This is a genomic window from Streptococcus dentasini (assembly GCF_053206945.1).
The window spans coordinates 57,672-99,542 of record NZ_JBRUHS010000010.1; the positions used below are offsets into that span (position 1 = coordinate 57,672).

Sequence of the window (41,871 nt, forward strand, 5' to 3'; positions counted from 1 at the left end):
AAAAGGTATTCCCAATCTTCACCAACAATGTATTTTAAAGAGTCTTCATATCCCATTTGGGTTACCAGAAAATCAGTTGTCCCTGGGCCAGAATGGAATTTAAAAACAATTTTGTCTTCTTTTGGACTGAGAGAACCGTAGTCACGATAACCAAATTGACCATCTTCAAACAAATAAAATTCAAGATTGCCGTCACTTTGATAAACATGCCAATAATCACTGTATAGCAAATCTTGTCTGAGAATAAGTCGTGGAACAGTTACAGAGTTTTGGTCAACCTGATTTAAAAAATTGATTCCAGAAGATTGATTATGGTCTTTTTGTGCTTCTGTAAAAAGATTCGAGGAACGATCATTTGTCAAAGAATTTGGAATATCCCCATCTGAAAACTGAAGTTTTGGATATTGCTTCCATTCTGAAGCTGTATCAGGAAGATTCTTCAACTGCTCGTATCTCTCTGTCGCAATCATCAACTCACCTGCTCCTAAAGCTTCTTCTAATTTGGCTTGAGCTACATCAGAAGTGTAGTAACCCGAATAGACTTTTTCAAAGCCATCATCTTTAGCCTGCAAGCCATAGAGATGATACCCTTTAGCTTCTGGATCAATGCCTTCTTTTAAGGCATCATTCCAATCCTGCTTAATTTGATCCTCAGCCCCGATTATAGGGACATCTACAGTAAGCGGAATTCCTTTTTGTTGGAGCTTAGAAACTAGATGGCGGCCAGCCTCATCATTATCTACAGCTAGAGTAATCATTTGGTTATCCCTGATGACACGATCAATAGTATGGCTTTTGATACTATTATCAAGAAAATCATGTAACTGTTCAGGGGTTCGGGATTGAAACCACTCTAAATTATTATTGTCTTGAGCTGCTAATTCAGCTGCATAACGACTGATGACCCCTTCTTTAAGGCCTTCCATTGAAATTAAACGAACATTCTGAAGTGTATCCCTGTGCAGCTCATAGTAGGACATCAAATCAATAGGTGCTTCCATAAAGAGCAAGCGCTGAGGCTGGCCAATATCTACATGGAAATTAGAGAGACCATCAGAATTTTTCATAACTTCTTTTAAATAACCTTTTTTAGGATACTTTTCAAAATTCTGACGGATTCCTTGCAAAGAGGCGCCGACTAATTTCCCAGAACTATCAAAACTTTTGAAAACCAGACCTGGTTCAATCTGGTCATTTCTCAAAATATTTGCCTGAGCTAAAACACCTTGACGGTTGAAAAAATCAATGGTTTCAGCTGATAAGCCTCGCTGCTCTTGTAAATAGCGACGGCCTTCTTCAAGAGGTTTCTCATAACGCTGGAGGTAATAATCAAAATCCTCTTTTTCCTGTGGCTGATTATAATCTTGTTGGGTGAAATTTCCTGTATTTAGAAACTCAACTGCTTGATTATAGTTGACTTCTTTAATGGTCTCAACTAAAGAGATAACATCCCCGCCAACCTGACGGCTATGCCAATTCCAAAGGCCTTGTTTAGGACTGATAACTAAGCTATCATGGTCTTTCCAGCGATATTGACTACTAGATCGGATAAGATCCATTCCCAGACTTTCAGCCACTTCTACAATATCCCGAGACCTAGCTAAGTCTCGCTGCTCTTTGCGACTTAAATTTGCCATGACTTTACCTCCCTACTGCACTAGCGGACCGTCTATATCCACAAATGTTTCCCTAGGAAAATTGATCAGATCACCAATACTAAAGGACCTATAATCCAAAGGATTTTCGTATGATAGGGTCATAGATAAATCCTGATTCTGGCCAGTCCCATCAAAAGTGATAATCTTACTGGTATCATCCATCGCAACGACTAGCCAATCAGCTGAGAAATCAAAGTCGCTTTCCACAACACTTGGAAATAAAAACATAAATACGTCTCCTTTTCTTTAGAATTGGAGACAGGATAAGGGATAATGCAAATTTTTTAAATTTACCGACAGTTCACGGACAAAATTTTTCTCAGAACACAAAGGTATTTAAATAAAAATAGCAAAAAGGCCCTCTATAAAAGAAAGGCCTTTTTTCTGTATGATACTTAATTTAATAATTATTAAATTGAGCAAAATCAAGTAGAAGTTTTATATAGACTGGCGGTATTCTCTTACCTAAATCCCAATCCTCTAATGTCCTTATGGGGATGGAATACTCTCTTGAGAATTCAGCTCTTGACATATTACGAGTGTCTTTTAATGAGTTGTTGGCCAAAGTGTAAATCTTAGTCAACATATCAGCAACTTCCTGTGGATTATAGTCATCCATCCACTTTTGCCAACCACGTTCAGCTATGTAAAGCTCCAGAGTAATGCCTTCCTCCAATGCTTCGCTATATAGCTGTTTAAACAGCTTAAATTTCATCTTTGTTCTCCTCTTGGTACATATTTATCAACTAGTTCAAGTCGATATTTGTAGGCTTCTATAGCTTTTTTGAAACCCTTTTTGCTATAACGTTTTTTTCCAACCGTTAGATAAGCCATATATCTCACTCGTCCATCTGCAAGATGATAGGCTTGGACACCATTATAGCCAGTTTTATTATTTTTTTGGACTTTTTCGTTTATCAAAAAAGTAGCAACACCCTCAACACGCTTCTGGTCGTATCCTTCCGAGGCTCTTTCCTTTAGCGTGCCTTTTCCTACTAGCTGTCTTGCTGTTTCTTTAGCTAGACAACCGCAAGATTGTGTCTTTCCGTTTTTAATGGCAGTTCCTCTCACCTCAACTATCTTCCCACACTCACATTGGCACAACCAATGTGAGTCTTTTTCTGGACTCTTAACTTTCTTAATAACAGTGAGCCTTCCAAATTTTAGTCCTAATAGCTCCAATTTACGCATGTCATCCTCCCAGCAGCAGGGGCGAAAGCCCCACTAATTTTGTTCAATAAGAGATTCCAAATTCGCCCATTGAAGGTCATCCTCGATGTAGTCGATCAAAGTATCAGAAACATCGTTGATGCCATCCTCAGTAATTCCAGCCTCGTCAAGACTTTCTCTCCAAATCCACTTATCCAGACCAATCTCCCAAACCTTTCTAACTGGCCAATAGGCGCTTCCTTGTTGGGTGACACCGTAATCTCCATTTTCTAAGACATAAAATATCATACCGTCAAAATTGATATTTTCTGCGATTTCCTTCGCCATCGCCCTTAATTCTTCTGCTTCCATATTGTTGTTCCTCCTTTATCTTACATACTTATTATACCACGCAATGCGTGGTATGTCAACACTTTTTCTACTATTTCATCAAGTCATTAAGCTGTTTATGTAGCTTTTTGACTTCTTTTTTTCGCCATTCCCCAAGAAAATCTAGTAAAGCCGAACTCACAGTGAAAAGGGCGTATTTATAAGGGCCTACAGATTCTAACTGATCTAATTTAGCGACTAGTTTTTCAAAGTCTGTATTATCAGACATCTCAACAAGATTGGAACAAAATTGAATAATATCTTTTGCAAACAATTCAATCTGCTCAAGAATATTTCTAGAAGGATAAAGAATCTCAAATTCCAAAATCAAGTATTGCTTAATTTCTCTTTTAGTTTTTTTCCATTCCATTAAGCCAACTTCCTTGATCAGTTCCTCAATTTTTTGATTTTTCATTTCCATTTTATTCACCTCTCATTTTAGCTACCTCTTTTTATTTTATATAAATATTTTAATACATTTTTATATATTTGTCAATATTTAAACTCATATTTTTATACTTATTTTTATTAGAGATCTGCTAAAAACTTCGGGTTTCTTCTTCTTCACGGTCATCACTTCTTCGCTTATTACGGTATGCTTGCTCTTCCTGTCTGGCCGCCGATTTCAGAGACTTAGACAAACCAGACATAAATTGACTGGTAGCCCTAAACCCCTGCCGACTATGCAGCTGCTCCCGCTTCTGAGCCTTCTGTTGGTTCAGCTGACGAGACACCATCTGGTAAAGACCTTGACTTTGATTTTCAACTGGGGTCACTTCTTTTTTCGGTTCGGATAATTGATCGTAATAGCCCATCAAGACTTTAAAATAGCGGGCATTCTCTTGACGATAAGGCCGTTTCAGCTGCTCATCAGCCAGCTGTTTCATGGTCTCATTATTCGTATGAATTTTATACTTGGTTTTAAAGACAGCTAAATGGGTTTCTAATTGCTTTTGATAAGCTTGTCGATCCATATTTTGACCAGAAGCTATACTGATCAGCGATTGATCATGCGTCCGTCTCACGAGATCCAACTCCTTTTGAAGTCGAGTAACAGGCTTCTTGATGCCTTCTGCGGTTGCCTTCTCAAGTGGAAACTGCCGACTTTTGGCATAAGTTTCTGATAAATCTGCTTTTCTGATTTTATCCTTATCTTTCAACTGATAACTAGGGGTCAAGGCTAGCTGAGTAAGTTCCAATCGTTCCGCTACTTCTTTTTGTTTAAAGGCTAAGTAAGCTTGGTTCTGCCGTGTTGGCTCAATTTGTCCTAGGAGACGCTGTGTCACCAGTAGGCTGGCTTGTTCTTCTTGATAACTTCTCAGCCTCAGTGCATAGCGAAAGAGACCAAGCTCCTTGCTTTCTTTTTCGTTTTTACCGTCTTTTTGATTGGCCGCATCAATTAAACGGCTGAGATCTTCCTCACTAAAAACATTCAGGTCATTGAGCGTCATTTTTTTCTCAGCCAGATTTTGCCTCACCTGACTAACATCGTAGTAAGGATGAGACTCAAAGCCAAGGACCTTGCCTTGACCCTGTCCCGATTGATCATAGTGCTCATAAACAGGTTTTTGAACCTGAATAGCCTTGGTCCCTTTAGGAATTTCATATCCTCTAGCCTGCCAGCCTTCTGCTGTTCGTAACAATCTAGCAGAAGGCGCCTGTTGTAAAATACTTTCCTGATTGTGTTGAGAGAAATGCTTCAGGTTTGAGTCTAAGGACTCGGAAAACTGTGGGGCTTCCTGCTTAAACTGCTTCAATATCCGATTGCCCAGCCGCTCTCTGAGTTCCAGTTCCCGCTTCTGAAGAAATTTTTCCAGCTGATATCCCTGACTAATCACATTTCTTCGATGCTCCTCACCAGTAACCTTCCGAAAAGCCTCGTAGTGGGTTCCTTCTGCAGCCGTATAGCTGGCCTGATAGAGCTCTAAAAAGGCCTTGGTCTCAGACTGCCAGGCTTCGTAGACAGACTTTCCCTCATTAGCCAAGTAAGAGTCAATATACTTATCCAAAAAGAATTTACTAACCGCAAAATCTTTAGCGTTAGAGCCATATCGCCACTTTTTTCCTGAGGGTAAGTGGTTAAAAGCCTGCTCCAAAAAATTTTTCTCAACCGCCTGAGTAATTTTTTCGGGCTTAAAAACCTCTTGGATGAGATCCGTTTTTAAATTGGCTAAAATTTGTTCCTGGCGCAGGTGCTGCTCTTTAGTGCGTTCACTCAGCAAACCGTGAAAGACTTGACTTTTAAGTTGTTTAATCGTCTTCTGGGAAAAGTTGCCTCGATACTCCCATCGTCTTCTTGGCTGGTAGAAAATTCGATCCCTAGCTGAATTTTTTTCAGCCAGTCCAAAATGCACATGGACATGTTCGGTATTTAAGTGGATATTTCCCCACCAAAAGGCACTGTCATCCAATCCTTCCTTAGCGATGACACCAGGCATGGCTTCACGAACAGCATTTTTTATAGCTTGTTGATCAACCTTGCCTGTCTCAATATCATAGAGCCCCTCTTTAGCTAAAAAGGCATTATCAAAAGAGATAACACCTTGCCACAGCAAACAGCCATGTTCATAAGATTCCGTTAGATCCGCCTTTAAGTGATCAACCTGATCTCTGGCCAAATAATTAACATCTTGGGTAAAGATGGCCGTCACTTCATCATTCTGATTTTCAGTAGCATAAGAGCGATTCATATAATTGATGTAGCTTTCAAAATCCAAGCCTTGTTCAGGAACGGCTGCATGAATCGCAGCCATTTGAGCCTCTGACAGCCCTTCTACGGCCTGTGTCGTTTGATCAAGAACAATATCATTATCAATCTCTACAGCTTCGTCACGGTTAGTATAATCAACGTAGCGGGCATTAGCTTCCGTATATTGCAGCATAAATGTAATGCTTGGGCTTTGGTTATTCATCATTCTCACCGCCTTTTCTTAATTCCTGTAAACAGATCACAATATAATTAGAGACGATTACTAGGAAAACATAAGCAAAGAGGATATAAATTTTTTGGTGGTGCTGTTCCCCTACTAAGCTATCAGCCAAGTAGAGACCGCCCGCCAAAAAATAACAAAGGCCAGTCGCCAAGACAATGATCCAGTAAGCAATCGGACGAATCCCTTTCAGCTTATCGGCCAGACCTAAGACCACCTGAAAATTCATCAGAAACAAGGCCAAAAATCCCCAAAATGATAACGGCATCATGACCCCTTTCTAACTCCACCCGTCAGTGGCAATTGACAGTGATGGGAAATAAAACCATCTGATAAATCTTCTTTATTAAAAAAGCATGGGGTCTGGTAAGCAATCAACTCGCTACGCTTAAAATTTTCTCGTAAACTGGCAGAAGCCCGATTGACTTTTTCAGCAACTTGAGAAAAATTGAAGCCCAAACTCAAGTAGGTTGTGACTTTCTTTTCAAAAGCTTTTTTCTCTTCCTCTGTCGTTAAATAGTAATGCGTGGTCTCAGCTCTTTCATCTGCCAAATTTTCTTCATGGAGTGCTTTTTGATAATTGGAGTAGAGCTCACGCATGGCAGAAATAATTGTTTGCCAATAGTGTGAATAGGGCTTTTTAGTATAAGGATTAACCAATTGGTCTACTGGTTCCTTAAATGATCGATTAACCTTATCAAAGGTTCCTAAATTTTCAAAAGGATCAATATACCCTGTAAAATCATAGTGGATTAATTGGTGATAAAGTTCTTGACTTTTTGTCATGGTGACCTCCTACTACTGATGGAACTGATTGGCGGTCTGAGATTTGGACACATCTGCTTTTATTAACTCATCTATTTGCACAAATAAGTCTCTTTGTTTGGGATCACGTCCCGAATTCCGACTTGCCAAATCAAACGGATCCCAATTAGGACCATGCTGGCCCAGCTGAAAATTGGCTAAGCTAATATATAACAATTCATCTTGTTGCCGCTGCATCTGTTTGAGCCGACTTTCAATTTTTTCAGCTGCCGTTTTCTTCCCTTTTAACTCCTGAACACGACCATCAAACGGCGTCTCTTCCAAATTATTTTCGATGAGTAAATCATAACAGAGCGAGATACAATCTTTTATCGTGACGCCTTTTTTTCTGATGGTTTCCTTGCCATAGCGATACCGCATCAAAGCGGTTAGTTTTTCTTCAATGTCAGGCGTCATGTAGACGCCGACACGTATTTCTTTTTTGTGATTATCCATCTTTACTCCTATCAAAATTTTTTCCTACCAGCTAATCAAATCCTAACTGCTTCGGGATGGATTGGTGAGTGAACCAATCATAAAGCCATTGACGATTTTGTGGCTGAATTAAAATAATTACCACAATGATCAGTACAATAAAAGCAATTTTCCCTTTTTTCAAATTCCGCCACCTGCCCTTCTTTCTGCAGCTAAAGCACCCACATCATCCATAAATGCCAACCAATCAGAAACTAAATTTTCTGTTACATCAAGCTGTGCTAAAATAGCCGCTTCTGTAATATCTTCTTTGACCAGTGTTTCAACTAAAACTTTCTGTTGATCTTTAATCTCAGTTAGCTCTGTCGCAAACTGATTATCATAATAATTGAGTCCATCGTTAGCAACTATCATCTGACATTGGCTCAACATAAATTGATTAAAGGATGGGTACTGATAAGTCTCTGAAATTTTTTTCAACTGCTCATAAACAGCATCCGAAACATTTCTAACTTTAATATCTTTACTCATGATGATCCTCCAGCAATAATTCTTGCAGGGCCTCAAACTCACCTGACATTAAGAGCGCTTCTTCCCGTTTTTGACGTTGCTCAGTGGCCAGAGGTTCAATCATACCTTCATACTCTAGCCAACGAGAAATATGTCCATTAATTTTTTTCAGCCGCTCATTCATTTGATTCAGCTGTTCTTGTTTTTTGGTCCATTGTTGTTTGAGGAAAGCTGTCGTTTCTGCCATCTGAGTTAGGTGAGCCAAGTACAAATGTTCTGCCCGATTGAACTGGCCCTGATGAATTTTATCTCGACACATTTTTAGAAGAAACTGATTAAATGACGAAGCCTTTTCTTTTCCGGCCAGTGCTTTTAAATACTTTAGCTCACTATCAGATAGGCCAGAAATTTCAACTCTATTTTTCTTTGTTTTTGCCATAAATTTATCCCCTCTATTTTTTTTCAAACTCATCATAAGGGATAATAACTTTTGAGTCAATTCCCTAACAAAGAAAAGTTTTTAGGCGGCCCAAAAACGGCCGCCCTTCTTTTTTCTTTTTACGGAGAAAAAGCCAAAAGAAGCAAAAAAGAAAACTCAGACTCGCACCACAACGAAATATAAAATTTCTGTTTGTGCGGTTTTCCTTTGTCTGAGACTTTCCTCCAAGGCTAAGGCCTTTTTAGAGGTCTCAGAGTCAGAAAAGAGCATAAGGGAAACTGTCCCCACGTTCCGTGTGGACCCGTCAGTGACGGGGTTTCCCGTACCGGTAACTTTCTCTGCTATCGCATACTAACAACACTAGGTCATTTCGGCCTTTTTGCATACCAACGGCATACTAAAATGACAGGCAATTTTCAAATAACATACAATCAACACTAAGATTTTTTGGCCATTTTTGGGTGAAAACTGCCACAATTTTAGCACAGCTGTTGACGAAAAGAGGCCAAATCCTTTTTTAAGATTCCGCCCATTTTCAGCTGAAGAGGTCGTCAACTTTCGGGCTCATTTTGAGTCGCCTGCCGCTTTTCTTTCTCCTCATTTTTGAGAGTTTGTAATTCATTTTTTAGCTCAGAATGGACCGAAACCAAGTCAATTGATTTCTCCTTTTTCTTGCGAATTTGAAAATAAATTTTTCCTAAATCTAGCAGATAAGCTTCTTCTGCTTTCTTGCGTTCGGCCTCAATCGCCTTCAATTTTTCTGCTTGTGCTGCATAATCTTTATCCAGCTTAGTTAAATTTTTCATTGCCATTTTGTTTCTCACTTTCTACCATTTATTTTTGCCAGACCGATAGAGTTTAATCGCCATTCTGGATTAACGTCTGCTTTTTCATATTCCGAGAGGGATAAAGATAAAAGTTTGTAATTTAACTCATCTTTTTCAAAAGGATAAACATAAAAAATTGGGGTTAGTATAAGATTATCTTTTTCAAATTTTCTAAATTTTTGATGACTTAGAATATTATAAACTCCGACAATCTTTGTCGACTCCTTCTTTAACAGGAAGCTACATTCGACAAATTTCTGATAATCATTTTTGATGGCATGTTTAGAAATCGTTCGCAGACGATCGTCAATATTTTCAATAGCCGCATCTTTAAAAATATTTGTCTCAGGAATATTTGAATCGGTTGATTTTCGTATCCCCAAGTACGATCTATTCAAAACTTTTTTAAAGAGATAAGCTTGGAAAATTTTGGGGCTCAAGAACTTAATAAGAAGATGAATCACACCAAAAATGAGCCACACTTCTAACATAGAAACCAACAATTGTTCGCTTGGTGATAGTCTTAAAGAAGCCATTAGGATTACAAATTTCATCATGAAATAAATCGTGGAACTTAAAACTTGAGTGATAGAAAACCACTCCTTTAAAAAAGATTCGATAAGATAAAAAGCAATGATCAACATTAAAAAGACTGGCGTTATACTCATGCTCATTTTCACTAAAGTTACTAATGTTTTTTCAGGGAACCATGTATGAGCCCAAAAGCTAAACAACATTCCTAAGAAAACTATCGCCACCAATCGAAACAGCCATTTATCCACAAAGCCTATGACCCAATTTAAAAATACAACGGCTGTCAATGCTGTACTTTCTTTACGGTAATTTTTAAATAATTGAAACATTAAAATCTCCTTTCTCTATTTATTCAGATGAACCGATTGAACGGGACTGGCAAATTCAAAGGTGCCATTTTTAACGGCTTCTTTTTTCGCAGCTAACGATTTCAACTTAGCCTGTATCGTTTCGATATTGGTATTTGCCTCTTCAATCGTTGTATTTTTCGAGTCAATATCATCTTGGATTTTCTCAACATTAGATTGATTATCTTCCAAGTCTTGCCCCGTTAGATACTTAGCATCTTTGTTCAAATGTTCAATCTTAGAACCGTCATCTGAGATAACTTTATTCAGCTGATCAATGGATCGATTGAGAGATTTTAGCTGCCCTTTTTGGAAGGTCACTTCCTTATCTAGCTCTGATAAAGTGAAGGCTTCTCGAGATGTTTCAGCAATCGATTTGGGCTTCAATTTTGGTCCTTGAGTCGTTACATAGAACTCAACAATATTGTCATTCGAAGAGGATTTCTGACTCTGATTTGAAGCAAATGAAGAGGACGATGACGAATCGCTCAAGTCAACATTGATTTCAGAAGTATCAACCGAATGGTTAGTAATATCGATCGCAATTGCCTCAAAATTTTTAGGAACACCTGTGATAATCACTGAAATTTTATTATCAATAATTGGCACAACTTCCATCTGCATCGCTTCAGATGGATTCTTGGCGTACATCTTCCAAGAGAGATTATCTGAAGCAATACCCAAGTCCACATCCGTTGTTTTATCTGATGTTTCAAACTGGAGAACAATGGCTCCTTTCTTCTTATCATAAGTTTGAGACGTCATCTTAATACTGCCAGAATTATTCTGGAAAGTTTGTTCGGTGGCCAACTGGGCATCTGAATATTTCTGCTTATTTGGTGAGAAATAAGAGCCAACTACCAGGTATGAGATGACCGATAAAAGAACCAAAACATTGACAAGTTTACGCCTGACTTTATTGCGTTTATACCATGTAAAAGGCCAGAGAACCGTCTGAAGAAATGGGGATTCATTCAGACGGTTACGGACCTTTTTGAGACTATCCATAGGTTACAGTCCTTTCTGTTTAAGATAATAAGAGTTTAAGGGATAATCATTTTTTAACAAATTTACCGACAGTTCAGCGTCATTTTTTTCTAAAAAAGTCCCAGGTAAATCCCTGAAACTTTGTGCCCAATAACCGCTGAAAAATCATCAAGATAATAACTAAAATGGGACTAAGAATTTTATTTCTTTCCTCATCATTCCAATAGTAACTGACTCGACAGATTGGCAGCAAATAACAGGCCAATAACAGTAAATCAAACGTATTATGAAAAAGAAAATTAATCATGAGCGGTTACCCCTTTGGGATATTTCGATGGCTGTAACTCCTAGTAACGTCACTCCCAGAATAAGATCAAACCACCAAGGAGCTTGAAGAAAGTTCCCAAACCAATTAGTCACATGATTCAACAAATCCAAAAGCCATTCGACGAGTTTAGCAATCCATTCAACTATAATAATCATTTAATCCCTCCTTTAATTGATCTAAAATCCCATACTTTTTCTCGTACTGTACTTTCACTGTATAAGCCATTAACATTAAAACAGTTGACAATACTAGAGTAATCCCTGATAATTCTAGTTTATGTTCCCAATAAAACTGAGAATTTAAAAGAGTTCCTAAAAAAGTAGGCGTATGTCTTATATCAACATGACCATGATAAGGACGTAACCCTTCTTTTGGGCTATAAGTCACAAAGTCTTTTGAGTCCTCATTTGTATAATCAACAATACGATCATACATCTCTTTAGAAACAGCAATACTATCTGCCTGCTTTTCTTTCAGTAACTTTGCAGATAGATCATCAATCTGATCACCTTTGAAAGGGTCAAGCTCAAATGCATATTCATTAGAACTAGAATTATAAATTTTTGAGATAACAACCTGATAGCGTTCTTTATTACTAAAGGATTTGTTATAAACCTTTTCAGTGGCTGTTGCTTTGATTTGATAAACTCGAGTTGTCGTAATGCGGTTATAAGGATCCTTATCCTTATAGATCATAAAAGCCATATAGAGACTAGTCACTATAAAAACAATAACGGCTACTATTACATAAGTTCTGATAACCCAATACCAATTAATCTTTTTATTTTGATTATTTTCCATCATCAAAAGCCTCCTTTATTTGATTAGAATCTGCCATCTTTTCTTTTCCTCTACCATTTTTAGCATAAATGAACGATTGAGAAGTTCCCTTTCGGACCTTAATGACAGTAGCAGCCTTTCTGACTCCATAATAATTAACAAGTTCCTTACCAGATTCAGATTCAACATCTATATAATAAGTTGGATAAGGACTATCTTCGGCAGCTTTGATAACTGCTTGTTTTCCAGCACGACAATATGGACAGCCAGGCTTATAGAACACTAGATTAACATCCTGATCGACCACCGTCTTTTGATACACGGCAGCTGACAAATGCTTATCATAGTCTTTGACAAAAGCTGAGATACCAACTTTAATACCGCTTAGAACAATAATAATAACAGCCAAAAAGATTAGCCAGATTTTTTTAGATGAGTTCATGTCAATTAACCTTCCTCTTTATAATCATCAATAGAGTTATATTCCAGCTTAGCCTTAGCAAACTTTTCTAAGGTCCACTGAATAACACAATAGTTACTCCAGAGATCCCCATCTAATTGTTTTAAATCAATCAGCTTCTGAGAAAATCCTTCTAAGTTCCCCATGGTTACCTTAATAAGAAATTTGCGCCTATCAACCACAATCTTTTCCATACCTTCATAGATAGCTGAAAAGTAATCATTCTTAGGTTTATTTATAGCTATTGAAATATTATCAAATGTTATGCCATACTCATCAATGTCCAGAACCAACTTGGTTTGTTTCATAGAATACCGCCACCCGGTTCTTTTATAAAATGTTCGTGTAAATACATGCCTATACTTACGCTCTGGTTGGTTAAAAGCTAGGGCCAGCTGGTCATTAATTTTTCTTTTAGTCATAGATAAAGCTCCTTTATGTATATCCCTGTCTGGGATTCCTTCGCTTGTGAAATTCTTGCTATTTGAGCTTATAGCTTCTCCGACTATGAACCAAAAAGCAAGAAATGTAATGATAACCTCAAAGAAGAAAGCTAAAGAAAAACAAAGTGTAACAATATTTTCGTCTAAAATAGACATTAAATATTTATATAAAAATAAAGACGCTACGTACCAGACAGCGGTATAAATATATTGGAGGATTGTCCCTTTGCCTTTTAACTTTGGATTAATCAAATAAAGATAAATCATTTTCCATCACCCCCCGAAAATTGACCTCATAATATGATTAGCTGCCTTTCCTGCTTCTTTAACAACAGGAGAAAGAAAAAATGAAACTACCACTACGAAAATTAGTTGTAAAATGAGTTCCGCTTTATCAATTTCCTTCTTTTCTCGTCTTTCATTGCGTGTTGGATTATCTTTCATTTGTTTTTCCTTTCTACACTAATCGCTCTGCAATCGCTTGGATCACAGGAACAGTTACGCTGTTCCCTGCTTGCTTATACAGCTGAGAATTAGAGTTGACCGCTTGAGCCCTATCAAAAGCCCAATCAGGAAAACCCTGCAGGCGCCAACATTCTCGAGGTGTTAGCTTACGAATCCTTGCCCCTTGCTCTATGCCAAAGGTTCCTACAGACGTTGACCCAGAATGACCATTAGCCGTTAAAGTCCCAATCATCTCTTTTTCTGATTGATTATGTAAATCATAGATCTTAAGATAATTATTTTCCTGGTAACTGTTACTGGTTAAGGTTGGGGCCAAATCATGGTCACCGCCTTTGTTATAGCCATGGCTGCGTTGAATGATCTTGACGCCTTCTCCTTTGTTTGTAGTGATTGTGGGAGCTAAGCCATTCGTTTGATAAACCTTGCCATTCATTCCTCGGCCAGAGGGATGGATGTTACCAATGACCTGCGGCTGTTGACCTTCAACAATGTACGATCCGTTACGTTGGGCTTCGTAGTATCTGGCGTTGAGAGTATTGGTAACAGCTTCTTGTCCTTGAAATTTTTGAGCTTCTGTGTCGCTGTCTCCGAGAGGAAATATTGGTCGGGTACCTGCTCCTCTAAGATGTCCGATAATGTAGATCCGGCGTCTATCTTGGGGGACACCGAAATGGGCGCTGTTAAGCACTTGCCATTCCACATCATACCCCAGTTGGTCCAAGGTTCTGAGCATGGTCTCAAATGTAAGGCCTCGGTCATGGGAGAGGAGCCCTCGGACGTTCTCAAGGAATAGATATTGAGGTCTGAGAAGAGATGCGAACCTTGCAATTTCAAAGAAGAGAGTTCCTCGTGTATCTTCAAAACCTCGTCGGTTTCCCGCAAGGCTGAAAGCCTGGCACGGAAATCCGCCACAGACAATGTCCACACCTCTGAGTCCTTGAATAATGTCATCTGACACTCTTCTGATGTCATGTAACTCTATTTCTCCTTTCGTATCATAAATAGCCTTATAACTAGCTCTGGCAAACTTATCGATCTCACAGAACCCCAGGCAGGTATGACCTGCGGCTTCCATACCTAATCTAAATCCGCCGATCCCCGAAAATAGATCTAGAAATTTCATATTTATCCTTCACAGTTCCAGATTACAGATTAGGGACAAGAGATTTTAATGTCCTATAATCAATTTCTTTGTCCTCAAGGACGATTTCTTTATAAAACTCGTCAAAGTCATCTTCTGCCTCTTGTTGCCTAGAGCCGTCATAGCCCACTAGAGCAAAACCTGCTCCAAGTCCAAGAGTAGAGGCCGTAATGACGTCAACAAAAGTTGACATAAATCCTTTTACTTCTTCTGAACTAAAAGGTCTTAAAGAAATGATTCCCGAATAGGTAACCCAATCTTCATCATCAATAGTCCAATAGACAAACTTATTTTCCCCTATTTTTCTATAAAATCCGTAAGCTGTATTCCCGTTGTTTTCCATGTCATTCCTCCACCTTTCTAACTTGCCAACCAAGTGCGTCAGCAACTTCCTGAGCTTCCTCAAAGTTGTTAAAGCGTTTAGCCACAGAATCAGCTCCTGGCATATCGTCTACTGCTACAACCGCAAAAACGTCATACCAGTTTGTGAAATAGAGGTGATTGCCATCTGTGACAACATAACTATTATGATTTAACACGGTTATTTTCCTTTCTTTTCAAAAGCATGGCCAACAATAACAAGGCCATAAAACTCAACATGTTCCTCACACAGAAGATCTGAGAGTTCTATTGTCTTTTTACGCTTATCAGAAGGCTCATAATAGTGACGAAACTCAAATGAGCCATCCGTCCAGTAAACAGTCCAATGTTTCCAATCCAAGGAATTCTCAGAGGCACGGCTTTCTAGGATATGGCCTTCATAAATCATGTTGCCTTCCCTATCTTTTATTCCTGTAGAAGACAGTAGTTCAATACCATCAAAAGAGCGGATACCACAATCACTGTCATCAACATAAGGCAAGGTCCAAATGATTTCTCGATCAAAGTCAATGCCATGAACTGGTAAGATTTCTTTAAATTCTTTATCCCAAGCTAAAAATTTTTGCATTATAGATACCTCACATCCATACAAACCAAGCAACAGCCAGCACATCAACTAAAATAATAGAAACAAAATATTTGATATCATCACTTACAACAGTTGCAACAGGAAAAAATAAATTTGCAAGCACTAACAACAGTGCAAACATTCTTTCTAAAAAATAAACATCCATTTATACCCTCTTTTCTGCCATTTCCTTCAGATTCTTCCACATCTTTTTTTCTCCTTTAACTAAACAATTCTAACTGCTGGGCTGGCTGAAAATTCATCCAGAGGACTTCTGTCCGTGGCAGCCCTTGCTCTGCAGTAGCTGCGAATTCCAGACGCTGCCAGTTTGATAAATACTGGTCATACAAGTCACTGGCATAGCCGCTAAGAATGATCTGAGCCTTGCTCTGATTCAACAGTTCTAACAGCTCTATATGGTCATTATCCGACATCTCATACTTGTATTGCTCTCTTGTTCTGGTTGACAGAACGTAAGGAGGATCAATATACATGCAAACCTCTGGATGATTAAACCGAGAGATCAATTCTAGAGCAGGCCTATTTTCTATCTGCACTTTTTTTAGGCGTAAAACTACCTCTTGAATTAAATCAGGCAAGTCAGTCCAATGCTTAACGGCATAAGCACGTTCACGGCCAACTATGTCATTTTTCCAGCCTGACTTTTCTTTCAAACGAAAACCGTGAGACATAACTGACCGAACAAGGAAATTAAAAGCTTGATCAACTTCTGTTTTAGGGTGCTGTTCCCAAGCCATGTTGTAGATTTTGCGACTGTAGGGCGTTAAAAACAGCTTTTCCTGAAGGGAGCCAGGATCAGACTGAATGACCTGAAAGAGATTGATAACATCATCATTGAGGTCATTCACTGTCTCAATAGGACTGGCCGATTTGGTAAAGAGCACTGCTCCAGAGCCAAAATAGGGCTCCAGATAGCTCTTATGTTCAGGCAGTAAATCTACAATCTTCTGTGCTAGATTCCATTTACTGCCTGGATATCGTAATAGTGATCTCATACCAATTCACCTCTTTAGAGAAGGCAAATATAAAGTGCCTTTATAATTTTTAAAATACCTTTTATTCAGCATCCTAATAGCAGCCTGCCCTTGCCGTGTGCGAGGTTTTTCTGTTGCTGTCTTAATACTTTTAAGTACTAGGCTTCGATCCCCAACATAATCTAGCAATTTATATGTCATAATCTTCTCCTTCAATTATCATCTTTCCCAAAAATAACATCAGGAATCCAACTGTCTGTATCACGATCATGATACATAAGTGTGAGATAATGGCCATTGTCTCTGGCCAACTTGATCACCGCTACTAATGCTGGAGTTAAGCCAGTTACATAAACTGTGAGGTCCCCTGTACCTGACTTGATATCCAAATGGTCTAATTTTGTTCTGACAACATCATATAAATAGGCAGGATTGATAGGAAATGTAATATCTCCCTCTCCAAAAACATAATCTTGAACAGGCAAATCATGTCTGCCTGCAATGAGTCCGAGTGATTTTTCTATTCTATTTTTCATTTTTAGTCCTCCATAAAATCAAGTAAGCTAAGCTGAACCTTGGTTACCTTAGCAAGCTGGTGAACTTCCTTTTTCACCTGTTGGTAGGCCTCTAAAATAGACCCAAAGGAATCAATATCAAACTTGGTATAAATTCCCAAAATTGGCATTAGAGGATAATGCTTTTGTTTCTCCTCTTTGAGAAAGTGGCTGACACCCTTTTGGGAACTGATTATTCGATCAACCCGTATCAGAGCTGGAAGCGGCGTCAAATAATCAGAAGATTGATAAAACGTCAGACAAACCTGACCAGGTTCAATTTGGGAAAAATCTTGATGATTCTGAGCTATCTTAAAATAATAGACATCAGCTTCTTGCCCCAGCCCAGTAAGATAGTAACCTTTTATAATTTTGGTTTGGGGAACAGCTTGTTCAGCCATAAAACCTCCTAACTAGCCCTAAAAAATTTGAATGGGGCATTGTAATAACAAATTTTTTCCTCGTCGTATTCACTAACTTTTTTAGTCACCGCTTCTGGTAGTTTCAAGCGGAATCGCTCTAGATACTGATGAGCTAAACCCAAGCTATCAAATGTCTTGATTGCTCCATTTTCCCTCACATAATCCCCAGTTTCATAATTTAAAATAATCCAGCACATAAGATTCTCCTTTTTGGCACCTGCTAACAACTGCTAAATTAAATTTCCCCACTCTGTCTTTTTAAAATAAGCATGGCCTATCCTAGATATAAATGTAATGGCAGATTGCGGGTTTAAAATTTTAACCAACATCAGTCTCAAACAAATAGAGCTGTCTAGCCTGTTCTAGGCTTTCCAAGGCTTCTACCATGATTCTTGCTATCCTTCCCTTCTTTTCTCTAAAGAGGTCTGCTAAATAATTCATATAAGCCTCCTGTTGCTCCTTTTTCAGCTGGAGAACCTGCAATAAGAGCGTTCTAATAGCTCCAATCCTAATACCGCCTCCACGACCAGCTTTGACGGTATAGAAGACTTTCTGATCTTCCTTCAGCAGTTGTAAAACTTTATCCAAACTGCGCTCAGGAATTTTGAGAGCCTCTCGGATTGTCTTCTTAGACGTGTATAAGATTGGACTATCCATTGAGGTTGTTTCCCTCAGGTAAGCCAGAATATCTTCCTTCCACTCATAAAAATGAGAGCGGGATCGCTGGCTGCGTTTTTTTTTGAACTTGGTCCACCCTTGACGGATGAAGAGGTCTTTTACCGTTAAATCAGTATTGACCCAAGTCTTGCACAGCAGCAAAATATATTCTCTGCTGGCCGCCTCATATTTCTCCGAGTAGGCACTTCTGATGATCTTGAGGACTTCCTCTGAGGCGAGCGGTTCGGCCAATCGGTCATTAAATTGATCTAAAGCGGCCTCACAATCGTCCTGAGAGACACCTGATGAGTAGTTCGCTAAAGCCAATGTAAATAATACATTGTTTCTACCCATCCGAGCTTTAGCGCCTTTAATGACCGACTCATTCATTAGCTTGTGATACCAGGGCTCATCAATTTGTTTCTGTCCTGATGTTCCTGCAATAACTGTCAGATTAGGCCGTTTGACAGGCCAATCCGATTGCTTCATAGACCAGTTGAGCCATTCCTCGAAAGAATAGGTGTAGGCCTTATGATAGAACTCCAGGTTGTCTTTCCGTGGCATTCGTGCAATTCCAAAGTGATTACACGTCATATCGACTGGTAGGCCTTCTTTTTGAAAAAACAGTCTCAGATTTTGAGAAATGGTCTTAGCCACTTTGACCACTTTAAACTGAGAGTTGGCCGTGACATAAGCTGGCTCAGAGAGAGCAAAATAAGCTTGATAACCATGGTCTGACTTTAAAATAGCCGTTGGCATAAAGCCTAGATCAATCGCAGCCGTTAGAATATCACTGCTGGTCATAGCTTCAGCCTTAGACGGAATGTCAAAGTCTACAACAAAGGTATTAATCTGTCTCAAATTATCCTCGCTGTGTCCCTTAGTAATCCGACTTTCCTTATCACTATATGTCCCGTAACGATAAACGTTTGGGGTCCAGTGACTAAAGGTCATCTGATGATCCTCTAAAGCTTCAAGAGAGGTCAGGACTAGTCCTTTAGCGCCAATCATAGCCTGCTTAGAGCGATAACCGAAAATTGCGCCTTTAGTTCTTTCCTCAGCTGAAGATAGACTTTTTAACCGACTATTTTTAAATCTTGTTTGCCTTAGACCATCTTTTAATATCAATTCATAAATGCTCATTCGTCATAACCTTCATATCCCTTGATATAAACCGTACGCTGATTAGCATCCAGATGAAAAGCTTTAAGATTACTATCGCTTTCCACAATCATACTGTTGCCATAATCCATAGGAATAAAGACATTATCAATAGTCAAAATGACTTCTGCCTCAGGATTAAGCGTTTGTAGCTGTTGTATTAACTCACGAACTCTTGTCATACATAATTTCCTCCTACAATCCCATTGTTTCAAATAGATCTAGCTGATCTTGAGAACTCACTGATAATCCTTTAGTTTCTGTTTCAACTGCAGGATGATCATGATCAATCACCTCAAAGATCTTCAACTGATCAATATCTAGGACAAGTTCTAAACCTTTCATAGCTGCTGCTCCTTCCTCTATAAACTCACTATTAAATGAAACGGCAACAAAAAAGAGAACAGATGTAACTCTGTCCTCTAATCAAGGTTAATTTATTACTATTCTAAAAACTCTTACCACTTACGTTATACACTCAGCAAAAACAGCGGACCTTATGGGCACGCTGTTTTATAGTTATCCTACTTCAGCTAGAATTTGCTTGATTTGGTCTTTGGTATGAACACCTGCTACTTGTTTAACCACTTGACCATCTTTTTTGAAGAGAAGGGTAGGAATCGACATGATACCAAATTTACGAGCTGTTTCTGGATTTTCATCGACGTCCATTTTAAGGACGCGCAATTCGTCTTCATCATACTCTTCAGACATTTGTTCCAAGATTGGTGATTGCATGCGACAAGGGCCGCACCATGTTGCCCAAAAATCTACAAGGACAAGGCCTTGGGCTGTTTCTTCTTCAAAGGTTTTATCAGTTACGACTTCTGCCATAATAAGATCTCCATTTCTTTTGATTATAGTGCCATTCTATCGGAAAAAGATGGCTTTGCCAAATATTTGCTACGAGAATTAAATTTCACTGCCTAATTGATAATTTGTTCCTTTCAAAGCATTTTTCAGTGACCATTTCCAAGCTTTGCCTTCAATGGTGACTTGATTTTTTTCAAGATCAACAGTAGCTGACTCGACGCCTTTAACTGCTGACAGTTTGTCAGTGACTGTTTTAGCGCAGCCATCACATTTCATTCCTGATACTTGATACGTTTTTGACATGATAAACTCCTTTATATATAAGATATGGCAGAGAGGTGATAGCTAAGCGCTCCGTACTTGAAAGCAAATGCCAATCACTAAAGAGGCTCAGCTATCTCTCCCACTAACTGCGTTAGGTTAGTCAATTTCACTAACCTAACGCCGGATCACTAAACCGTTAAGCACTCTAAAGAATAGAGAACCTCACGATGAACTACTAAAAATTTTAGGAAAATTATACTCCCTACTCCATCATTATTCCTGTAAGAGCTCAAACTGTGGTCGTTTTTTCTCTTTGCACAGCTTGTAAAAATTCAATGGTGAAGTTTTGAGACTTTAAGCTATTTGGGGAATAGGGAACGAGGATGCTATGGCTATAGTCATTTTTTGATTTTTACCTATAATTATTCAATCTCATCAGGTGGACAATGATGGTCATGTTCAAAACTACTATCATCACATTCGATAGTCGATTGTACGACCTGATAATTTTCCAGAAGGTGATGGATCTTATCCTTGACTAATTTTTCATCCTGCCGGTCCGATAAGATAATATGAATCATGGCGACATGCTGCCTACCATCTATGGACCAGATGTTGAATTGGGGGACGGCTTTAACTTCCTCTAAGTCCGCAATAGCCTGACGTATTGTCAACATATCTATATCTCTTGGGGATGCTTCAAGAAAAATCCCTATATTTTTAACAAAGCGCGGGATGGCCTTGCTGAGAATGAAGAGAGAGATAGCCAGTGATAACAGCGGATCGAGAATATACCAATCGGTAAAATGGAGCAGGATAGAAACAAGGATTACTGCAAACCACCCCAAGGTATCCTCTAAAAAGTGCAGACTTAAAATTCTCTCATGTTCACTCTTTCCCCGACTGAGCAGATTTTGAGCCGCCAGATTCACCGCAATGGCGATGATGCCCAGCCAAAGCATACCCTGAGCATTGACAATTGGGGGGTGGAAAAGCTTGGGAATATTTTCTACAAGGACAGCAATAGACCCAGCAATCAAGATAGTTGCTGTGATCATAGCTCCTAAAAGGCTAAATCGATCGTAGCCCAGAGTGTAACGATCATCAGACCTTTTAGTTGCAATCTTCTCAAATAACCAAGATAAGCCGATAGCTAGGGCATCACCGGTATCATGAACAGCATCTGCTAAGATAGCACTGGAGTTAAAGAGGGTCCCAAAAATGAACTCCGCAGTCGCAAAGCCGAAATTTAGAAGAAAGGAGCCTAAAATAGCTTTTTCAGATTGATGATGTCTGCTTTGGTGATTGTACCCCATTGTTGTTTCCCCATGTCTTATACTCTTCGATACTTTAAGCGAAGGCTATTGAGAACTACTGAAACTGAGCTAAAGCTCATGGCAAGACCTGCTAGCATAGGATTCAGAAGTGGCCCTCCAAATAAGTATAACACACCCATGGCTACGGGAATAGCTAAAATATTATAGATAAAAGCCCAAAAAAGATTTTCCTTAATGGCTTTAATAGTCGCCTGACTGACCGTCATGGCCTTAGCAACGTCCATTAAGTCAGGCTTCATCAGCACGACATCAGCTGATTCAATGGCGATATCGGTACCAGCGCCCATAGCTAAGCCAACATCGGCTGTTGCTAAAGCTGGCGCATCATTGATCCCATCACCGACCATGGCGACTTTTTTACCTTGAGCTTGTAAATCACTGATCGTTTGGGCTTTTTGATCAGGAAGCACTTGACTAATCACGTGGTCAAGTCCAGCTTTTTGAGCGATAGCTTGCGCTGTTTGTTCATTATCTCCTGTTAACATGACAAGATCAAAGCCACGTTCTTTCAGCTGGCTCAAAGCTTCCTGACTGTCTGGCTTAAGCTGATCAGCCACTCCTAATAACCCCATTAACTGTCCTTGACTGGCAGCGTAGATTGGAGTCTGTCCTTGCTGTGTCAACAAATCAAAATCAGAGCGAGCTGGGGTGAGATCAATAGAGGCCTGCTCCATCAGATTTTTATTACCAACTAGCCACTCTTGCCCATTGATTTGGCCTTTAAGTCCAAAACCAGCTAGGTTCTCAAACTGCTCTACATCTAATAACTGAAGGTGATCTTCTTTAGCCTTAGCAACAATTGCTGAACTGATAGGGTGGCTAGAATTGGCCTCTAAACTTGCTAAAACAGTCAGCAACGATGCTTGATTGACATCACTTGTATAGCTGTAAAGCGATAGCAACTCTGGTTTTCCTTGGGTCAATGTTCCTGTCTTGTCAAAAACAATGGTATCAACTTGGTGTGCCAATTCAAGACTATCACCAGATTTGAAAAGGATTCCATGTTCAGCTGCCAGACCTGTCCCAACCATAATTGCGGTTGGTGTGGCCAACCCTAGGGCACAAGGGCAGGCTATCACTAAAACACTGACAGCCACAGTCAGGGCGAAGGTAAAGGACTCTCCGCCGATAAAGAACCAGACTAGCCCTGTTACAAGGGCAATCCCCATAACAATCGGTACGAAGATACCTGAAACCTGATCGGCAATTTTAGCAATCGGTGCCTTGGTTTCTTGCGCCTCTTCTACTAACTGAATAATCTGTGAAAGCAGAGTATCTTTGCCCAATTTTTCAGCCTGAACGGTTAAAGCTCCCTGGCTATTAATAGACCCGCCATAAACTTGATCACCGACAGTTTTTTCAACAGGGATAGATTCTCCCGTCAGCATAGACTCATCAATTGAGGATTGACCAGTCACTATTTGACCGTCGACTGGAATTTTTTCACCCGGTTTAACTAAAACGCGATCACCAATTACCAGCTCCTCAATAGGTAGCAGTATTTCCTGATTATCTCGGATCACCAAGGCTTCTTTAGCCGAAAGGTGCATGAGTTTTTTAATGGCTTCAGAGGTACGCCCCTTAGAAAGAGTTTCAAAAAACTTTCCGAGAGTAATCAGGGTCAAAATAACCGCAACAGACTCGAAGTAGAGTTGATGGATGTGGTGGTGATGTCCCAAAATCACATGGTAGGTGCTGTAAAGACTGTAAAGAAAGGCTGCGCTGGTTGCTACTGCAACTAGGCTATCCATATTAGGATGGGCCTTGATCAGAGATTTAAATCCTGATCTGTAAAAGTGCCAGCCCAATACCATAACTGGTACTGTTAATAGAAGCTGAATCAGAACAAAAACCAGCGGATGAGAGTGATGATCTAAAATCTGCGGCAGGGGCATCCCAACCATACTTCCCATTGATATATATAAGAGAGGAAGGGTAAAGATTGCAGACCAAATCAAGCGGACTTTCATACCGGCAAGGCGCTTTAGCTCTCGCTCTTCTTGGCTGGCATCTTTCTTTTCATCAAAAACATGAGCACTGTAACCTGAATCTGCAACCGCTTTTGCTATCCGATCAGCATCTAGTTGTTGCTGATCGTAGGTCACTGCCATCTTTTCAGTAGTTAGATTAACAGCGCAACTTTCTATACCTTTTAATTTTTTGACAGCTCCTTCGATAGTAGCGGCGCAGGCTGCACAGACCATTCCATCGACAACATAGGTTTCTTTAACCATAAAAATACCTCCTTACTCATTTTAGGCTGCGCCAGTTTCATGACAGCGGCACTGGCCAGGTGTGCAGTCGCAGGTTACCTCGGTAAGAGCCTGTTTAGCGGATAAGATATCCTGCAGCGTCTTGATATCTTGCGCCGTCATAGGTGTTTCTCCTAACAATTTCCCCAGAAGGTCTGCATGCTTGGTGACACAAATCTTATCTAACTCTCCTTTTAGACTTGCTAGGTTTGCATCGTCTTCTGATACTTCTGTCCAATAAAGATAGCTGCGTCCCTCGCGACGACTAAGTAAAATGCCCTTGTCAACTAAACGGCCGATCAAAGTCTTGATAGTAGATTCTGACCAATCCTTCTTACTAGCCAAAACAGCGATAATCTGTTTACTGGTGACCTGCCCCTTTGTCCAGACAACTCGCAGGACTTCCCATTCTGCATTTGAAATCATATCAGCCTCCTTCAAAGTATTTTTATTTACGTTTGTAGATGTATTATACTCTATTTGTTTACGTTTGTAAACTTTTTTGTTTAAAAAAGAAAAATTAGCAACAACCTACCAATGGCACGCAAACATCCCAGAGAAAATAGGAAAGCAAGAACACATGGTAGCAATGCTATCATCTATAAAATAGGAATAGGATAAAAATCACAATTTCCCAGAAACCAATTTCCCTCCTCTTTCTATTTTGGGACTCGGGTCAAATCATCCGCTGGATAAGAGAAGGGCTAGGAAAAAAACAGCCAGTTTTCATACTTTAATCCTCCCCTTAATGCATAGCGGTTGGCTGATTTTCCTTTTGCTACAATATAGAACTCAGCCTAGAAGTTTATTTCTCTGAACCTCTTGCCAACGTAGGATAAATGAAAATGCCAATGGTTTAAATTGTCCTGAAGATAAAGGATTTCCCGCCCGAGCTAAGTTACTCAAACGCTAGATTTGAAGCAACTAATAAACTTTTCAAGGATATTAGGCGTCAAGGCTGGGAAATTTCTTTCATTTGATCATCTACATGATAAGATACACCTACATCATTAACAATTTAGTCTGGTAAAACAACCTTTTGCTCTTATCTCTTCTAAACCGAGTGCTTAAAAATTAAAAGCCGGGATAGTTTTTCCACCGATTTGATGCTTTAAACCGCAAAAACTCCCTTCATAGATGCGGATACTAGTGAAATTTTTGTTTTTTCACCGTCCACTACGAGGGGAGTTTATCATTTTTTATGCGTAATTTTGTGGATTACATGCTTTTGTGGCTGAGGCCAAGCCATCGTGGAAAATTATCCCAAAACTTTTTTGCTTAACCTTTTTTCTCCAGATCGCGCAGCATCTGATCGATCTTATTCCCATAAGCGATAGATTCATCCTTGATAAAGGTTAGATCTGGGATTTTATACATTTGGAGGTTCTTACCAAGTTCCCGCTTAATGGTTCCCTTGGCTTTTTCCAGACCAGTTTGGGCCTTTTGATTATCCGAAGCTAGATCACTCATAATGGTGTAGTAGACCTTGGCCATAGATAAATCTCCCAGCATTTGGACATCAGTGATGGTTACACCAGAGACACGGGGATCCCGTACTTTCTTTTGCAAAACTTCATTGACCTCACGTTTGATTTCCATACCTACCCGATCGGTACGAAATGAATTAGCCATGTGCCCACTCCTTTCTCTAAATGATTGGAGGCTTAGCGCTCAATTTCTTCCATGATATAGGCTTCAATGGTGTCATCAACTTTGATATCATTATATCCTTCAATCATGAGACCACCTTCTTGGGCATTGCCAACTTCTTTGACATCATCCTTAAAGTGACGAAGACTGGCTAATTTACCATCGTAAATAACGACACCATCACGAATCACACGCACACTGGACTCGCGGGTGACTTTACCGCTCGTCACCATAAAGCCACCAATGGTACCAACCTTAGAGACTTTAAAGGTTTCACGAATGATCGCTTCTCCCATAATTCTTTCTTCATATTCAGGATCCAGCATGCCTTTCATGGCATCTTCAATTTCTTCAATTACCTTGTAGATGATGCTGTGGAGACGGATTTCAACTTCATCACTTTCTGCCTGCATACGCGCCTGCGGTGTTGGACGGACATTAAATCCGATAACGACGGCATCAGACGCCTCTGCCAATGTAATATCCGACTCGTTGATAGCACCGACAGCCGAATGGACAATCGTTACCTTAGCTCCCTCAACTTCAATCTTTTGCAGTGACGAGGCGAGGGCTTCAACAGATCCTTGAACATCTGCTTTGATGATCACATTAACAGATTTAACTTCACTGTCTTTAAGAGTATCAAAGAGATTTTCCAGACTAACGCGATGATTAACTTGACGTTGCTTAAGCAGGGCACGCTTGGCACGCTCTTCTCCAGCTGCACGGGCAGCTTTTTCATCTGCATAGACGGCGAAATGATCACCAGCCATCGGTGCTTCGTTAAGACCAGTGATAGAAACTGGTGTAGAAGGCAGGGCAGACTTGACACGGCGGCCTAAGTCATTAGCCATAGCGCGAACTCGACCGAACGTATTACCAACAACGATCGGATCTTGCACATGTAGCGTTCCTTGCTGAACCAGAAGGGTGGCAACAGCACCTTTTCCTTTATCCAAACGCGCTTCGATCACCGTACCGATAGCGCGAACTGTCGGATCAGCCTTCAGCTCTTGAATTTCAGCAACGAGGAGTACTGTTTCCAAAAGTTCATCAATATTTTTATTGAATTTCGCTGAAATTTCAACAAATTCAGAATCACCACCCCAAGCCGTAGAAATGACACCATGCTCAGCTAATTCCCCAATAACGCGCTCAGGATTGGCACCTGGCTTATCAATCTTGTTAATGGCAACGATAATTGGTACTCCAGCAGCCTTGGAATGGTTGATGGCTTCGATGGTCTGCGGCATGACACCATCATCAGCTGCCACAATCAAAATAGTAATATCAGTAACAGAAGCACCGCGTGCCCGCATACTAGTAAAGGCAGCATGTCCCGGTGTATCCAAGAAGGTAATCTTCTTGCCACCAGCTTCGATCTGATAAGCACCGATATGCTGGGTGATTCCACCGGCTTCGCCTGTAGCAACACGTGAATTACGCAGGGTATCAAGCAAGGTTGTTTTACCATGGTCAACGTGTCCCATAATAGTCACAACAGGAGCCCGTTCGACCATCTGATCTTCATTGAGGTAATCTTCTTCAACAAAGAAACGCTCAATATCTGCATCATCCACTTCAATCTTTTTCTTCGGCTCGATGCCATAATCAACCATCAGTAGCTCGATAGTATCACCATCCAAAGATTGATTTTGAGTAGCCATTACGCCCATCATGAAGAGCTTCTTGACAATTTCAGCTGGTTCACGCTTAATACGTTTAGCGATGTCTGCAACAGTCATCCCTTCTGTATACTCAAGTTCCTTAGGCAATTCGTGGAATTTCCGCTCTGTTACTGGCTTAGGAGCCGTATTGTTATTGCGGTTATTCTTACCTTTTTTATTTTTCTTATTAGTGTTCCAGTTGCTGTTTCGTTGATTTCTCACTTGGTTTTGATTATTCCACTTTTTATTTTTATTTGACTTTGGTCCGTCTTCATTCTCGCTAGCAAAATCGCGCGATTTATCAGGCCGATTTCCCTTCTTACGGCGGTTATCCTTGGCAGGAGCCGGCTTAGTCACAGCAGCAGGAGCTGGACTAGCCTGAATGGGAGGAGCTACGATTGCAGAAGCTTCCTCTTTGGCCTGTCTCCTTTGACGAGCCTGCTCTTGTTGTTGAGCCACTCGCTGCTTATTTTCCTGTTCCTGACGGAATCGATTCTCGCTTTCTCGCGAGTACTCTGCATTTTGCTCAGCTTTTAAGGCAGCAGCTCTAGCTTTGAAGTCGATACGCGGCCCTTGATTTTGCTGCTTACGATTATTATCGCGACGATTGTTATTTTCGCGATTTCCCTGACGATTGTCACGGCGGCGTTCATTGTCTTGACTATCACGGCGATTGTTTTTGTTGCGGCCGTTTTGTTTGTTTTGGCGGCGCTCTGCCTCTGCTTTTGCTCTAGCTTCACGCTCAGCCTTGAAATTACGGATTTTAGGCTTGGCAGCAGGTTTAGAAACGCTCTTGTCCTGAGCTGTTTTAGTAGCAAGTCTTTGAGCTTCTGGTGCGGTCGTCGCTTGCGCTGACTTCTCTGCAGCGGTTTCTTTGTCATCAGCTTTTGCTGCAGCTGGTTGAGTTGAAGCAGCTTGCTGGGCTACACTTTTGGGAGCCGATGAGGTAAAACTGCTGGTCAAGCGTTGGGCATCCGCCTCTTCTAAACTTGAGGAATGGCTCTTAACATCCAAACCCAAGCTTTTGGCTTTTTCAACAACCTCTTTACTTGGTTTGCCAAGTTCCTTGGCAATTTCATATAATCTTTTCTTAGACAAATCTTGTCCTCCTATTCTTTAATCCATAAGAGTCCTCATTTTCTTTGCAAATCCAGCGTCTGTGATGGCCAAAACCTTACGAGAACGGCCGATAGCAACGCTTAATTCCAGTGCTGAAAACACTGTGGAGAATTCTATATCGTAGTAGTGACATTTATCAGTTATTTTCTTCTCAAGATTGGGGGCAGCGTCATTAGCTAGAAAAACTAGTCTAGTCTGGTGCTTCTGCATCGCTTTGATAACTAGTTCCTCACCTGAGATAATACAGCCAGCCCGTTGAGCTATCCCAACTAAGTTCGTTAATTTTTCTAGCTTATTCAAGGCCCAACTCTCTTCTTTTGACTTTGTGATCTACATAAGCAATCAATTCATCGTAGAATTCCTCAGAAACGGCCATAGAAAAACTGTGGTTAAAGACTCGCTTTTTCTTAGCTAACTGGGCTTCTTCATTGTCCAGTTTAATATAGGCTCCACGGCCGTTTTGTTTGCCTGTCGGGTCGATAAAAACTTTTCCTTCCTTATTTTTAACAATACGAAGGAGATCCCGCTTATCGATAACTTCCCCTGAAACAACTGACTTTCGCAAAGGTATTTTTCTTGTTTTTGGCATAAAACACCTTCCTTTACTTTTTAATCTGTATCCCTTAGCTATCCCTATTCCAGCTCTTCGGCCGATAGATCTTCTTCGATCACTTCAACTGGAGCAGCAGTTTCAGCTGACAGATCTTCTGCCGAACTTTCACCATCCGAAAGTAGAGAATCTGCATCAAGATTATAAAGTTCTTCTGTTTGTTCACTTTCAGCTTCCATTGCTTCGTACTCACTGGCTGACTTGATATCAATACGGTAACCAGTTAGGTGGGCAGCCAAGCGGACATTTTGTCCACGACGTCCGATTGCTAGTGACAGTTTGCTATCAGGAACCACAACAGTGGCATGCTTGCTGTTTTCATCATCGAAGATCACATAGTCCACCTCAGCAGGGGCGATAGCATTATAGATAAATTCTGCTGGATCTTCTTCCCACTGAATCACATCAATGTTTTCTTCCACTGGAATTTCGAGTCCTGTCTTAGTATCCACACGAACTGGGTGAAATTTACTAATAACCTTTTTGATATTAGCACCACCGCGACCTACGATGGTACCGATAGCATCAACATTGGAATTGTGACTGCGGACAGCAACCTTGGTACGGTCACCTGCTTCGCGAGAGACATTCATGATTTCGACAGTACCGTCGAAAACCTCGGGAATTTCTTGTTCCATGATGCGTTTGATGAATTGGGGATGGCTACGACTTACAAAAACGTTAACACCGCGCGGATTATTCTCAACCTTGTAAACGTAAACCTCAATGCGGTCGTGAGATTTGAAAGTTTCGCCCGGAATTTGGTCCTGATGAGATAATTGGGCTTCAATCGAACCAAGATTGACATAGATGAAACGCTGGTCAAAACGTTCAACCGTACCTGTCATAATTTCACCTTCATGCTCTTTATACTCACTGTAAGTGATCTCACGCATTTGACGGCGCATTTTCTCCATGATGGTTTGCTTAGCTGACTGGGCAGCTACACGTCCAAATTCCTTTACAGATTCTTCAAAGCGAATTTTATCGCCTAGTTCATAAGCAGAGCTAATCTTTAAAGCTTCGGCAAGACTGATTTCCAAGCGGCTGTCAAAGACTTCTTCAACGACTTCGCGGACACTGTAGACTTGGAAATCACCGGTTTTTTCATTATACTCTACTTCACAGCTCTCGGACTGACCATAGCGACGTTTATAGGCTGATTTCAATGACTCTGTGACGGCGTCGATAATATCTTTTTTATCAATATGTTTTTCTTCTTCCAGAATACGGAAGGCTTCTAGCATTTCTTTGCTCATAACAATAGTTGCTCGCTGTTTTAGCCGAGCTCTTATCCTTTCTAGTTGTATAATTTAACGCGTTTATAGTTGGTTCAACACTTTTAAGCCTAAAGCCTAACAGCCATCCTAGCCTTGGCCACTGTCTGATAAGGAATCTCGACTGTCTTTTGCCTAGTCTTATCCATATAAGTTATCGTCAGAGTTTCACCGTCAAAAGCAATTAAATCCCCTTCAAAAATTTTTACTTTATCAATGGCTTTGTAAAGACTGACATTGATATAAGAACCAATAACACTCTTGAGACTGTCAGCGGTCTTAAGAGGGCGCTCTAAGCCAGGGCTGGAGATCTCTAGCATATACTGGTTGGGAAAGGGATCTGGTTTGATCGTATCCAGTAGGGGACTGATAATATCGGTCAAGGCAGCCGTGTCATCTACAGTGATTCCTTCAGGCTTATCTACCAAGATAGATAGAACATAATCAGAACCCATTTTTTCATAGACCACATCAACCAGTTCAAAAGGCTCAGGAATGACTGGCTTAACCAAGTCACTCACGGTATCTACAATAGTTTGATTGGCGATAGTAACTTCCTCTTCTTTCTAGTTTTCAAAGGAAAACAAAATCAATACATAAGAGGCGAAGTCATAACTCCGCCTCCTTCTTTTCGTATTCTTGAGCATAGTATAGCATGTTAACCCCTTGATTGCAAGGATAATATGCACTTTAGGCCCATATTTAACCAATTTTTTCAAATCTCACAGCAAAACCTGCTTCTGCAGCAGGATTAATCTGATAATATCTAGATCTCTCATCTATTATCTCAGGGGCCCGTAGAATGCTGATAGCGCAACGGCCCTATATCTGGCTGCTCAATTTTAAATAGAAAGGATATCACTTTCTCTTACTGGGTATTCAAACGCAGACTAACTTCTCTAAAATTACTATTCTTAGAGCTTTTGGAGGCTCTGCATTAACATCTCCATTTTGACTGTATCCGCTGGCTTCCTTGCCTCTTGTTATCTAAAGTCAGCCCAAAAGCTCAACATTAGGTGGGGCGCCTCGCTTTCAGACAAACGACATTAGACCCTTAAAATTCCAATCGTTTTTTATTTTTAGAACTGTAGCAACACGAAATTTGGATAGCCACTCTTATTAACCAAACGGAGTTAGCAAGAGGGGAAATCTAATTCTAATTCACTCTAGTGATTGACCCTTGTTATCAAGTGCTCCGCACTTAGATAACAAGCCACTGGCGTATCTTAAAAACAAGGAGAAGAGGGGATTCGAACCCCCGAGCCCCGTTAAGGACTACACGCTTTCCAAGCGTGCGCACTCGGCCACTATGCGACTTCTCCATTATAAATGTCACACAAATGACATTATAACATAAAAACTTTTTAAAACCTAGCCTCAACTCGATAGATAGTCTGACCTTTTTGAGAAAATTTTTCTTCATATTCAGTCATTATATTTCCCTCAAAATTGCTGGCATGCAAATCCAGCCAAACCTTTTGCAAGGTCATGCCATACTGCGAAAAGCTAGCGAGACTATACTCAAATAATCCACGATTATCTGTTTTAAAATGAATCTCGCCATGTGGTGGTAAAATCTGCTTGTAGGAATCCAAAAAATTCTTATAGGTTAGACGGCGCTTTTCATGCTTTTTCTTGGGCCAAGGATCAGAAAAATTGAGGTAAAGGAGGTCAATTTCTTCCTCATCAAAATAATTAGTTAAGCTGGAGCCATCGACTCGCAGTAAGCGAATATTGTCCGCCCTGCTCTCTAATACCTTGTCCAAGGCATGGCTGAGAACTGATACTTGAATATCAATTCCAATGTAGTTAATATCAGGGTGAGCAGCCGCCATGCCTGCAATAAAAGCTCCCTTGCCTGAGCCTACCTCAATGTGGATGGGATTAACATTGCCAAAAATTTTATGCCAGTTTCCCTTGGCATCCTGAGGTCTTAAAACAACAATCTGAGGATTATTAGCGAGATGCTCCTCGGCACCCTTACGTCTTCTTACTCGCATTTTACTTTTTACCAACTATCTCGCGAAACTTGCGCAAATCGTAAATTTCTTGATTAACATGCTCCATATCATTTTCATCATAACACTTGAGTACTTGGGTCAAATAGGACAGCTGTCCGAACCAGGCTACTTTTTTCATGACGAGGTCATTATTTTTATAGCCATAGTAGCTGAGCCATTCACTCCAGTGAGTATAAGGAATATAGTGGCTGAGCATGTAAGCAACATCGTACATACGGTCAGTCAGGCGCACAGAATCCCAGTCGACAAGATAGATTAAACCACCGGTCGTAATGACCCAATTGCTGTGGCGTAAATCACCATGGACAATTGTTGCTTTTTCAGGGTCAAACTCAGGCAAATTATCCTTGAGTTCTTGAGCAATAGACTGGAGAAAAGAATTCGCTCGCAGCTGCTCAGGTACATTGTTTTCCCAATCAATGACTAAATCTCTCGGCGTCTCAATTTTATAGTTAAGCTGGGAAAGCTGGTTAACCAAGGTTCTTGACCGGTGCATACGCAAAAGAATCTGGATGATTTGTTTACTGCCCATGTCTTGCTTATTAAGAATGCGACCATTCAGCCATTCTTGTGCACTCATAACATCACCATTCGACATCCGCTTAGCCCATAGAAGCTGGGGGGCAATTTGTTCCTTAGCCAGAGCAGCCAAGATTGGTGTTGTATTCATTTTGACGAAAACGCGGTCGCCATTGGGATAAGTCCCAACATAGGCCTTGCCGCTTTTACCGCGCAAGGGTTTTAAAGTTAAATCTGAATCTGTAGTTGTCACAATAGCTCCCTTTCTATTAATGCTTATTTCGATGCCTTAATTGTCTTCTTATTTTACTTGTTTTATCAAGCCTCGTCAATCATCTTCTTCAGCTTATAAGGCAAGTAAAGTTCTACCAAGAAGAGGGTCAGCCCACACAAGAGCACTAACCCTTGCCAAGAAAAAGCAAAAGTTAGAAAAATAAGTACTTCTATCAAAGAAATGACATAAAGGATTCCTCTCAAAACTTGCTTGAAATTACGCTTTTGCAATCCAGCTTTTAAGGGAAATAACTGGGTAAGATACTGATAGTCATAGTGGTTGGCGAGGGCCAATAATTGAAAGAGTAACAGATAATTGAAAAGAAGTGACAGAACAACCCCTATCAGTCCTGTTCGGATAAATCCTATACTAAGAAGGCTGAGAACCAGCAAACGTAGACTAAGTCCTAAGTAATCACCGCTGCGTAGGTAAGCTCTCAGGTAGAGATTGGACCAGAGACTGCTGTGCTTTCGGGGTAGCCGAGCCAGCAGCCCATCTAGATAAGCACGGCGTTTTGTTAGACTGGAAATTCCCTTGACCCTAGTAAAAAGAGAGTAAAACTTAAGGATAGACTGGCGACGTCCCTGCTCCTGCTGGATGGCTTCGGTCCAATTGAGGCGATTTTGATTGACTAATTTCCGGCTTTTGAAAACTAGAACGATTGCCTTGATCAGCAACATGAGAATCAAGAAAATGCTAAAGCTTAGTTTAGAAAAACCTAAGGCTAGAAAAAGAGGAGCTAGGAGTACTAAAAACAGTGTCTGCACGCTCCCCCAAAGTATAAAGGAGCGTAGCCTAGCCTGCCTGATATGACCAACTATTTGTTTCTCCTTAGGTAGGTAAAAAATCTGGTCAGCTGGCTCTAGATAGGTCGCTATTCTTCCTGACCACAGCAGCAATACACTGGATACGCCTAATCCTACCAGAATAGGCCAGTGATTTTTAGGGAAGTGCTGCAGGAGGTTACTGTATTGGACCAAAAGAAAGCCCAAAAGAACAAACAATACGATAACAAAATGATCATTGAAGACATAACGTAGGTACTTGATGCATTGTTGGTTAAAGTCAAAGCGACGTTTGGCAAATATATCCTTCATCCTAAACCTCTTTTGTCAATGTCATGTAGATATCATTGAGACTAGCACCATCTTGACCAAAATTCTTCCGCAAATCTGCCAAAGTCCCCTGTGCACGAATCTGTCCTTGATGAAGAATAACGAAGGAGTCACACATTTTCTCAGCGGAGTCTAGGACATGGGTAGACATTAAGATGGCTGTCCCCCTAGCCTTTTCTTCTGCTAACAAATCAGTTAAATCATTGATAGCCACAGGGTCCAACCCAAGAAAGGGTTCATCAACAATCAGTAGACGCGGTTTAACAATAAGCGCGCAGATAATCATAACCTTCTGCTTCATTCCTTTAGAAAAGTTCACTGGAAACCAATCTAACTTATCAGTGAGACGAAAGAGGTCCAAAAGCTTCTCAGCTCTTTCCATCGCTTGGTCAGTCGGAATATCATAAGCCATAGCAACCGTTTCCAAATGTTCCTTTAGGGTCAGTTCCTCATACAGACTGGGGGTCTCAGGGATAAAGCCAATTTTTCGACGGTAGGCTGCCTGATCCTGATTCAGGCTCAAACCATCAATCGTGACGCTACCTTGATAAGGGGTTAAAAGGCCGATAATTTCTTTAATAGTTGTTGATTTCCCAGCACCATTGAGGCCGATCAGACCAATCAATTGACCATCCGGTACATCAAAAGAAATTTCCTTAAGGACAGGCAGATTGAAGTAACCGCCTGTCATCTTCTCTATTTTCAGCATAGTGTTCTCTCTAATTTTTGATATAATCATTATAACAAAAACATCATTTGATGAACAAATTGGAGACTAAAGGGCTGCAAAATGGTTCTGCCACCTTAAGGCAATATTTTCTTTTGCTGCAGCTGCCTAGTTTACGTACTTATAGATTGAGAGGATTTAAAATGGACAAGTGTATTTTTTGCCAAATTATTGCGGGAGAAATCCCATCATCAAAGATTTATGAAGATGATAAGGTTCTGGCCTTTCTGGACATTTCGCAGACGACCAAGGGACACACCTTGGTTATTCCAAAAAAGCATGTTCGAAATATGCTTGATATGTCTGAGCAGGTGGCGACGGATTTATTTAAACGCTTGCCAAAATTGGCACGCGCTGTTAAAACTGCTACAGGAGCTAAGGGGCTGAATATTCTCAATAATAATGAGGAAATCGCCGGTCAGAGTGTCTTTCACGCTCATGTTCATATTATCCCTCGTTACAGCAACCAAGATGAAATTGGTATTACCTTTACTGAACATGAACCTGATTTTGAAGCACTAGGGCAGCTGGCTCAAGCGATTGCAAATGAGGTGACTAAATGAGACTGAAAACCTTTTTACTCTCGGGCCTAGCTGGCTACGGTACTTATCAAGCCTACTATCATCGCTATACCATTAGAAGAACTCTCATAGAAGCTGCTCAAATCTGGGAAAAAGCTCAGACCGATGTCACCAATATCAAAGATAATTTACAAATTATTCAGCAAGAGCTGAAACAGATTAAAAACCATAAGACAGATCTGACTTACCAGTTCAATATTTTTGAGCAGGAGGCCGAGGGACGTCTGCATGAGATCCAGCAACGGATGAATAAATGGCAAGGCAATAATGATTAAAGAGCTTTTATTAGTCCTAAATATATTTGCGAGCAGCTTGAACAAGGTCTTATAAACGGCTTCTAAACTGCTTTCTCCTGCCACTTTACTCAGTCTCGAGCTGCTTGCTTATCCATCAGTCATAAGCTCTAAAAAAGCAATTTTTATCCTATCTCAAAAGACCAACTCTGCATCACTGTCGAGCTGGCCTTTTTTATACCAAAATCAAATGAGACAAGGTGGTGAAGTTAAAGTGGCTAAAAGGTTATCTAGGGAAAGCTTATTTTGTCGCTGCTTTGAAGTCATAAAAACAGCGAAGCATCTCATTTACTAATAGCAACCATCACTGGCTTCTTTAGTCCCTCACTAGATTGGATTGATCATGAAATTTCTGCTCACGTCGTAACCGGCCGCAGGTTACCATTAATAGCTAGGGATACTATTGCTACCATAGTTACCATTGGAGCCTGCTTCACCAGAATTACTATAAGCACCCACATCATTGCCATATCCGCCTACTGCGCCGCCCGTATCACCGCCGCTAGAACCAGCTCCTGGGGCATAGCCACCGTCACTATAGCTGCTACCACTACCATAATCGCTATAACCACTGTCAGAGCTAGCGTCTGAAGAAAAGCTGCCATCACCATAGATGTCTTCATAGAGAACTGCATTCGTTTTTAAATTAGAAGCTGTTCCTTTTTTCAATCCTAATTCCTTTTTAATGCGATTTTGAATCTTAAGAATACCATCAGCATCCGCCAACTGGTAAGAACCACCGTCAATCATAGCATCTGTCCCTTTAAGCTGGTAGGTTTTGACATTGCTAATAGCGTCTTTGTAGCCTAGAAGGTTGGTTAGGTTGTTGGAGGATAAGTCAATGTCTGTCTGCATATTTTTACTAACAGCTTTGAGGATTTTTTGATAATTACTAACGCTGCTGCCCATATTGAGCAATTTGGCAACAACCTTTTGGATAACTTCCCGCTGGCGCTTTTGACGGCCATAATCGCCTTCAGGATCATCATAACGCATCCGAGCATAAACCAGAGCCTGCTGACCATTAATATGGTGGGTTCCTGGTTCAACAGTTGCTGTGTACTCAGGTTCATTTTCAGCAATAGAGATGGGAAAATCAAAATTATTAGTAACTTTAATACCACCAACGGCATCAACCAAATCAACCAACCCCTGCATATTGACCTGCATATAATAGTCAATATTAATATCAAGGAGATCCCCAATGACCGATAAGGATTTCTTGGTACCACCACTAGCATAAGCTGCATTTAATTTAGCCTGATTTTCAGAATCTGAGTCTCCAGACATGTTAACTAAAACATCGCGCTCCAAACTAGTCATGGTGGTCTTCTTTGTTTTAGGATTAACGGTGACCAGAATCATAGTATCACTGTTACCTTCCCATGTTTCCTTACGCTGAGAATCACCGGTATCCACCCCCATGAGCAAAATCGAGAAAGGCTCAGTCTGCTCGATGGCATTGCTGGATGCTCCGTACTGCTTAAAGGTCTTGGCTAATTGATTATTAGAAAAGCTAAGGGCACTCCCGCCATAAGCAAGACCTGCAACAACTGTTGTCACGATAATGGCAGATAACATTAAAAAAATTTTTCTTCCTAGTTTCATATCTATCCTTACTATAGTGCTCTACTCATAGAGTAGATATCAAGATACTGATTATCTCTACTTAGCACAGCAGCCTTCTGTCTGCTGACAATCTCAAAACCAAACTTTCGGTAAAGATGAAGAGCAGGCTTATTTCTAACCTGAACAGTCAATTCTAACTGTTCCAATAATTGAGTTTCCTGCGCCCAATCTAAGACTAACTCCAGCAGGGTCTGACCTAGACCATAGCCGCGATAATCTTTAGCAACAGCTAGGAATAGATCACCTGACCAACCACCTGTTGCCATCTGAAAGCTGACCAAATTCAAGAGGCCAAGAACCTGGCTTCCTGACTTGGCAAGCAGGCAAATATCACGCGCACTTTTAGACTGTTTCAATAAGAATTCTGCCATTTGTTCTGGTGCCAGACTAGGCCTATCCTTAATAATCAAGTCAGTCTCCGCTGTAAGCTCATTTAAAAATTGACTCACATAAACAGCTTCCTGAGCTCTGGCCTCTTCAAAAACAATCTCTTGGCTAGTCATTAAGCTTCTCCACTAAGTCACGGGAACGCTGTCCAGTCCCCCTAAGAGAGACCTGACGACCATCATTAGTTAGAGCAATGACTATTTCTAAATAGTCAGCCGGTAGGCTACCGGCTAGAAGCTCTCCCCATTCAATAACAGTTACTCCATTACCAAAGAGAAAATCATCTAAGTCAATAGAATCCGGATCATCCCCAATGCGATAAACATCCAGATGGTAGAGCGGGAGTCTTCCTTCGTACTCGCGCACAATCGTGTAGGTCGGACTTTTAATCATTTGATCAATCCCTAATGCTTTAGCAATTCCCTTAGTCAGCGTGGTCTTACCGGCTCCGAGTTCCCCCTTCAGCACAAGAATATCTTGTGCCTGTAGAGCTTGTCCGATTTTAATTCCAATAGCTATTAGCTCATCTTCACTATGACTATACAACATAAAGCCATTATATCAAAAAAGCAGTTTCCGTCCAATTTTTTCTGCCCATCTGGTCTTTTGTTCTGCAAAAAAGACTGCCGCAACAGCCTTTTTGCAAGAGAAACTAAAGAATTGCTAAGCTTATGAAGTTCAGTATAAAGAGAAGATCCAAAATCCAGAGAATGGCATGAATATCCTTGGCTTCTCCCTTGATAATTTTTACCAGAGTGTAGGTGATAAAACCAGCAGCAATGCCATAAGTAATACTATAAGCAAATCCCATAAAGATGGACGTAAAGAAGGCAGGTACAGCTTCTGAGAGCTCATCCCATTGGACATTTTTCAGATTAGATAGCATCATGATCCCAACAATAATCAAAATCGGAGCGGTAGCCTGTGTTGGTACAATAGATACCAAAGGACTAAAGATACTAGAAACGGCAAAGAGAATCGCCACAACCAAGGCAGTCAGGCCTGTTCGTCCACCTGCACCAATGCCTGCTGCTGATTCAACGTAAGTCGTTACATTGGAGGTTCCAGCGATTGCACCAACTGATGTCCCTACCAAATCTGAAAATAAAGCACGATCTAGCCCTGCTGACTCCTTGTTTTCACCGGTAGTTGCTACAATCCCAACCTTTTCACCTGTACCAATTAAAGTACCGATTGTATCAAAAATATCAGTCAGAGAAAAGGCTAAAATTGCCATGAGGACACCTGGAATCTGCGAAGGAGTGGAAAAAAGAGAACCCAGTCCCTGACTGCCAAGAGCTACTCCAAAGATACTTTTCAAGTCGTGAAAGGAGGCGGTTAGACTTGTTGCCTGCCAATCAATCGCCCCAAGTTTAACGACCCCTAGGAGAATTCCGACAAGGGTGGTTAAGGCAATGGAAATAATGACTCCACCACGAATTCCTTTAACGATGAGGATAATTGTGATAGCTAAACCAATGAGCGCAAGAAGAACAGCCGGATTATTAAAAGGCACTAAGCCTGGTGTTGCTGAAGCATCTGCAGTAATAGAGGCGGCGGCTTTGCCAGCTCCTTTACCTGACACTGTATACGTGTGAGGATCGATAGCAAAGTGGAGAAAGCCGGCATTTTTGATACCAACATAGGCTAAAAAGATACCAATACCAGCTGAAATAGCTGATTTAAGGGTTGCTGGAATAAATTCAATAATCATCTTACGAACCTTGGTGACCGTGATGATCAGCGAAATAACTCCACAAAGGAAGACCATAGCTAAAGCTTCCTGCCAACTGTAGCCCAATGAGAAGACAACTGTATAGGTAAAGAAAGCATTAAGTCCCATACCAGGTGCTTGAGCATAAGGCAGATTGGCATAAAAGGCCATCATGAGTGTTCCTGCAACTGCTCCAATAATCGTTGCTAGGAAAACACCCTGCTGGGGCATTCCTGTCTGACTTAGCATGGCTGGATTGACAAATAAAATATAGGACATGGCAAAGAAGGTAGTTAGCCCTGCCATGATCTCTGTGCGGAGGTCTGTTCCGCGTTCCTGCAGTTTAAAAAATTTTTCCATTTTATGGAAGCATTCCTTTCTTATACTTCATCATCCTTAATTTTAAAGAACAATAATTTGATTATACCCTATAATCGTTCGGAAAACAACTCTATTTATCCAAAAACAGCCGAAACAAGCTAAATTTAGTTCACTTTCTAGTGCTAAAAATTAAAATCAATCGCTTTTATATTTTATCTTTCATTACCTATCGATCCCCCCAGATAGCTCCTCTTGTTAGATTCCTTATTTTTTTCTGTTATAATAGGAAATATGACTCAGAAAATTATTGCATTGGACTTAGATGGTACCTTGTTGCGCAGCGACAATACTATCTCGAAGTATACCTTAGATACATTAAAAAAGATTAAAGCACTGGGACACCAGATTATTATTGTGACAGGACGTCCCTACCGCATGGCACAAGAGGCCTATCGGCAACTCGAACTCACAGGACCTATGATCAATTTCAATGGTGCACTGACCCACATTCCTGAAAAGAAATGGTCAGGCGAGTTGAATATGAGGATAGACAAGGACTACTTATTTGAAGCCCTTGCTAATTATGACGCCTTTGAGACAGACTTCTTAGCCAGTGAATACCGCAAAAACTTCTATATTACAATGGAGAATCGTCAATTGATCCCGCCAGAAATTTTCGGTGTTCCTAAGATTACTGACCAAATGGCCTTAATTCCTGAAAAAATTACACGGGATCCTAATGCTTTGCTTATGCAGACTCATGCTGAGGACAAATACCTGCTGGCAGATCAAATTCAGCAGCACTTTAAAAACGAAGTAGAGGTTGACTCTTGGGGAGGACCGCTCAATATCTTAGAATTTTCACCTAAAGGAGTAAACAAGGCCTTTGCCCTAAAGCACTTGCTGGAACGGTTGCGCAAAGATAAACAGAATCTTATCGCTTTTGGTGACGAACACAATGATACAGAAATGCTGGCTTTTGCTGGTACAGGATATGCTATGAAAAACGCCAGTAATACCCTCTTGCCTTTTGCAAATTTTATAACAAAATACAGCAACGATGAAGACGGGGTTGCTAGACAGCTGGCGGAAATATTCCTTTAACACTCAAAAACGATCATAATAATATAGGTAGAACCAGTCACCTTTAAATAAGAAGCTGACTGGTTTTTATGTGTTTGCAATCGGCTTAAAATTACACACCTTTTGCAAACAGATACATGGCTTCCTTTAAGACTCTGTCACTGTAAAAGCTACCTACCAGTCTGGTCCTCATTTTCAACTTTGGGGCTGAGACAAAAATCCTGCCGCCATAAATTATTTGAGATATGACAGTTTGACGCAGTAATTGATTGAACGTCCTTATCTTAGGGCATAGATCCATTTTCAGATCCCCTCTTAAACAGTTCACTGGACTGTTTGAGAAAACCAAGATCAACTATGCAAAGGTGGGATTGAAATGCTCCGGTGGAGTTTGGCTGTCTGGGGATAGACTGCCAAATCCTGCCGCCTAAAAACAGGAAAGTGGCAGAGGCCCGGGCCTTAAAATAAGAGAGCGAGGAAATTCAAAATCGCAATTTCATCATGATTTACCGATTGAGTCCCACTCTCAAACAAGATTTATAATTTAGAATGGACGCACAAGCAGCAGATAGGGTCAAAAAGATAGATTTTTTCCTAAACGCAAGCGTCTTCATCAAACCTCCTATTTTTGCTTTATCTGCGGTCGCCCTTAGTATCTTGTAAATCGAACTCGGGCTGCAGATTGTGCAAAAAAGATAGCTTTTTTCCTAGACGCAAGCGTCTTCGTCAAACCTCCTATTTTTGCTTTATCTGCGGTCGCCCTTAGTATCTTGTAAATCGAACTCGGGCTGCAGATTGTGCAAAAAAGATAGCTTTTTTCCTAGACGCAAGCGTCTTCGTCAAACCTCCTATT

At 40.6% G+C, this 41,871-nt stretch carries 54 protein-coding genes, 1 tRNA gene and 1 pseudogene (1 of these 56 cut by a window edge); 3 read left to right on the plus strand and 53 right to left on the minus strand.

What is annotated here, in order from left to right:
- The 49 genes and pseudogenes from ACVR1G_RS08205 to ACVR1G_RS08445 all read right to left on the minus strand — a co-directional run.
- On the minus strand, positions 1–1,637 hold the 5' end (the start) of the coding sequence (locus ACVR1G_RS08205; RefSeq protein WP_447452690.1) for a PBECR4 domain-containing protein. The gene continues 2,344 nt to the left of window position 1, outside the view; the window shows 1,637 of its 3,981 coding nt (coding positions 1–1,637); it begins with the start codon at positions 1,635–1,637; its stop codon lies off the left edge, out of view.
- 12 nt (positions 1,638–1,649) lie between these two features.
- On the minus strand, positions 1,650–1,886 hold the full coding sequence (locus ACVR1G_RS08210) for a hypothetical protein (protein ID WP_447452691.1): 237 nt from the start codon (positions 1,884–1,886) through the stop codon (positions 1,650–1,652).
- A gap of 172 nt (positions 1,887–2,058) precedes the next feature.
- Complete coding sequence (locus ACVR1G_RS08215) at positions 2,059–2,373, minus strand: helix-turn-helix domain-containing protein (protein ID WP_447452692.1); 315 nt, start codon at positions 2,371–2,373, stop codon at positions 2,059–2,061.
- Entirely contained in the window at positions 2,370–2,849 is a 480-nt protein-coding gene (locus ACVR1G_RS08220; protein ID WP_447452693.1) for a hypothetical protein, read from the minus strand. The genes ACVR1G_RS08215 and ACVR1G_RS08220 overlap by 4 nt, the downstream gene beginning before the upstream one ends.
- 33 nt (positions 2,850–2,882) lie before the next feature.
- Complete coding sequence (locus ACVR1G_RS08225) at positions 2,883–3,179, minus strand: hypothetical protein (protein ID WP_447452694.1); 297 nt, start codon at positions 3,177–3,179, stop codon at positions 2,883–2,885.
- A 70-nt stretch (positions 3,180–3,249) separates the two neighbouring features.
- The gene (locus tag ACVR1G_RS08230; RefSeq protein ID WP_447452695.1) at positions 3,250–3,618 is read right to left on the minus strand and encodes a hypothetical protein; all 369 of its coding nucleotides are present in this window, start codon (positions 3,616–3,618) and stop codon (positions 3,250–3,252) included.
- A 118-nt stretch (positions 3,619–3,736) separates the two neighbouring features.
- Positions 3,737–6,112, minus strand: coding sequence for a MobP2 family relaxase (gene mobP2 / locus ACVR1G_RS08235; protein ID WP_447452696.1), 2,376 nt, complete (start codon positions 6,110–6,112; stop codon positions 3,737–3,739).
- The gene (locus ACVR1G_RS08240; protein WP_447452697.1) at positions 6,102–6,398 is read right to left on the minus strand and encodes a hypothetical protein; all 297 of its coding nucleotides are present in this window, start codon (positions 6,396–6,398) and stop codon (positions 6,102–6,104) included. Before ACVR1G_RS08240 ends, mobP2 begins: the two co-directional genes overlap by 11 nt.
- Entirely contained in the window at positions 6,395–6,913 is a 519-nt protein-coding gene (locus tag ACVR1G_RS08245) for a hypothetical protein (protein WP_447452698.1), read from the minus strand. The genes ACVR1G_RS08240 and ACVR1G_RS08245 overlap by 4 nt, the downstream gene beginning before the upstream one ends.
- Positions 6,914–6,925: 12 nt before the next feature.
- The gene (locus ACVR1G_RS08250) at positions 6,926–7,387 is read right to left on the minus strand and encodes a hypothetical protein (RefSeq protein ID WP_447452699.1); all 462 of its coding nucleotides are present in this window, start codon (positions 7,385–7,387) and stop codon (positions 6,926–6,928) included.
- A gap of 159 nt (positions 7,388–7,546) precedes the next feature.
- Positions 7,547–7,897, minus strand: coding sequence for a hypothetical protein (locus tag ACVR1G_RS08255; protein WP_447452700.1), 351 nt, complete (start codon positions 7,895–7,897; stop codon positions 7,547–7,549).
- Entirely contained in the window at positions 7,890–8,315 is a 426-nt protein-coding gene (locus ACVR1G_RS08260; protein WP_447452701.1) for a hypothetical protein, read from the minus strand. The genes ACVR1G_RS08255 and ACVR1G_RS08260 overlap by 8 nt, the downstream gene beginning before the upstream one ends.
- A 551-nt stretch (positions 8,316–8,866) precedes the next feature.
- Complete coding sequence (locus ACVR1G_RS08265; RefSeq protein WP_447452702.1) at positions 8,867–9,121, minus strand: hypothetical protein; 255 nt, start codon at positions 9,119–9,121, stop codon at positions 8,867–8,869.
- A gap of 14 nt (positions 9,122–9,135) precedes the next feature.
- Positions 9,136–10,005: a hypothetical protein gene (locus tag ACVR1G_RS08270; protein WP_447452703.1), complete on the minus strand. Its 870-nt coding sequence runs from the start codon at positions 10,003–10,005 to the stop codon at positions 9,136–9,138.
- A 15-nt stretch (positions 10,006–10,020) separates the two neighbouring features.
- Complete coding sequence (locus tag ACVR1G_RS08275) at positions 10,021–11,031, minus strand: hypothetical protein (RefSeq protein ID WP_447452704.1); 1,011 nt, start codon at positions 11,029–11,031, stop codon at positions 10,021–10,023.
- A 282-nt stretch (positions 11,032–11,313) separates the two neighbouring features.
- Entirely contained in the window at positions 11,314–11,493 is a 180-nt protein-coding gene (locus ACVR1G_RS08280; protein ID WP_447452705.1) for a hypothetical protein, read from the minus strand.
- A complete protein-coding gene (locus ACVR1G_RS08285) occupies positions 11,477–12,142 on the minus strand; it encodes a hypothetical protein (RefSeq protein WP_447452706.1) in 666 nt (221 codons plus the stop codon). The genes ACVR1G_RS08280 and ACVR1G_RS08285 overlap by 17 nt, the downstream gene beginning before the upstream one ends.
- Positions 12,129–12,560 carry a thioredoxin gene (locus ACVR1G_RS08290; protein ID WP_447452707.1) on the minus strand — a complete coding sequence of 144 codons (432 nt, stop codon included), beginning with the start codon at positions 12,558–12,560 and terminating at the stop codon, positions 12,129–12,131. Before ACVR1G_RS08290 ends, ACVR1G_RS08285 begins: the two co-directional genes overlap by 14 nt.
- Positions 12,561–12,565: 5 nt before the next feature.
- Positions 12,566–13,000, minus strand: coding sequence for a hypothetical protein (locus ACVR1G_RS08295; protein ID WP_447452708.1), 435 nt, complete (start codon positions 12,998–13,000; stop codon positions 12,566–12,568).
- Positions 13,001–13,294: 294 nt separating this feature from the next.
- On the minus strand, positions 13,295–13,465 hold the full coding sequence (locus ACVR1G_RS08300) for a hypothetical protein (protein WP_447452709.1): 171 nt from the start codon (positions 13,463–13,465) through the stop codon (positions 13,295–13,297).
- Between the two features lie 13 nt (positions 13,466–13,478).
- Positions 13,479–14,609 carry a DNA cytosine methyltransferase gene (locus ACVR1G_RS08305; RefSeq protein WP_447452710.1) on the minus strand — a complete coding sequence of 377 codons (1,131 nt, stop codon included), beginning with the start codon at positions 14,607–14,609 and terminating at the stop codon, positions 13,479–13,481.
- Positions 14,610–14,631: 22 nt separating this feature from the next.
- Positions 14,632–14,970: a hypothetical protein gene (locus tag ACVR1G_RS08310; RefSeq protein WP_447452711.1), complete on the minus strand. Its 339-nt coding sequence runs from the start codon at positions 14,968–14,970 to the stop codon at positions 14,632–14,634.
- A 1-nt stretch (position 14,971) separates the two neighbouring features.
- Positions 14,972–15,166 carry a hypothetical protein gene (locus tag ACVR1G_RS08315; protein WP_447452712.1) on the minus strand — a complete coding sequence of 65 codons (195 nt, stop codon included), beginning with the start codon at positions 15,164–15,166 and terminating at the stop codon, positions 14,972–14,974.
- Between the two features lie 2 nt (positions 15,167–15,168).
- Positions 15,169–15,576, minus strand: a complete 408-nt coding sequence (locus ACVR1G_RS08320; protein ID WP_447452713.1) for a YopX family protein — start codon at positions 15,574–15,576, stop codon at positions 15,169–15,171.
- Positions 15,577–15,586: 10 nt separating this feature from the next.
- The gene (locus ACVR1G_RS08325; protein ID WP_447452714.1) at positions 15,587–15,742 is read right to left on the minus strand and encodes a hypothetical protein; all 156 of its coding nucleotides are present in this window, start codon (positions 15,740–15,742) and stop codon (positions 15,587–15,589) included.
- Between the two features lie 55 nt (positions 15,743–15,797).
- Positions 15,798–16,592, minus strand: coding sequence for a DNA adenine methylase (locus ACVR1G_RS08330; protein WP_447452715.1), 795 nt, complete (start codon positions 16,590–16,592; stop codon positions 15,798–15,800).
- Between the two features lie 191 nt (positions 16,593–16,783).
- Positions 16,784–17,107, minus strand: a complete 324-nt coding sequence (locus ACVR1G_RS08335; protein WP_447452716.1) for a hypothetical protein — start codon at positions 17,105–17,107, stop codon at positions 16,784–16,786.
- 2 nt (positions 17,108–17,109) lie between these two features.
- Complete coding sequence (locus ACVR1G_RS08340) at positions 17,110–17,526, minus strand: hypothetical protein (protein WP_447452717.1); 417 nt, start codon at positions 17,524–17,526, stop codon at positions 17,110–17,112.
- An 8-nt stretch (positions 17,527–17,534) separates the two neighbouring features.
- Complete coding sequence (locus ACVR1G_RS08345; RefSeq protein ID WP_447452718.1) at positions 17,535–17,744, minus strand: hypothetical protein; 210 nt, start codon at positions 17,742–17,744, stop codon at positions 17,535–17,537.
- A gap of 121 nt (positions 17,745–17,865) precedes the next feature.
- Entirely contained in the window at positions 17,866–19,347 is a 1,482-nt protein-coding gene (locus tag ACVR1G_RS08350; RefSeq protein WP_447452719.1) for a primase C-terminal domain-containing protein, read from the minus strand.
- Positions 19,344–19,547: a hypothetical protein gene (locus tag ACVR1G_RS08355; RefSeq protein ID WP_447452720.1), complete on the minus strand. Its 204-nt coding sequence runs from the start codon at positions 19,545–19,547 to the stop codon at positions 19,344–19,346. The genes ACVR1G_RS08350 and ACVR1G_RS08355 overlap by 4 nt, the downstream gene beginning before the upstream one ends.
- A gap of 13 nt (positions 19,548–19,560) precedes the next feature.
- Entirely contained in the window at positions 19,561–19,710 is a 150-nt protein-coding gene (locus tag ACVR1G_RS08360) for a hypothetical protein (protein ID WP_447452721.1), read from the minus strand.
- A 174-nt stretch (positions 19,711–19,884) separates the two neighbouring features.
- Positions 19,885–20,199 (minus strand): thioredoxin, encoded by a 315-nt coding sequence (gene trxA / locus ACVR1G_RS08365; RefSeq protein WP_447452722.1) that lies wholly within the window; start codon positions 20,197–20,199, stop codon positions 19,885–19,887.
- A 78-nt stretch (positions 20,200–20,277) separates the two neighbouring features.
- A complete protein-coding gene (gene copZ, locus ACVR1G_RS08370; protein WP_447452723.1) occupies positions 20,278–20,481 on the minus strand; it encodes a copper chaperone CopZ in 204 nt (67 codons plus the stop codon).
- A 383-nt stretch (positions 20,482–20,864) separates the two neighbouring features.
- Positions 20,865–21,758, minus strand: coding sequence for a cation diffusion facilitator family transporter (locus ACVR1G_RS08375; protein ID WP_447452724.1), 894 nt, complete (start codon positions 21,756–21,758; stop codon positions 20,865–20,867).
- A 17-nt stretch (positions 21,759–21,775) separates the two neighbouring features.
- Positions 21,776–24,013: a heavy metal translocating P-type ATPase gene (locus tag ACVR1G_RS08380; protein WP_447452725.1), complete on the minus strand. Its 2,238-nt coding sequence runs from the start codon at positions 24,011–24,013 to the stop codon at positions 21,776–21,778.
- A 21-nt stretch (positions 24,014–24,034) separates the two neighbouring features.
- The gene (locus ACVR1G_RS08385) at positions 24,035–24,457 is read right to left on the minus strand and encodes a CopY/TcrY family copper transport repressor (protein WP_447452726.1); all 423 of its coding nucleotides are present in this window, start codon (positions 24,455–24,457) and stop codon (positions 24,035–24,037) included.
- A gap of 852 nt (positions 24,458–25,309) precedes the next feature.
- Positions 25,310–25,663: a 30S ribosome-binding factor RbfA gene (gene rbfA, locus ACVR1G_RS08390; RefSeq protein WP_447452727.1), complete on the minus strand. Its 354-nt coding sequence runs from the start codon at positions 25,661–25,663 to the stop codon at positions 25,310–25,312.
- A gap of 32 nt (positions 25,664–25,695) precedes the next feature.
- On the minus strand, positions 25,696–27,807 hold the full coding sequence (gene infB / locus ACVR1G_RS08395; RefSeq protein WP_447452745.1) for a translation initiation factor IF-2: 2,112 nt from the start codon (positions 27,805–27,807) through the stop codon (positions 25,696–25,698).
- Positions 27,783–28,446 (minus strand): annotated as a pseudogene (locus ACVR1G_RS08400) (translation initiation factor IF-2 N-terminal domain-containing protein); the annotation flags it as partial. The pseudogene ACVR1G_RS08400 and the gene infB, both read right to left, overlap by 25 nt.
- An 18-nt stretch (positions 28,447–28,464) precedes the next feature.
- Positions 28,465–28,767 (minus strand): YlxQ-related RNA-binding protein, encoded by a 303-nt coding sequence (locus ACVR1G_RS08405; RefSeq protein ID WP_447452728.1) that lies wholly within the window; start codon positions 28,765–28,767, stop codon positions 28,465–28,467.
- A complete protein-coding gene (gene rnpM / locus ACVR1G_RS08410; protein WP_447452729.1) occupies positions 28,760–29,056 on the minus strand; it encodes an RNase P modulator RnpM in 297 nt (98 codons plus the stop codon). The genes ACVR1G_RS08405 and rnpM overlap by 8 nt, the downstream gene beginning before the upstream one ends.
- 44 nt (positions 29,057–29,100) lie before the next feature.
- Positions 29,101–30,336 (minus strand): transcription termination factor NusA, encoded by a 1,236-nt coding sequence (gene nusA, locus ACVR1G_RS08415; protein ID WP_447452730.1) that lies wholly within the window; start codon positions 30,334–30,336, stop codon positions 29,101–29,103.
- 89 nt (positions 30,337–30,425) lie between these two features.
- Entirely contained in the window at positions 30,426–30,902 is a 477-nt protein-coding gene (rimP, locus tag ACVR1G_RS08420; RefSeq protein ID WP_447452746.1) for a ribosome maturation factor RimP, read from the minus strand.
- A gap of 687 nt (positions 30,903–31,589) precedes the next feature.
- Positions 31,590–31,676 (minus strand) — tRNA-Ser (locus ACVR1G_RS08425).
- A 42-nt stretch (positions 31,677–31,718) separates the two neighbouring features.
- Entirely contained in the window at positions 31,719–32,354 is a 636-nt protein-coding gene (gene trmB, locus ACVR1G_RS08430) for a tRNA (guanosine(46)-N7)-methyltransferase TrmB (RefSeq protein WP_447452731.1), read from the minus strand.
- A gap of 1 nt (position 32,355) precedes the next feature.
- Positions 32,356–33,147, minus strand: coding sequence for a cell cycle regulator CcrZ (gene ccrZ, locus ACVR1G_RS08435; protein ID WP_447452732.1), 792 nt, complete (start codon positions 33,145–33,147; stop codon positions 32,356–32,358).
- Between the two features lie 65 nt (positions 33,148–33,212).
- Complete coding sequence (locus ACVR1G_RS08440) at positions 33,213–34,265, minus strand: ABC transporter permease (protein ID WP_447452733.1); 1,053 nt, start codon at positions 34,263–34,265, stop codon at positions 33,213–33,215.
- Position 34,266: 1 nt separating this feature from the next.
- Complete coding sequence (locus tag ACVR1G_RS08445; RefSeq protein ID WP_447452734.1) at positions 34,267–34,992, minus strand: ABC transporter ATP-binding protein; 726 nt, start codon at positions 34,990–34,992, stop codon at positions 34,267–34,269.
- Between the two features lie 161 nt (positions 34,993–35,153).
- Between ACVR1G_RS08445 and ACVR1G_RS08450 the strand changes: the two genes are divergently transcribed.
- Positions 35,154–35,573 carry an HIT family protein gene (locus ACVR1G_RS08450; protein ID WP_447452735.1) on the plus strand — a complete coding sequence of 140 codons (420 nt, stop codon included), beginning with the start codon at positions 35,154–35,156 and terminating at the stop codon, positions 35,571–35,573.
- The gene (locus ACVR1G_RS08455; protein WP_447452736.1) at positions 35,570–35,866 is read left to right on the plus strand and encodes a hypothetical protein; all 297 of its coding nucleotides are present in this window, start codon (positions 35,570–35,572) and stop codon (positions 35,864–35,866) included. Before ACVR1G_RS08450 ends, ACVR1G_RS08455 begins: the two co-directional genes overlap by 4 nt.
- 402 nt (positions 35,867–36,268) lie before the next feature.
- Here the strand turns inward: ACVR1G_RS08455 and lytR are convergent, their stop codons facing one another.
- The 4 genes from lytR to ACVR1G_RS08475 form a co-directional block, all read right to left on the minus strand.
- Positions 36,269–37,492, minus strand: a complete 1,224-nt coding sequence (gene lytR / locus ACVR1G_RS08460) for a glycopolymer--peptidoglycan transferase LytR (RefSeq protein WP_447452737.1) — start codon at positions 37,490–37,492, stop codon at positions 36,269–36,271.
- 11 nt (positions 37,493–37,503) lie between these two features.
- On the minus strand, positions 37,504–38,016 hold the full coding sequence (locus ACVR1G_RS08465) for a GNAT family N-acetyltransferase (protein WP_447452738.1): 513 nt from the start codon (positions 38,014–38,016) through the stop codon (positions 37,504–37,506).
- On the minus strand, positions 38,009–38,449 hold the full coding sequence (gene tsaE / locus ACVR1G_RS08470) for a tRNA (adenosine(37)-N6)-threonylcarbamoyltransferase complex ATPase subunit type 1 TsaE (protein WP_447452739.1): 441 nt from the start codon (positions 38,447–38,449) through the stop codon (positions 38,009–38,011). Before tsaE ends, ACVR1G_RS08465 begins: the two co-directional genes overlap by 8 nt.
- 103 nt (positions 38,450–38,552) lie before the next feature.
- On the minus strand, positions 38,553–39,974 hold the full coding sequence (locus tag ACVR1G_RS08475; protein WP_447452740.1) for an NCS2 family permease: 1,422 nt from the start codon (positions 39,972–39,974) through the stop codon (positions 38,553–38,555).
- A 252-nt stretch (positions 39,975–40,226) separates the two neighbouring features.
- On the opposite strand from ACVR1G_RS08475, the gene ACVR1G_RS08480 reads away from it, so the two are divergent.
- Entirely contained in the window at positions 40,227–41,039 is an 813-nt protein-coding gene (locus ACVR1G_RS08480; RefSeq protein WP_447452741.1) for a Cof-type HAD-IIB family hydrolase, read from the plus strand.
- The last annotated feature ends 832 nt before the right edge of the window (positions 41,040–41,871 follow it).

Coding starts and splice junctions, on each gene's coding strand:
- ACVR1G_RS08210 (WP_447452691.1), bottom strand. CDS start 1,886: ATGTTTTTATTTCCAAGTGTTGTGGAAAGCGACTTTGATTTCTCAGCT.
- ACVR1G_RS08215 (WP_447452692.1), bottom strand. CDS start 2,373: ATGAAATTTAAGCTGTTTAAACAGCTATATAGCGAAGCATTGGAGGAA.
- ACVR1G_RS08220 (WP_447452693.1), bottom strand. CDS start 2,849: ATGCGTAAATTGGAGCTATTAGGACTAAAATTTGGAAGGCTCACTGTT.
- ACVR1G_RS08225 (WP_447452694.1), bottom strand. CDS start 3,179: ATGGAAGCAGAAGAATTAAGGGCGATGGCGAAGGAAATCGCAGAAAAT.
- ACVR1G_RS08230 (WP_447452695.1), bottom strand. CDS start 3,618: ATGGAAATGAAAAATCAAAAAATTGAGGAACTGATCAAGGAAGTTGGC.
- mobP2 (WP_447452696.1), bottom strand. CDS start 6,112: ATGATGAATAACCAAAGCCCAAGCATTACATTTATGCTGCAATATACG.
- ACVR1G_RS08240 (WP_447452697.1), bottom strand. CDS start 6,398: ATGATGCCGTTATCATTTTGGGGATTTTTGGCCTTGTTTCTGATGAAT.
- ACVR1G_RS08245 (WP_447452698.1), bottom strand. CDS start 6,913: ATGACAAAAAGTCAAGAACTTTATCACCAATTAATCCACTATGATTTT.
- ACVR1G_RS08250 (WP_447452699.1), bottom strand. CDS start 7,387: ATGGATAATCACAAAAAAGAAATACGTGTCGGCGTCTACATGACGCCT.
- ACVR1G_RS08255 (WP_447452700.1), bottom strand. CDS start 7,897: ATGAGTAAAGATATTAAAGTTAGAAATGTTTCGGATGCTGTTTATGAG.
- ACVR1G_RS08260 (WP_447452701.1), bottom strand. CDS start 8,315: ATGGCAAAAACAAAGAAAAATAGAGTTGAAATTTCTGGCCTATCTGAT.
- ACVR1G_RS08265 (WP_447452702.1), bottom strand. CDS start 9,121: ATGAAAAATTTAACTAAGCTGGATAAAGATTATGCAGCACAAGCAGAA.
- ACVR1G_RS08270 (WP_447452703.1), bottom strand. CDS start 10,005: ATGTTTCAATTATTTAAAAATTACCGTAAAGAAAGTACAGCATTGACA.
- ACVR1G_RS08275 (WP_447452704.1), bottom strand. CDS start 11,031: ATGGATAGTCTCAAAAAGGTCCGTAACCGTCTGAATGAATCCCCATTT.
- ACVR1G_RS08280 (WP_447452705.1), bottom strand. CDS start 11,493: ATGATTATTATAGTTGAATGGATTGCTAAACTCGTCGAATGGCTTTTG.
- ACVR1G_RS08285 (WP_447452706.1), bottom strand. CDS start 12,142: ATGATGGAAAATAATCAAAATAAAAAGATTAATTGGTATTGGGTTATC.
- ACVR1G_RS08290 (WP_447452707.1), bottom strand. CDS start 12,560: ATGAACTCATCTAAAAAAATCTGGCTAATCTTTTTGGCTGTTATTATT.
- ACVR1G_RS08295 (WP_447452708.1), bottom strand. CDS start 13,000: ATGACTAAAAGAAAAATTAATGACCAGCTGGCCCTAGCTTTTAACCAA.
- ACVR1G_RS08300 (WP_447452709.1), bottom strand. CDS start 13,465: ATGAAAGATAATCCAACACGCAATGAAAGACGAGAAAAGAAGGAAATT.
- ACVR1G_RS08305 (WP_447452710.1), bottom strand. CDS start 14,609: ATGAAATTTCTAGATCTATTTTCGGGGATCGGCGGATTTAGATTAGGT.
- ACVR1G_RS08310 (WP_447452711.1), bottom strand. CDS start 14,970: ATGGAAAACAACGGGAATACAGCTTACGGATTTTATAGAAAAATAGGG.
- ACVR1G_RS08320 (WP_447452713.1), bottom strand. CDS start 15,576: ATGCAAAAATTTTTAGCTTGGGATAAAGAATTTAAAGAAATCTTACCA.
- ACVR1G_RS08325 (WP_447452714.1), bottom strand. CDS start 15,742: ATGGATGTTTATTTTTTAGAAAGAATGTTTGCACTGTTGTTAGTGCTT.
- ACVR1G_RS08330 (WP_447452715.1), bottom strand. CDS start 16,592: ATGAGATCACTATTACGATATCCAGGCAGTAAATGGAATCTAGCACAG.
- ACVR1G_RS08335 (WP_447452716.1), bottom strand. CDS start 17,107: ATGAAAAATAGAATAGAAAAATCACTCGGACTCATTGCAGGCAGACAT.
- ACVR1G_RS08340 (WP_447452717.1), bottom strand. CDS start 17,526: ATGGCTGAACAAGCTGTTCCCCAAACCAAAATTATAAAAGGTTACTAT.
- ACVR1G_RS08345 (WP_447452718.1), bottom strand. CDS start 17,744: ATGTGCTGGATTATTTTAAATTATGAAACTGGGGATTATGTGAGGGAA.
- ACVR1G_RS08350 (WP_447452719.1), bottom strand. CDS start 19,347: ATGAGCATTTATGAATTGATATTAAAAGATGGTCTAAGGCAAACAAGA.
- ACVR1G_RS08355 (WP_447452720.1), bottom strand. CDS start 19,547: ATGACAAGAGTTCGTGAGTTAATACAACAGCTACAAACGCTTAATCCT.
- ACVR1G_RS08360 (WP_447452721.1), bottom strand. CDS start 19,710: ATGAAAGGTTTAGAACTTGTCCTAGATATTGATCAGTTGAAGATCTTT.
- trxA (WP_447452722.1), bottom strand. CDS start 20,199: ATGGCAGAAGTCGTAACTGATAAAACCTTTGAAGAAGAAACAGCCCAA.
- copZ (WP_447452723.1), bottom strand. CDS start 20,481: ATGTCAAAAACGTATCAAGTATCAGGAATGAAATGTGATGGCTGCGCT.
- ACVR1G_RS08375 (WP_447452724.1), bottom strand. CDS start 21,758: ATGGGGTACAATCACCAAAGCAGACATCATCAATCTGAAAAAGCTATT.
- ACVR1G_RS08380 (WP_447452725.1), bottom strand. CDS start 24,013: ATGGTTAAAGAAACCTATGTTGTCGATGGAATGGTCTGTGCAGCCTGC.
- ACVR1G_RS08385 (WP_447452726.1), bottom strand. CDS start 24,457: ATGATTTCAAATGCAGAATGGGAAGTCCTGCGAGTTGTCTGGACAAAG.
- rbfA (WP_447452727.1), bottom strand. CDS start 25,663: ATGGCTAATTCATTTCGTACCGATCGGGTAGGTATGGAAATCAAACGT.
- rnpM (WP_447452729.1), bottom strand. CDS start 29,056: ATGCCAAAAACAAGAAAAATACCTTTGCGAAAGTCAGTTGTTTCAGGG.
- nusA (WP_447452730.1), bottom strand. CDS start 30,336: ATGAGCAAAGAAATGCTAGAAGCCTTCCGTATTCTGGAAGAAGAAAAA.
- trmB (WP_447452731.1), bottom strand. CDS start 32,354: ATGCGAGTAAGAAGACGTAAGGGTGCCGAGGAGCATCTCGCTAATAAT.
- ACVR1G_RS08440 (WP_447452733.1), bottom strand. CDS start 34,265: ATGAAGGATATATTTGCCAAACGTCGCTTTGACTTTAACCAACAATGC.
- ACVR1G_RS08445 (WP_447452734.1), bottom strand. CDS start 34,992: ATGCTGAAAATAGAGAAGATGACAGGCGGTTACTTCAATCTGCCTGTC.
- ACVR1G_RS08450 (WP_447452735.1), top strand. CDS start 35,154: ATGGACAAGTGTATTTTTTGCCAAATTATTGCGGGAGAAATCCCATCA.
- ACVR1G_RS08455 (WP_447452736.1), top strand. CDS start 35,570: ATGAGACTGAAAACCTTTTTACTCTCGGGCCTAGCTGGCTACGGTACT.
- lytR (WP_447452737.1), bottom strand. CDS start 37,492: ATGAAACTAGGAAGAAAAATTTTTTTAATGTTATCTGCCATTATCGTG.
- ACVR1G_RS08465 (WP_447452738.1), bottom strand. CDS start 38,016: ATGACTAGCCAAGAGATTGTTTTTGAAGAGGCCAGAGCTCAGGAAGCT.
- tsaE (WP_447452739.1), bottom strand. CDS start 38,449: ATGTTGTATAGTCATAGTGAAGATGAGCTAATAGCTATTGGAATTAAA.
- ACVR1G_RS08475 (WP_447452740.1), bottom strand. CDS start 39,974: ATGGAAAAATTTTTTAAACTGCAGGAACGCGGAACAGACCTCCGCACA.
- ACVR1G_RS08480 (WP_447452741.1), top strand. CDS start 40,227: ATGACTCAGAAAATTATTGCATTGGACTTAGATGGTACCTTGTTGCGC.